This window comes from Kitasatospora sp. NPDC057940 (genome assembly GCF_042887425.1).
Taxonomy (GTDB): Bacteria; Actinomycetota; Actinomycetes; order Streptomycetales; family Streptomycetaceae; genus Kitasatospora.
The window spans coordinates 1-51,632 of the sequence record NZ_JBHVPH010000042.1 but is presented as its reverse complement, the minus strand read 5'-3'; the positions used below and the strand labels follow the sequence as shown (position 1 = coordinate 51,632).

Here is a 51,632-nt window from a genome sequence, read left to right as displayed (position 1 = left end):
TGTCTTCTGCGGCTTGACGCCCCGTCCGACGTTTCAAACTCTAGCCGATCCCTGCTCCGAAAAGCGAATCGGCCGCAATCCAATAAAACGAACACACCGATATACACACCGAGTCTCGCCCGCATATGGCACGCAGACCCGGCCCGAACCGGGACGTGGTGTTTCGAAAGGATTGGCCGCCCCGGGACCGTCCGCGCCGATGCGTGTCCGGTGCTCCCTGCCGAGCGACTGGCTGACAGTACCCCTACTCGGCGCCCGAAACAAATGCCCAGCCCGGGGCGCGTGCCCGCCGAGGTCTCGCACGGAACAACGGAACAGCCGTGCTCGACCCCGACGGACGCAACCCCTACCAATACGAACGCGACGCGCAGGGTCAGCCGACGGCGCCGAGGATCGGCGCCCAGGCGGCACTGGTGAGTGCGGCCACCGCCTGCTGCTCGGAGAGCGGAGGCGCGGGACGGGTCGGCTTCGGGGTCTCCGCGCCGGTGCCGCCCCCCGTGCTGTTCCACTGCACCATCTGAAGCTGCGCGCCGGTCGACTTCAGGGTCACCGTCACCGTCCAACGGCGGGCGGTGTCGGGACGGACCGGGTGCGCGGCCGCGTTCTGCTGGTACATCACCAGGGCCCCGCCGGGAATCTCGGCGCTGCTCGGCAGCTCGCTCATCCTGCAGGAGTCACCGTCACGCTTGGGCACCCACTCGCAGCTCAGCCCGTCGCCGTCCTTGAGCGGCAGCTGGAGCCGCAGGGCTGAGACGCCGACGAAGGCGGCTCCGTGACCGTCGTCGAGGACCAGTCCTCCGTTGGCGACGAGCCCTGCGGACGGATCCGAGGGGTTGTTGCTCTGCCCGCTCTCCGCGCTGAACCGGCCCCCGGGGAACGTCGCCTCCAGGGCCTGGATCATCTGGGTGTCCGTGACCGCGGAACGGGGCATCGCCATCGCCGCCACCCTGATGTCGGACCCTTCGGAGTGCATCCCGGCGAACACCTCGGGGATCACCAGGCCGGCCGCCGCGATCGCGGCGCAGGCGCCGACCCCGGCGACGACACCGGCCGTGCGCCGACGCCGGCGGCTCCGCCCACGCTCGACGGTGCCGCTCAGGAGCGCGGTGAGATCGGGTTCGAGGGAGTCGGTCGTGCGGTCCAGGGCGTGTGCGAGGTCTGCTTCGAACGGCATGCTGGCGTCACCTTTTCTGTCGCTGATGCTGATGGGGGCCTTGCGGCGTTGGACCTGCCGGCACGAGTACTCAGTGCGCGACCAGGTCGGACAGGCTGTCGCCGAGCAGGGCGCGCAGCTTGCCGAGTGCCCGGGTGCCCTGGGAGCGGACCGCGCTGCTGCTCAGCCTGAGCATCCGGGCGGTCTCCTCGATGCTGCGGTCCTCCCAGTAGCGCAGCAGCAGCACCGCCCGGTCGCGGGGCGGCAGTTGGCCGAGCGCGTCCAGCAGGGTGAGCCGCAGCGCGGTGTCCGGGCCGGCCGCCGCGCTGTCGGGCATGGTCCCGGTGGGGCGCTCGCCGCTGCTCCGCCGACGCCGCAGGCTGAGGAACGTGCGGACCAGGACCGTCTGGGCGTAGGCGGCCGGGTTGTCCGCCTTGGCCACCCGCTTCCAGTGCACGTACACCCGGCTGAGGGCCTCCTGGACCAGGTCCTCCGCGAGATACGTGTCACCTGCCGCGAGGACGTACGCCGAGCGGTACAGCGCCTTCGCCCTCGCGGCCGCGAACTCCAGGTACTCATCCTCCTGTGCTGACTTCACTCGGTTCCCGCCTGTTCCCTTGTCCTGTGATCCCCGTGCATACCCCTCACGACTACGTGAGGTGCCAGGATGTCGCGCGGTCCGGACACCTTCTTCACCGCTGCCGCGTCGAGAGCCCTCAGCGAACACCTCCGGCTCCCCACGGGACACCCCGGCCGACCCCCTGAGAAGCAGACCAGGCCAGCGGTGATGCGGTCGGTATCATGCGCCCGGGGGTTCGTTTGCGGGCAGAGGGGAACGGTCGGTGGGTGGGTTGCGGTTCACGGTGCTGGGACCGATACGGGGGTGGCGGGACGGCGGGGAGCTCGCACTCGGGTCGCCGCAGCAGCGCAGCCTGCTGCTCTCGCTGCTGCTGAGGGCCAACCACCCCGTGTCGACCGGTCAGCTCGTCGACGACCTGTGGGGCGAGGAACCGCCCGCCAAGCCCATGGCCGTGATCCGGACGTACGTCCACCGCCTGCGCCGCGTCCTGGGGCCCGCCCCGCTGACCTCGCTCAGCGGGGGCTACCTGCTCACCGTGGATCCCGGGGAGCTGGACACCCACCGCTGCGAGGAGCTCGTCGCCACGGCGAAGGAGCTCAGCGCCGCCGGGGAGCACGCCCGCGCCGCCGCCACGCTGCGCCTGGCGCTGGCCCTCTGGCAGGGCGAGCCGATGTCCGGGCTCTCCGGCCCCTATGCCGAACGGCAGCGCGGCGAGTGGACCGAACGGCGGGTGACCGTCCTGGAGTCGTGTCTGGAGGCCGAGATCGAGGCCGGGCCGTCCGGCGAGGCCGTCGCCGAACTGACCGCGGTCGCGGCCGAACACCCGCTCAGGGAACGGTTCTCCGAGCTGCTGATGCTCGCCCTCTACCGGTCCGGACGGCAGGCCGAGGCCCTGAGCGTGTACCGCGACACGGACCGGCGGCTGCGGGCGCAGCTCGGCGTCGCCGCCGGGCCCGGTCTGCGCGACTTGCAGCGCCGGATCCTGGTGGCCGACGCCGCCCTCGTGGCGCCCGCGCCGCCCCGGCCGGACACCACCGCCACGGCCCGTCCGCCGTACCACGCGCCGGTCCGGCCGACCCAGGTACCGGCCGACCTCGCCGACTTCACCGGCCGCGAGGCGCAGACGGAGGCGGTGCGGGCCGTCCTGCTCGCGCCCCGCACCGTGCCCGTGGCGACCGTGTCGGGCCTGGGCGGCATGGGCAAGACGGCCCTGGCCGTCCATGTCGCGCACGGGCTGGCCGCCGACTTCCCCGACGGCCAGCTCTACGTCGACCTGCACGGGGCCGACGGCCGCCCGACCCCGCCCGAGGAGGTGTTGGGCGCCTTTCTCCGCGCCCTCGGCGTGCCGGCGGAGGCGCTGCCCGCCGGGCTCGCCGAACGCTCCGCCCAGTTCCGCTCGCTGCTCTCCGGCCGACGCGTGCTGATGGTCCTCGACAACGCCCGGGACGCCGAGCAGATCAGGCCGCTGCTGCCCGGCCGGCCCGGTTGCGCCGTGCTCGTCACCAGCCGGTCCAGGCTCGGTTCGCTTCCCAACGCGCACGTCGTCGAGCTGCCGGCCTTCGCCCCGGAGGAGGCCCTCGACCTGCTCGGCCAGGTGGTCGGCGGGCAGCGGCTGCAGGCCGAGGCGGACACGGCCAGGGAGCTCGTGCGGCTCTGCGGCCACCTCCCGTTGGCCGTGCGCATCCTCGCCGCCCGCCTCTCCTGCCGGCCGGGCTGGACCATGGCGCGGCTGCTCGACAAGCTGTCCGAGAACCGTCGCCGGCTGGACGTGCTGCGCACCGAGGACCTCGCCGTCGAGTCGGCGTTCCGCTTCGGCTACGACCAGCTGACGCCCGAACAGGCCCGGGCCTTCTGCCTGTTGGCGGTGCCGGACGTGCCTGACCTGTCGCCGGGCGCGGTCGCGGCGGTGCTCGACCTGCCCGAGCACGAGGCCGAGGAGCTGGCCGAGTCGCTGGTCGACTGCTCGATGCTGGAGACCGCGCCGCCGGACCGCTACCGCTACCACGACCTGCTGCGCGCCTTCGCCCAGCGGCTCGTCCCGGAGACGGCGGCCGACGTCGAGGCCGGCGGCGCGGGCTCGGCCCCGGAGGCGGACCGCCCGGCCGCCGTCCTCACCCGCCTGGTGATCCGCCAGCACGCCGAGACCGTCACGGCCCTCGGCCCGGCCGCCACCCGAGCGGCCCTGACCGGCCCCGGCGCACCGTACGCCGCCGACTGCCGCGTGGTGGCCCGCGGTCGCGGCGAGTACCAGGGCATCGGCGCCCTGGTCGGCCAGTACGCCGGACTCCCCCAGCCGCCCCGGCTCGATCTGGCGGCCGAACTGCTGCTCGGGGGAAGCCTGTTGTGCGAGACCGGCCAGGCCGCCCGGCCGCTGGGGCACGCGGCCAAGGTCCTGCTCCAGGCCGCGGTCCGGCAGGGCGACCGAACGGCCGAGGTCAGGGCCCGGCTGGTGCTCGGCCGGCTGCTGACCGAGGTCGGCTCCGAACCCGCGGCCCTCGGCGAGCTGCTCAGGTCCCGCGACCTGTGCATCGCCCACAGCCTGCCGGGTCCGCTGCTCGCCCTGGCCCATGCCTCGCTGGCCGCCCTGTTCGTCCAGGTCGGCCGGCCGGGCGACGCGGTCGACGGCTTCGCGGCGGCGATCGCGGTCTGGGAGCGGCTCGGCGACCGGCGCTCGGTGGCGGGCGAACTGCTCAACCTGGCCGGTGCGTTCACCGAGCTCGGCCGGCCCGAGGCGGCGGTCCGCGTCGTCGACCAGTCGCTGCTGATCTGCCACCAGCTCGCCGACCACGAGCTCCAGGCGCTCGCCCTCGACTCGTTGGGGACGATCGCCCACGATCGCGGCGAGTTCGAGCAGGCCCTGCGCCACCACCGCGGCGCCCTCGCCCTGCTGCGGCCGGACGACCGGCGCCGGACGGGCCGCACGCTCCTGCGGCTCACCGAGTCGCTGCGAGCCGTCGGCCGCGGCGACGAGGCGGTGGAGGCGGCCGGCCGGGCGGTCGAGGTGCTGACGCTCGACGGCGACCGCCGGGGGCGGGGGCTGGCCCTGGCGGCGCTCGGCGACGCGCTCGCCGACCGCGGCGCCGCCGAGGACGCGGCCCGGGAGTGCCGGTCGGAGGCCTACGACATCCTGGCCTCCATCGGCTCCCCCGAAGCCGACCGGCTGCGCGCCCTGATCGGCCTCGGCGGGACCGCCGACCGGCCCCGCCGGCAGTGGCCGTCCTGGCTGCCGGCCTGATCCGCCCCTCGCCCCGGGGGTGTTCGGCTGCCGGTCGGACGGCTCAGGACAGCGCCCACACCTGGTTGTCCGCGCTCGTGCAGGCCGCCACCCTGACGTAGTAGGCGACTCCGTCGGACGTCAGACAGCCCTTGGTGGTGCCGTTGACGATCTGGTAGCCACCCCGAACCGGCACGAAGGACCAGAGCTGGTTGTCGTTGTACGGCGGGCTCGTCCAGATCTGCACGCGCCCGTCACCCGTGTCCAGGTCCAGCACCTTGGTGTAGTTGCTGGAGGCGTTGCGCAGGAAGTACTTCCCCTCGGAGACCTTTTCCAGCCGCCACACCTGGGCCGGCGTGTTGTTGACGTTGAAGGTGCCGACCCGGTTGCCGTTCTCGTCCACGGAGTAGGAGTTGTCCAGCGCGCCGTTGACGCCGGTGATCTGTGCCTGGGAGGGCAGCTGCGGCTGCGGTTTCGGCTCCGGCGTGGGGGGCGTGGGCGGCGTCGACGTCGCGGACGGCGTGGGCGTGGGCGGTTCGTGGGAGGCGGGCGGGGACGGGACGGCGGAGGTCGGCGCGGGCGAGGCGGGGTTCTGGCTCGCAGTGGGCGCGGTGGAGGCGGGAGGGGACGCGGCGGGGGCCGGGTTGGGCGTACCGGGCCGGACGGGCGTGGTGGTGCCCTGGCCGCCGGTGGCCGTGGTGGAGGCGGGAGGGGACGCGGCGGTGCCCCGGGTGGGCGTACCGGGCCGGACGGGCCCGGCGGAGGTCCGTCCGGCGACCGGCTCGGGCTCGGCGCCGGGCGTGGGGCTCCCGCCCGCTTCCGGTCCGGCCGACGGCACCGGGGCCGTCGGCTCGGCGGGCTGCTGTCCGGCGGGTTGGCGGTCGGCTGCCACCGCCGCGGGAACGGCCGGGCCCGAGAGGCCGGCCACCGGGCCCGCGACGGCGGCGGCGTCCGGAGCGTCGTCCTCGTCGGACCGGATCACCGTCGCGCCGGAGGCCCCGACGACGCAGAGCAGCGACAGCGCCGTCACCCCGATCAGACCGCGCAGGCGGAACCTGGCCCACCGTGCGCGTCCGGCGACCGGCCGGGGCCCGATCGGAGCCGGCGGCGCCGTCGCCTCGGCCGGTGCGAGGGCGTCCCGTGCCGCCGCGGCCATCGCCGCCGCGTCGGGCCAGCGCTCGCCGGGCTCCTTGGCCATCGCCCGCTCGACCAGCGCCCACACCGGCGCGGGCACGTCCTCCGGAAGCGGCGGCACGGGCTCCGTCAGGTGCTTGAGGATCAGTTCGAGGGCGGTCTCCCCGTCGAAGGGGAGCTGGCCGGCGAGGCACTCGTAGAGGACGACGCCGAGTGCGTAGAGGTCCGCCGAGGCGGTGACCGTCCCGGTGGAGGCCTGTTCGGGCGCCTGGTAGGCGGCGGTGCCGAGCACCATGCCCGGTACGGTCAGCCGGGCGTCGCAGCCGGGCCGGGCGATGCCGAAGTCCGCGATCACCGTCCGGTCGCCGCGGACCATCAGGTTGGCCGGTTTGATGTCCCGGTGGACCACCCCGGACTGGTGCGCGGCCTCCAGCGCCTCCAGCACCTGGAGCGCCATCAGGAGGGTCTCCTCCACCGTCAGCGCCCCGCGGCGTTCCAGCACGGCGCTCAGCGGTTCCCCGTCGATCAGCTCCATGACCAGGTAGCCGACCGAGGGCCGCCCGTCCACGGCGCTGTGCCCGTAGTCGTACACGCCGACGATGCCGGGGTGGCGCAGCTGTGCCATGACGCGGGCCTCGGCGTGGAAGCGTTCGGCGAAGCCGGATTCGTCCAGCAGGGCCGGCTTCACCACCTTGACCGCGACCCGGCGTCCCAGGACCTCGTCCTCGGCGAGCCACACGTCGCCCATCGACCCGCCGCCCAGCAGGTCAACCAGCCGGTAGCGGTCGGCGAGCACGGTGCCGCGCATGATACTCCCTGAATCAAGCCCGAGGACCGGAGCGAATCCGGAGACCGGCCCGGTTCCATGGGCGCACCTTGGTCCGGGGCGCCCTCCGAGGATCATGACACCGGCAAAACAATTACTGGCTTTCCATCATATGAATCACGGTCGACTCAAGCCATCACCGCCCCAAGGCCCTCCCCTCTACCCCCACCCGGGCAGCCGGGGCGTCATCCCGAGCACCATCCTGCAGTCCAGGACCACCAGGTGCTGAACACCTGCACCGGGTGGACCGCACCCGGCGCAGGTCGTCCACTCAGCCGCGGATGGGAGCGTTCTGACGCCGGAGGCACGGCAGCGCCGCGAGTCGGCGCGCCCGGAGACCGCCGGGTTGCGCTCAGCGATGCTCGGGGTTCTCGAAGTCGAAGCGGCAGCCGGCGTCCCACTCGGAGCGCTGGTTGCCGTGGGCCGGGATGCCGCCGGCGTCCTTGAGCATGCGGGCGAGGTGGAGCTGGTTCCAGGTCATGAAGGTGGTGTTGCGGTTGGTGAAATCGTTCTCCGGCCCGCCCGACCCGGGGTCCAGGTAGGAGGGACCGGGGCCCGCCTCCCCCACCCAGCCCGCGTCCGCCTGTGGCGGGACGGTGTAGCCGAGGTGCTGGAGGCTGTAGAGGACGTTCATCGCGCAGTGCTTGGCACCGTCCTCGTTCCCGGTGATCAGGCAGCCGCCGACCCGGCCGTAGTAGGCGTACTGGCCCTCGGAGTTGAGAATCGACGAGCAGGCGTACAGCCGCTCGATGACCTTCTTCATCACCGAGGAGTTGTCGCCCAGCCACACAGGTCCGGCTAGCGTGAGGATGTCGGCGGCCATCACCTGGGAGTAGATCACCGGCCACTCGTCGGTCTCCCAGCCGTGCTCCGTCATGTCCGGCCAGACGCCCGTGGCGATGTCGAGGTCCACCGCGCGCAGGACGTCGACGGCGACGCCCTGGCGCTCCAGGATGCCGGTGCTGACGTCGATCAGGCCCTGGGTGTGGCTTCGCTCCGGGGAACGCTTCAACGTGCAGTTGATCACCAGGGCGCGCAGGTCGGTGTACGACGTCGTCGGGTCCGGCACGGACTCCTCCTCCAGCAGCTCCGGGAAACCGGTCCAACCACCGACTCCCTGCCCAGCTCACCAGCCCCGCGCGGCGGACGCTCGTGGAACTGGGCCGCTCGCCTGACGGCGCGCCATCCTGTCGACCGACGCGTTCCTCTGCTCGGACTCGACCTCGGGGTACGCGTACCGCATCCGAGTGCCCGCCCGCCCCCGCGGGTACCCGGGCCGCGTCCTGCCCCAGCCACGACCGGACACCGGTCCACTCGGAGGGACGCCGTCGTCGAGCCTCGCGGAACCGGCCTGCGAGGGGGCTACTCGTTCTCGGTCCTGGACGGCCGCGGGGCAGGCTGTCAAGGCCTCCCGAGTGCCTGACCGACTTCTCACGCTTCTCGCGCCAAAGGTTCGTAGCAAAATTATCTGTCACTGGAATGCAGCTCACCAGGCCTTTTCGCATCGCGCCCCCGGACCGGCCGACCTAGCGTGGTTCGCGGCGCTCCTCCCCGACATTCCTCGCCGCACGCGAGCCATGGGACCGAGCCGCAAATCCGCCTGATCACAGCTTCGGCGGCACACGAACAGATGAATTCAGAAAGGCTCAACCATGGGCTTCAGCCATGTCGACGCGGTGATGGCCGTTCCCGACAAGCCGAACCAGTTCTGGGTGTTCTCCAACACCGACTACCGGCGCGTCGAAATCACCGTGACGAGCAGCCACCCGTACCCGGACAAGCTCGTCGGCAAGGGCACCATCCGCGAGGACTGGCCCAGCCTGTCGGACTTCGCGAAGATCGACGCCGTCATGAAGGTCCCGGACGGCAGCAACGAGTACTGGGTCTTCTCCGGCGACCGGTTCGTGCGGATCAACGTCGCCAACGGGGAGCCGCACACGGACACCAAGACCTACGGTCCGGCGCCGCTGAGCGAGTGGGAAGGCCTCACCAAGGGCTGACGGCAGCCTCGGGTGCGCGGACCGCACCGGACCCGCCGCACCCAGCACTGGACGCCCGGCCGGGCCGACCCGGCCGGGCGTTTCCCGTACCCGTACGTGTCCTGACCTTCAATCCCTCCATTCCCCCGCTCATGTACACCTGCCCCGATCGGAGACCTGCCCATGGGTCAGTTCGTCACAGACGTCAACGTCCTGGTCGCCTACGACGACCCGGTACGAAGTCCGTTCCACACACCCGCCGGGTGGGAGTGGATCGACGTCGACCTGAACAAGGGCGCGCACGGCGCCTACCTGTACCTCGTCTTCGAACGGTCCGCCGAGGGCCAACCCGTCACCGGCATCCGCGTCCTGAAGGACGACGAGAAGCCGCCCCCCGGGTACCAGAAACTGCCGGTCGACCTCAACAGGGGGACACCCGTACACGGCAAGGCCCTGTTCCTGGCCGTCACCCGCCAGGAAGGCGCAGGCCGGCGCATCGTCGACCTCACCGTCACGGACTGGAAGGACGGATCGCAGGAGATCCCTCCCAAGACGGGCTACACCCGTGTCGGCACCAACCTCAACGAGGGCGCGACGGGCGACTTCCTCTACCTCGACTACCTCCGGGCCACCGAGAACGCACCCTCCGGTTCGCCCGCCACGCCGGACCAGGAGAACGCGTGAACACTCCCCACTCCCCGCAGAGCGCTCCGTCGCTGCCGGACTCGCTGCTGAAGGCCCTCAAGCGCAAGCCCCGCCCCGGCGGACTGAAGGCCATCCGACACGTGGTCTTCCTGATGCAGGAGAACCGTTCCTTCGACCACTACCTCGGCAGCAACTTCCGAGGAGTGCGCGGGTACGACGACCGCAACCTCGTCACGTTCCCCGGGACCGGCGGCCGCACCGTCCTCGACCAGCCCGATCCGGGCCACACGTCCGAGCCCCGGAGGCCCTACCAGCTCAGGCCGGACCAGGGTACCGCCGAGCCGGAGGCCCACAACTGGCCCACCGGCCACCAGGCGTGGAACAACGGCCGCTACGACCAGTGGATCAAGGCCAAGGGAACCGTCACGATGGGCTACTTCGACCAGCCGGAGGTCGTCGGCACCTACCGGGCACTGGCCGAGCGGTTCACCGTGTGCGACGCCTACCACTGCTCGGTGATGAGCGAGACCACCTCGAACCGCAACTACCTCTTCAGCGGGTTCGGCGGCTGGGAGCCCGACGGGTCACGGGTCACCGGGTCGGTCGCGCACGACCGCGAGAATCCCGATGCGACCTACACGGGGGACCGGGCGCTCGGCTACAACTGGTCCAGCTACCCCGAGATCCTGGAGGTCAACAACGACCCCTTCGGCTCCGACGGGATCAGCTGGCGCGTCTACCAGGGCTGGGACAACTACTACGACAACAATCTGGAGTTCCACGCCGAGTTCAAGCGGATCTTCCAGACCGTGCTGACGAAGGCCGGGCTCGACTACCTGAGCCTGTACGACTTCTACAAGAATCCGGGTCAAGTTCAGCAGCCGGACGTGGAGGCCCTCGCCAAGGCGGTCGCCGACCTTCCGCCGGCCGACCGGAGCCTCTACGACCGCGGACTCTTCCGCTGCCCGCCCCCACCGGACTCGAAGCAGAACCCGAAGAACTACCGCGACTTCGTCTACGCGTTCGCCCAGGACGTGGCGGCGAAGCGGGTCCCCCGGGTCTCGTACCTGGTGCCCTCGGACGCGGACTCGGAGCACCCGGGCGACGGCGGTTCGGCCCCCATGACCGGCGAGGAGGTCGTCGCCCAGGTCCTGGACGTCATCGCCTCCGACGAGGACATGTGGGACTCCACCGTGCTGTTCATCAGCTACGACGAGAACGACGGCTTCTTCGACCACGTGCCGCCGCCGGTGCCCCCGCAGGATGTCGACGACGAGTACGTCGGCAAGGAGCCCATCGGCCTGGGCATGCGCGTACCGATGATCGTCGTCTCCCCGTGGACGGTGGGCGGCTACGTCAACTCCCAGGTCTTCGACCACACCTCACAAGTCCGTTTCCTGGAAGAGTGGTTGGGCGTTCGCCAGCCCGCCATCAGCCGCTGGCGGCGCACCGTGGCCGGCAACCTCACCTCGGTCTTCGACTTCGACCGCACCGGCGACCCGCCGCCGCAACCCACCGACCCCACCCGGCGTCTGGCCCGCCCGCTGCCGTACCAGCCGGACGCCCACGGCGCCCTGGACCAGCAGCAGGGCGCGTTCGTCCTCCAGCCGGCCAACACCGGCGCCGCCTCCGTGCACCTGACCCTGTACGACAACGTCGGCACGTCCGGTACCTACGACGCACCCCGACACTTCGACGTGCTCGGCACCACCACGCCCGCCACCAAAGTGCCTCTGCGCGAAGGAAGTTACGACTTCTACCTCACCGGCCCCAACGGGTTCCGCCGTGAGTTCGCCGGAAAGGCCTCCGGGGCCGCCGCCGAAACCTCCGTGGCCACCGCCATCGCCGCCGCCCCGAAGCGCACCCTCACCCTGACGATCACCTCACCCAGCGCCACACCGCAGACCGTCACCGTGGCTCCCCGGTACTACAGCACCGCGAAGGCGCTGACCGGGACGGTCGTCACGGGCAGACCCCTCGTCCTCGCCTGGGACACCGAGGCTGCCGACGGCTGGTACGACCTGGACCTCGCGATCGCCGAGGACGCGTCCTTCCGCCGCCGCCTCATGGGCCACGTCGAGAACGGCCGGCCGAGCATCAGCGGCTGAACGGCGAGGAGGCCGGCGCCGGGCCCGCGGCGCCGGCCTCCTCGGGTGTGAGGCGTCCTACCGGCGGCCGCGTGCCGGTGCGGGGTTGAGCTTGGCGCTGAGCACCGACAGGAAGGTCGGGAGCCTGTCCACCGCGGTCTTGGGGACGGGGGTGACCTGGACGGTGTCCCGGACCACGTCCTGCACGACGAGCTTGTAGGTGCCGCCCTCCTCGACGAGTTCGGCGGCGTAGAGCAGTGTTTCTTCCACCAAGGGTCCCTCCGGTCCGTCTGTCGTACGGCGGGTCAGGAGCCGGTGAGCCAGGCGTTCCACGCCTTGGTCGCCTGCTCCTCGTCCGCTCCCTCGGCGAACAGGTGGTGGCCCAGCCAGATCGGCCAGTTCCAGGAGCTGCCGTTGTAGAACCGGTACAGCGTGTCCGGGCCGCGCAGGCCGATGAAGTCGGGGCTCAGGTAGTCCACGACCACCTCTTCCGAGCCGCCGTCCGCACCCGGGAGGTCGAGTGAGAGCCGGTCGCCGACAGACGTGTCGTCGGCGAGGCCGAGGCGCCGGCGCAGCGTGGCGAAGTCGGCGGGGTCGGCGGTCGGTCCGGGCCGGGCGGCCTTGACGTAGACGGCGGTGCGGTCGGCGAAGTGCGTCAGGTACTGGGCGAGGCTGTGCTGGTAGAAGTCGACGTGCTTCTCGGCCGCGTCCGCCCTGGTGTCCCAGCCGTCGTCGACGACGCCCTCGTGCACCCAGTGGATGCCCATCCGCAGGTGGCTCGACGTGCCGTCGGCCGGCTCGATGTGGTAGCTGAGGGTGTTCGAGAAGCCGCCGTCCCTGGTCGCCAGGACGGCGAAGTGGTGCGGCGGTTCCCAGGCCACGACGGTGCCGCCGCCGCGGGAGACCGTGCCGCCGACGTGCGGCTCGACCTCCATGGGGTACAGCCAGCTGAGGTTGCCGGCGCCGGTGGCGATCGCCTGCCAGACCTTGTCCGGTGCGGCGGGCAGGTCCTGTTCCCGGCGCACCTGGAACTCTCGGGCCATGGTCGGTTCTCCTTCGCGGTCGATGGTCTTGTCGTTCGGTGGGGTTGTCGTTCGGTGGGGTCGTCGTTCGACGGGCTTGTCGTTCAGTAGGTGAGCGGCAGTGCGCACAGGTGCCGTTGCAGCGGGTTGGGCCGCCAGTCGAGGACCGTCCCGTCGGCGAGCCCGAGGCGCGGGAGCCTGCGGACCAGGGTGCCGATCGCCAGTTCGGTCTGGAGCTTGGCGAGTGGTCCGCCGAGGCAGAAGTGCGGGCCCGTGCCGAAGGTCAGGTGCCGGTTGCGGGCGCGCGTCAGGTCGAGCCGGTCGGGGTCCTCGAAGCGGTACTGGTCGCGGTTGGCCGCGCTGAGGAACAGGTACACCAGCTCGCCCTCGCGCAGCGTCCGCCCGCCGATCTCCAGGTCCTGCGCGACGACCCGGACGATCGCCTGGGTCGGCGTGTCGTAGCGGGCCAGCTCCTCGACGGCGGTGCGGATCAGCGCCGGGTCCTCGCGCAGCCGGGCCAGCTGGTCGGGGTGGCGCAGCAGGGCGAGGGCGCCGTTGCCGATCAGGTTGGCGGTGGTCTCGTCCCCGGCGGTGATGAGGACGAAGCAGGTGGACAGCAGTTCGGAGTCGGTGAGCCGGTCGTCCGTGGCCTGGGTGGTGACCAGGGCGCTGATCAGGTCGTCGCCCGGATCCTCGCGGCGCTGCCGGATGAGCCGGGACAGGTACTCCTCGTACTGGTCGACGGCGGCCTCGGCCTGCTCGATGTCGGCGGCCAGGTTGCCGATCCGGCGGAACCAGGTCTTCACCTCGGGGCGGTCCTCGGGCGGGATGCCGAACAGCTCGCAGGCGACGGCCAGGGGCAGCGGGGAGGCGACCGCCTCGATGAAGTCCATGGCTGGCCCCTGGGCCACGGCCCGGTCGATCAAGTCGTCGACGACCGTCTGGATGCCGTCCCGCAGGGCCTCGACGCGCCGGGCGGTGAACGCCCGGTTGACGAGCTTGCGCAGCCGGGCGTGGTCCGGCGGGTCGGTGTTGGTCATCACCCGGCCGAGCCGGTCGGTGAGCCGGCTGAGGGCCTTCAGGTCGCCGCCCAGGCCGCCGAGGGCCCGGGTCATCCGGTCCCGGTCGTTCGACAGGCGCAGGTCGCCGAGCGCGGCGTCGACGTGGGCGTACCGGGTGAGGTACCAGATGCCCTGGGCGCTGCGGTGGACCGGGCTCTCGTGCCGCATGCGGGCGTAGTAGGGGTACGGGTCGCGGCGGGCCTCGGGCGTGTACAGGGCCGCGGCGAGGTCGCCGGGCCCGGCTGCGGCGTCAGTGCCGGGGGTGTCGGTGCCGAGGGTGTCGGTGGAGGTCACGTCGGCCGCGCTACTGCCGGGCGTCCATGGCGACGGCGAGGCTCCTGGGCCGCATGTCGGTCCAGGACTGCTCGACGTACTCCAGGCAGGCGGTGTGGCTGTCGGGGCCGTGGGCGACGGTCCAGCCCTCGGGGACGTCGGCGAACTGCGGCCACAGCGAGTGCTGGTCCTCCTGGTTGACGAGCACGAGGAAGGTGGCGTCCTGGTCGTCGAAGGGGTTGGTCATGGGTCAGTCCTCCTGGTGGGAAAAGGTGGTGTCGCCGGTGACCTCGGCGAGGCGGGCGGCCACGATCGGTCCGATCTGGGCCAGCGAACCCGGCTGGGTCATCCGGTCGTGGCGGGTGGTGATGTCGTGCGAGTCGATCCGGCCGGTGACGTACGGGCGCCAGGTGCCGGCGCCGGCCGAGTCCTCGGTGCGGTCGATCGTGGAGTTGAACAGCAGCAGGTCCCCCTCAAATCGGCCGGGGGCGTGGGCGACCGCCAGCTCGGCATTGTTGATCATGATCCGGACGACGGCCTCGATGCGCCGCTCGTCCAGGTGCGCCAGGGCGCTGCCCCGGCGGCGGAGGATCTCGGCGACCTCGGCGTAGGACAGCGGCCCCTCGCCCAGTTCGGCGGGGTCGCAGTCGAGGATGCCGACAAGCACGTCCCGCTCGGTGGGCACGGCGGAGTCGTCGAGCACGACGTCCTTGACCGGGTAGGCGTCGAGGGCCGCCAGCAGTTCGGTGCGCTCGCCGCGGGCCTGGAGCTCGCAGGCGATCGCGTGGGCGATCAGCCCGCCGGCGGACCAGCCGAGCAGCCGGTAGGGGCCGTCGGCCTGGACCTTGCGGATCTGGTCGGCGTAGTCGGCCGCCATCTCCTCGTACGAGGTCGGCAGGGTCTCGGCGTGCGCGAGACCGCGTGCCTGGATCGCGTACACCGGGTACTCCGGGCCGATGTGGTTCAGCAGACCGGAGTAGGACCAGCTGATGCCGCCGCCGGGGTGGATGCAGAACAGCGGCGGGAGGGTGCCGGTGGACCGCAGCGGCAGCACCACGTCGAAGGAGTCCTCGGCGTCGTCCATGGCCAGCCGACTGGTCAGACCGGCCACGGTGGGGGCCTCGAACAGGGTGCGCAGGCCCACCGGGACGCCCAGCGTCTCGCGGATGCGCGAGACCAGGCGGGCGGCCAGCAGCGAGTGCCCGCCGAGGTCGAAGAAGCTGTCGTCGAGGTGGACCTGCTCCCGGCCGAGGATCTCGGCGAACAGGGCGCACAGCAGCTGCTCCTGCGGGGTGCGCGGGCCGCGGCCGGCACCCGTCGCCCCGGACTCGGGTGCGGGCAGCGCGGCCCGGTCGAGCTTGCCGTTGGCGGTCAGCGGCAGCGCGTCGAGGGTGACGAAGGCCGACGGCACCATGTACTCGGGCAGTTCGCGGCCGAGCAGGCGGGCGAGGCCGTCCGGCGCGGGCGCGCCCTCGGCGGCGGGCACCAGGTAGGCGACCAGGCGCTTGTCGCCCGGCCGGTCCTCGCGGGCGACGACGGCCGCCTGGGCCACCCCCGGGCAGGCGGCGAGGAGGGCCTCGACCTCGCCGGGCTCGATCCGGAACCCGCGCAGCTTGACCTGCTCGTCGGCGCGGCCGACGAACTCCAGGGTGCCGTCGGGCAGCCACCGGACGAGGTCCCCGGTGCGGTACATGCGCTCCCCCCGCTCGAACGGGCAGGCGACGAAGCGCTCGGCGGTCAGGCCCGGCCGGCCCGGGTAGCCCCGGGCCACGCCCGCCCCGGCGAGGTACAGCTCGCCCTCCACGCCCACCGGCACCGCGCGGAGCCCGCCGTCGAGCACGTACGCCCGCATGTTCGCCATGGGCCGGCCGATCGGCACGCTCGCGGCGGCCTCCGGGAGCGCGCGGACGCGGTGGTGGGCGGCGAAGGTGGTGGCCTCGGTCGGGCCGTAGCCGTTGACCACGGCGGTGTCCGGGCAGGCCGCCAGCACCCGGGCGACGGCCGACGGCGGCACCACGTCGCCACCGGTCCACACCTCGCGGACCGTGGCGAGCAGCTGCGGCCGCTCCTCGGCCACCAGGCGGAACAGGCCGGCCGTCAGCCACAGTCCGGTCACCCCGTGCTCGGCGACCGCGCCCGCGAGCAGGTCGAGGTCGAGCCGGCCGGGCGGTGCGACGACGACCGTGCCGCCGCCGAGCAGCGGCGCCCAGAGCTCGTAGGTCGCGGCGTCGAAGGCCGTGGGCGAGTGCAGCAGCACCCGGTCATGGCCGCCCTCGCGCCAGCACGGGGCGAGGGCGAGCGCCGCCACGTCGCGCTGGGTGACGCCGACGCCCTTCGGCCGTCCCGTCGAACCGGAGGTGTACATCACATACGCCAACTGCCCGGGATCACACGGGATCTGCGGATCGGAGTCGTCGGTCTCGGCCTGGCTCAGCGCGGTCAGCACGTCCTCGGTGAGCACCAGGGCCGCGCCGGTCTCCCGGAGGATCAGGTCGATCCGGGAGGACGGGAACCGCGGATCGAGCGGGACGTAAGCGCCGCCGGCCTTGACGATCGCCAGGACCGCGACGACGACGTCCGCCGAGCGCTCCAGCAGCACCGCGACCGGGGTCTCCGCCCGCACACCCTGGCCGATCAGGGCCCGGGCCAGGCGGTTGGCCCGCCCGTCGAGCTCGCGGTAGGTCAGTTCGGCGTCGTCCGCGACGACCGCGACCGCGTCCGGCGTGGCCCGCACCCGGCGGGCGAACAGCTCCGGCAGGGCGGCCTCGGGCAGTTCGACGCCAGACAGTTCGGCGTCGGTCCGGTTGAACTCGACCAGCAGTTCGCGGCGTTCCTCTCCGGTCAGCAGGTCGAGCCGGCCGATCGGCTGGTCCGGCTCGGCGGCGGCCGCGCGCAGCAGCCGCACCCAGCGGGCGAACAGCAGCTCCACGGTGGCCGGGTCGAACAGGTCGGTCGCGTACTCGACCGCGCCGAGCACGCCCGCCGGACTGCCGTCCGGGCCGTGCTGCTCGGCCAGGCTGACGGTCAGGTCGACGCGGGCGGTGCCGGTGGGGGCCTCCAGGTGGACGGTCTCCAGGCCCGGCAGGGCGAACTCCCCGGCCGGGGCGTTCTGCAGGCCGAGCATGACCTGGAACAGCGGGTGGTGGGCCAGCGAGCGGGTGGGGTTGACGGCCTCGACCAGGTACTCGAACGGCACGTCCTGGTGGGCGTAGGCGGCCAGCGCCTTCTGCCGCACCCGGCCGACGAGTTCGGCGAAGCCCGGGTCGCCGCTGGTGTCGGTGCGCAGCACCAGCGTGTTGACGAAGAACCCGACGAGGTCGTCCAGCGCCTGGTCGGTGCGCCCGGCGATGGGGCTGCCGATCGGGATGTCGGTGCCCGCGCCGAGCCGGGTGAGCAGGGCGGCCAGGCCGGCCTGGAGCACCATGAACATGCTGGCGCCGTGCGCGGTGGCCAGATCCCGCAGGTCCTGGTGCAGGTCCGCGTCGAACCGGACCTCGACCCGGCCGCCGCGCTGGGAGGCCTCGGCCGGCCGGGGCCGGTCCGCGGGCAGCCGCACCTGGTCCGGCAGGCCCGCCAACTCCTCCTTCCAGTAGTCGAGTTGCCGGGCGAACAGGCTGCCCCGGTCGGCGGCCTCGCCGAGCAGGTCGCGCTGCCACAGGGTGTAGTCGGCGTACTGCACCGGCAGCGGGGACCACTGCGGGGCCCCGCCCTGGCAGCGGGCCGCGTAGGCGGTGGCCAGGTCCCGGGAGAGCGGGCCCATCGACCAGCCGTCGGCGGCGATGTGGTGCACCACGACCAGCAGAACGTGCCGCCCGGGGGCGAGGGCGTACAGCTCCGCCCGGACCGGCGGCTCGGCGGCCAGGTCGAAGCCGCGCCGGGCCGCCTCGGCGAGCCGGCCGGCGAGCCTGCTCTCGTCGAGCTCGACCACCGGCAGCGGCGAGTACACCTCGTCCGTGCCCAGCACCTGCTGGTGGGGCACCCCGTCCGTCTCCCGCAGGACGGTGCGCAGGCTCTCGTGCCGGGCGACCACGTCCGCCAGCGCTGCCGCCAGCGCCTCCCGGTCGAGGTCGCCGGTCAGGCTGAGGGCGAGCGGCATGTTGTAGGTGGCGCTCGGCCCGTCCATGCGGTGCAGGAACCACAGGCGGCGCTGGGCGAAGGACAGCGGGAGCTGCTCGGGGCGCGGACGGGCGGTCAGCGCGGGCCGCTCGGTGACGGACCCGTCGAGGCGGCCCGCCAGCGCGGCCACGGTCGGGTGCTCGAACAGCGTCCGGATCTCCAGTTCGGCGCCGAGGACCGCCCGGACCCGGGAGGCCAGGCGCGTCGCCAGCAGCGAGTGGCCGCCGAGGTCGAAGAAGCTGTCCTCGACGCCGACCCGGGGCAGGCCGAGCACGTCGGCGAAGAGCTCGGCGAGCAGCTGCTCCTGCGGGGTGCGCGGCTCCCGGCCGCCGACGGCCGTCCCCAGGTCGGGGGCGGGCAGGGCGCGGCGGTCGAGCTTGCCGTTGGCGGTCAGCGGCAGCGCGTCCAGCACCACGAACACCGACGGCACCAGGTAGTCGGGCAGCCGGGCGCCCAGCCAGCTCCGGAGTTCGGCGGCGAGGGCCGGGGCACCGCGCTTTCCGGCCGGGCGGTTGGTGAGCGCGGACAGCGCCGCGCCCGCGCCCCGGGTGGGGCGGTACGCCTCGGCCGGGGCTTCGCCGGGTGAGCCGTCGGGTGTGCCGTCGGATACGTCGCTGAGTGCGGCGCTGAAGAGCACGTCCAGGGCGTCCGGGCCGGTGGCCGACCAGGTGACGGACACCCGGCGGCCGAGCGCGTCCCCGAGGGCGTGGAAGTCCTCGGGATCGGGCGCCGCGTCCTCCTGCGGCGCGTGCAACCGCTCCAGCAGCGGCCCGAGCGGGATGTCCTCCTCCTGTACGGCCCGGGCCAGGGCCGCCTCGCGGACCACGCGGCGGTTGGGTGCCCCGGTGATCCGGACCGGGCGGCCGTCGTGCCGCCCGAGGAGCTCGCACAGTTCCGGCAGGGCGGCCACGTCCCGGCCCCAGCGGAGTTCGGCCGGCTCGTCGCCCTGCGCCGGGGCGGCGGGCCGCTTGCGAAGGGTGACGTCGTAGCGGTAGCGGGTCAGCTCGTTGTGGTGGCGGCCGCGCTTGACCTCCACGGCCACCGCGCCGATGTCCGTGCCGTGCTCCCGAAGGACGGTGAAGAAGTCCGGGTCGACCAGAAGCTCCTTCTCCATCCGGAGGGACTGCTCCACCGCGCGGCGCACCGAGGTGAGGTCGGCGCCGTCGCCGACCCGGTGCAACTGGACGGCGGTGGCCAGCGGGCGCAGGAGCCGCAGGTTGCGGATGTCGCCGAGGAAGAGTGCGCCGCCGGGGGCGAGCAGCCCCATCAGCTTGTCGATCACGTCGGTGAGGTAGTCGGCGGACGGGAAGTACTGCACGACCGAGTTGATCACGATGGTGTCGAAGTGCCCGACGGGCAGGCCGTCGGTGTCGTGTGCCGGTCGGGTGTGCAGGACGACGCGGTCGGCCAGGTGCTTCTGCCGGGCGATCTGGGTGGTGAGTGCGTCGATCGCGGTGGCGGAGAAGTCGGTCGCCCAGTACGTCTCGCAGTGCGGTGCGACCTGCGAGAGGAGCAGCCCGGTGCCGACGCCGACCTCCAGTACCCGGCGGGGGCGCAGGGCCAGGATGCGGGCCACGGTCGCGTCGCGCCATTCCCGCATCTGCTCGACGGGGATCGCGCTGGCGTCGTAACTGCTGTTCCAGCCGACGAAGTTCTGGCCGAAAACGGTCTCCTCGGGGGTGATGGGCAGGGCGTCGTAGATGTCCTGCCACTCGCCGACGTGATCGGCTTCCAGACCGCTGTCGCGGTCGGTGTCCTGGCGGGGGACGACGTAGCCGATGAGCCGGTCGTCCCGGGCGAGGACGGCGGCCCGGGCGACGGCGGGGTGCTCGGCCAACACCGTCTCGATCTCACCGGGCTCGACCCGGAAGCCGCGCACCTTCACCTGCTCGTCGGCCCGGCCGACATACTCCAACTGCCCGTCGCCCAGCCACCGCACCACGTCCCCGGTGCGGTACATCCTCTCGCCCGCCACGCCGAACGGGCAGGCCACGAACCGCCCCGCCGTCAAGCCCGGCCGGTTCAGATACCCGCGCGCCAGACCCGCACCCGCGACGTACAACTCCCCCGGCACACCGGGCGGCACCGGCCGCAACCGCTCGTCCAGCACATACACCCGCGCGTTGGCGATCGGCCGACCGATCGGCGGCACACCCGCCCCAGGCGCGAGCGGGTCACTCATCGTCGCGCACACCGTCGTCTCCGTCGGACCGTACGCGTTCACCATCCGCCGACCCGGCGCCCACCGCGCCACCAGCTCCGGCGGGCACGCCTCACCCGCCACCACCAACGTCGACACCCTCACCGCGCCCTCCGGCAGGGCCGCCAGGACGGACGGGGGCACGGTCACGTGGGTGACCGCGAGCCCCGGATCGGTCAGCGCGGCCACCGGCTCCGCCGCCGGCGGCAACACCAACGCCGCACCGCACAGCAACGCCGTGAAGATCTCCGACACCGACGCGTCGAAACTGGGCGAGGCGAACTGCAGCACCCGACTGCCGGCATCGATCGCGAACCGCTCGATCTGCGCCGCGACCAGACTCGCCACGCCACCGTGCGCGACCACGACGCCCTTGGGACGACCGGTCGAACCCGACGTGTAGATCACATACGCCGGATGCCGAACATCCAGGGCAACCCCAGGATCGGCCTCCGACCAGGCAGACGCCTCACATGCCTCGGCGACCAGCGCCGGATCGTCGACCACCAGCGCCGGGCAGGCATCCTCCAACATGTACGCGATCCGCGACGCCGGGTACGACGGGTCCACCGGCAGATACGCGGCACCCGCCTTCAGCACACCCAGGACGGCCACCACCGACTCCACGGAACGCGGCAGCGCCACCGCCACGACCTGCTCCGGACCGACCCCACGCGCGATCAGCGCGTGCGCGAACCGGTTCGCCCGGGAGTTCAACTCCCGGTACGTCAGCTCGACACCGCCGGACACCAGAGCGAGCGCGTCCGGCGTCGCCGCCACCTGCGCCGCGAACGCCTGCGGCACCGGAACGGCGCCCACCTCGCGGGTAGTCGCGTTGCCCCGCTCCAGCAACCGGTGCCGCTCGTCGGGGTCGAGGAGGTCGATCCCCCCGATCAACCGGTCCGGATCGGCGGTGACCGCCTCCAGCAGGAGCGTCCAGCGCCGCACCAGGGCCTCGACCGTCGAGCGGTCGAACAGGTCGGTGGCGTACTCGACCACGCCGACGATCCCGTCCGGGCTGCCGTCGGGGCCGAACCGCTCGCTCAGGTTGAAGCCGAGGTCGAACTTGGCCGTCCCGGTCGGCACGGCGAAGGCGGACACCTGGAGGCCGGGCAGCGCGAACTCACCCATCGGCACGTTCTGCACCGCGAGGATCGTCTGGAACAGCGGGTGGTGCGCGAGCGAGCGGGACGGGTTCAGCACCTCCACCAGATGCTCGAACGGCACGTCCTGGTGCGCGTAGGCGGCGAGCGCGGTCTCCCGCACCCGTTCCAGCAGCTCACCGAAGCTCGGGTCGCCGCTCGTGTCGGTGCGCAGCACCAGCGTGTTCACGAAGAACCCGACCAGGTCGTCCAGCGCCTCGTCGGTACGACCCGCGATCGGACTCCCGATCGGAATGTCCGTCCCCGCACCCAGCCGCGTGTACAACGCCGCCAACGCCGCCTGGAGCACCATGAACAGACTGCTCCCGGACCGCCGGGCCAACTCGGCCAGCCCCGCGTGCAGTTCGGGGGTCAGCTCAAGGCCGAAGGTGGCTCCCCGGTAGCCGGCGACGGCTGGCCGGGGCCGGTCGGCGGGCAGCGGGATCCGCTCCGGGAGGCTGTCCAACTGTTCGGCCCAGTAGCGGAGTTGTCCGGCGAACCGGCTGTCCGGATCCTCCGGGTCGCCGAGCAGCTCGCGCTGCCAGAGCGTGTAGTCGGCGTACTGCACCGACAGGGCGTCGCGGTCCGCCGCACGGCCCTGGCAGCGGGCGGCGTAGGCCTCGGCGAGGTCGCGGGCGAGCGGGCCGGTGGACCAGCCGTCACCGGCGATGTGGTGCATGACCAGCAGCAGCACGTGCTCGTCCGGCGCGACCGCGAACAGTTCGGCGCGCAGCGGCGGTTCCGCCGCGAGGTCGAACGGGAGCCGCGCCGCGTGGGCGAGCCGTTGCGGCAGCTCGTCCTCCGCGGCCTCGGTCACCCGGACCCGGGGCCGGGCCGCAGCCGGGTCGAGGATCCGCTGGCACGGCACGGCGTCGAGCTCCGGGAACACCGTCCGCAGGCTCTCGTGCCGGGCCACCACGTCGGCCAACGCCTCGTCCAGCGCCACCCGGTCGAGCGTCCCGGTCAGCTGGAGCGCCAACGGGATGTGGTAGGCCGCGGCGGCTCCGTCCATCCGGTGCAGGAACCACAGGCGGCGCTGCGCGAACGACAGCGGTACCGTCTGCGGCCGCTCGTACGGCGCCAGTGCGGGCCGGGCCCGGTCGGCCTCGGTGAGCCGTGCCGTCAGGCCGGCCACCGTCGGCGCCTCGAAGAGCGCGCGCAGCCCGACCTCGGCCCCCAGGGCCGAACGGATCCGGGAGACCAGCCGGGTGGCCAGCAGCGAGTGTCCGCCCAGGTCGAAGAAGTCGTCCTCGACACCGACCTGGTCCCGGCCCAGCACCTCGGCGAACAGCTCGCACAGGATCTGCTCCTGCGGCGTCCGCGCCGCCCGACCAACCCCGACGACGCCGGCCTCCGGCTCCGGCAGCGCCGCCCGGTCCAACTTCCCGTTCGGCGTCAACGGCAGCGCCGCCAACACCACGAACGCCGACGGCACCAGGTAGTCCGGCAGCCGCTCACGCAGGTACGACGCCAGTGCCGCCGGGCGGGCATCGGCGCCGGGGCGCGGGGCCACGTAGCCGACGAGCCGGTCGCCGTCGGCGAGGACGGCGGCCTGGGCGACCCCGGGGTGCGCGGTCAGGACGGCCTCGACCTCGCCGGGCTCGACGCGGAAGCCGCGCACCTTCACCTGCTGGTCCGCCCGGCCGACGTACTCCAACTCTCCGTCGGCCCGGCGCCGCACCACGTCCCCGGTCCGGTACATCCGGCCGCCCGCCGCCCCGAACGGGCAGGCCACGAACCGACCCGCCGTCAGGCCCGGCCGGTTCAGGTACCCGCGCGCCAGACCCGGCCCCGCGACATACAACTCCCCCGCCACACCCGACGGCACCAGGCGGAACCGTTCGTCCAGCACGTACACCCGGAAGCCCGCGACCGCACGGCCGATCGGCGGCACGCCCGAACCGGGTGCGAGGGGGTCGCTCATCGTCGCGCACACCGTCGTCTCCGTCGGCCCGTACGCGTTGACCATCCGCCGCCCCGGCGCCCACCGCGCCACCAGCTCCGGCGGGCACGCCTCACCCGCCACCACCAGCGTGCCGGCCGTGACATCGGCGCCGTCCAGCGCCGCCAGGGCCGAGGGCGGCAACGTCACATGGGTCACGCCGAGCCGACGGTCCGTCAGAGCCTCCAACGGAGCCTTCGCCGGCGCCAGCACGAGGGCGGCACCGGTCAGCAGCCCGCTGCACAGGTCCCAGAACGACGCGTCGAAACTGGGCGAGGCGAACTGCAGCACCCGACTGCCCGGCGCCACGCCGAGCCGCTCGACCTGCGCCGCCACCAGACCCGACACCCCGCTGTGGCTCACCACCACACCCTTGGGACGACCGGTCGAACCCGACGTGTAGATCACGTACGCCGGCTGCCGGACGTCGAGCGCGACCACCGGATCCGTGTCCGGCCAGGCGGACGCCGCAGATGCCTCGGACACCTCGGCCGCCTTGGCCACCAGCGCCGGATCGTCGATCACCAGCACCGGGCACGCGTCCTCCAGCATGTACGCGATCCGCGACGCCGGGTACGACGGGTCCACCGGCAGATACGCGGCACCCGCCTTCAACACACCCAGGACGGCCACCACCGACTCCACAGAACGCGGCAACGCCACCGCCACCAACTGCTCCGGACCCACGCCCCGGGCGATCAGCGCATGCGCGAACCGGTTCGCACGGGAGTTCAACTCCCGGTACGTCAGCTCGACACCGCCGCACACCAACGCGAGCGCGTCCGGCGTCGCCGCCACCTGCGCGGCGAACGCCTCCGGCAGGCTCACCCCGGCCGCCCGTGGCTCGACGGCGGGCAGCAGCTCGCGGCGTTCCTCGGCGGACAGCAGCTCGATCGCACCGATCGGCCGGTCCGGATCGGCGGCGACCGCCGCCAGCAGCCGGGCCCACCGGGCGACCAGGGCCTCGACCGTCGAACGGTCGAAGAGGTCGGTGCTGTACTCGACCTCCCCGGTCAGCCCGGCCGGCGTGCCGTCGGGCCCGCGGTTCTCCACGAGGCCGAAGGTCAGGTCGACCCGCGAGGTCCCGGTCGGCACCGGCACCCCGGAGACCGTCAGCCCGGGCAGCTCGAAGTCGCCCATCGGCGCGTTCTGCAGGGCCAGCACGGTCTGGAAGAGCGGGTGGAGCGACATCGACCGCGCCGGGTTCAGCGCCTCCACCAGGTGCTCGAACGGCACGTCCTGGTGCGCGAAGGCCGACAGCGCCGTCTCCCGCACCCGGCCCAGCAGTTCGCGGAAGCTCGGGTCACCGCTCGTGTCCGTCCGCAGCACCAGCGCGTTGACGAAGAACCCGACCAGCTCGTCCAGCGCCTCGTCCGTCCGGCCCGCGATCGGGCTCCCGATCGGAATGTCCGTCCCCACCCCCAGCCGGGTGTACAGCGCCGCCAGGCCCGCCTGGAGCACCATGAACAGACTGCTCCCCGACCGCCGGGCCAACTCGGCCAGCCCCGCGTGCAGTTCGGGGGTCAGCCGGATGTCCAGCAGGTCGCCGCCGTAGGTCATGACCGCCGGCCGGGGCCGGTCGACGGGCAGCGCGAGCTGCTCGGGGAGCCCGGCGAGCGCCTGGCTCCAGTAGCCGACCTGGCGGGCGAACGCGCTGTCCGCGTCGGACTCCTCGCCGAGGATCTCGTGCTGCCAGACGGTGTAGTCCGCGTAGCTCACCGGCAGCGGCGCCCAGCCCGGGGCGTCGCCGCGCCGGCGGGCGGTGTACGCGGTCGCGAGGTCGCGGGAGAGCGGGCTCATCGACCAGCCGTCGCCGGCGATGTGGTGCAGGACGACCAGCAGGACGTGCTCGTCCGGGGCGAGCGCGAACAGCTGCGCCCGGACGGGCAGGTCCGCCGTCAGGTCGAAGGCGCGCACCGCCGCCTCGCTCAGCAGCCCCGGCAGCTCCGACTCGTCGGCCCGGCGCACCGGGATCCGGATCGTCGCCTCCGCAGCGCTCAGCACGCGCTGGCGCGGGACGCCCTCGGTGTGCGGGAACACCGTGCGCAGGCTCTCGTGCCGCGCCACCACGTCCGTCAGCGCCGCTCCCAGCGCCTCCCGGTCGAGGTCGCCGGTCAGCCGCAGTGCCAGCGGCATGTGGTAGGTCGCGCTGGGCGCCCCGAACTGGTGCAGGAACCACAGGCGGCGCTGGGCGAAGGACAGCGGCAGCGGTTCTGGGCGCGGCCGGGGCACCAGCGCCTGCCGCGCGGTGGCGGCGTCGTGCAGCCCGGCCGCGAGCCCGGCCGGTGTCGGCGTCCGGAACAGGCGGCGCAGTTCCAGTTCGACCCCGAGGGTCGCCCGGACCCGGGAGACCAGTCGGGTCGCCAGCAGCGAGTGCCCGCCCAGGTCGAAGAAGTCGTCCTCGACACCGACCTGGCCCCGGCCCAGCACCTCCGCGAACAGCTCGCACAGGATCTGCTCCTGCGGCGTCCGCGCCGCCCGGCCAACCCCGACGGCGCCCACCTCCGGCGCGGGCAGAGCCGCCCGGTCCAGCTTCCCGTTCGGCGTCAACGGCAGCGCCGCCAACACCACGAACACCGACGGCACCAGGTAGTCCGGCACCCGCTCACGCAGGTACGACGCCAGCACCGGCGCCGTGGTCCCGGTCTCGGCCGAGGGCACGACGTAGGCGACGATCCTGGTGTCGCCCGGCCGGTCCTCGCGGGCGAGCACCGCGACCTGGGCCACGCCGGGGTGGGCGGCCAGTTCCGCCTCGATCTCGCCGGGCTCGACGCGGAAGCCGCGCACCTTCACCTGGTGGTCCGCCCGGCCGGCGAACTCCAGCTCGCCGTCGGCGCGCCAGCGCACCAGGTCGCCGGTGCGGTACATCCGGCCGCCCGCCTCGAACGGGCAGGCGACGAAACGCCCGGCCGTCAGGGACGGCCGGTTGAGGTAGCCGCGGGCCAGCCCGGCCCCGGCCAGGTACAGCTCGCCGGTGACGCCGGGGGCGACCGGTCGAAGCGCCGAATCCAGCACGTACACCTGGCAGTTGGCGATCGGACGGCCGATCGGCACCGGCAGCGGGCAGTCGGCGGGGTCGACCGGCAGCGGGAAGGCGGTGATCACGTGGGTCTCGGCCGGGCCGTAGTGGTTGTGCAGCACCCGGCCGGGCCCGCGGGCCTGGAGGCGCCGCAGCCCACCGCCGAGGCGCATCGCCTCGCCGGCCTGCGCGATCAGCCGCAGGTCCGGCAGGTCCCGCCCGTGCTCCTCGGCCGCCTCCGCCAGTGCCTCGATCACCAGGTTGGGGGCGAAGAGCTCCGCCACCCGGTGGTGTTCCAGCCACCGGACCAGGAGTTCGGCACTGCGGCGCTGCTCGTCGGTCGGCACCACCAGGGTCTTGCCGAACAGCAGCGCGGAGAGCATCTCCTGCACCGAGACGTCGAAGCTGAGCGCGGTGAACTGCGCGGTGCGCGTGCCCGTCCCGCCGCCGACGGCGCGGTGGTGCCAGTGCAGCAGGTTCGTCAGGGCGCCGGAGGGCATCACCACGCCCTTGGGCCGGCCGGTCGAGCCGGACGTGTAGATGACGTACGCCGGGTGCCGGGCGTCCGGTGCGACCAGCGGGTCGGTGTCCGGGTACGTCCCGGGCGCGTCGACGGCCGCGAGGTCGTCGAGCACGACGGTCGGGCGCGCGTCCTCCAGCATGTACGCGATCCGGCCGGCCGGGTACTCCGGGTCGACCGGCAGGTAGGCGGCGCCGGTCTTGAGCACCGCGAGGACGGCCACCACCAGCTCCGCCGAGCGCGGCAGGCACAGGGCGACGGTCTGCTCCGGCCCCACCCCGCGCCCGATGAGCGCGTGGGCCAGCCGGTTGGCGCGGGCGTTCAGCTCCCGGTAGGTGAGCACGGTGTCCTCGAACACCACCGCCTCGGCCTCCGGAGTGGCCCTGACCTGCGCCTCGAACAGCGCGGCCGGGCCGGTGCCGGGGTACGGGCACCCGGTGTCGTTGCGCCCGGCCAGCAGTTCGTGCCGTTCCTCGGCGGTGAGGACGTCGATCCGGCTCAGCGGCCGGTCCGGCTCGGCCGCCGCCGCCGCGAGCAGCCGCAGCCAGCGGGCGAGCAGGGCCTCCACCGTGGCCCGGTCGAACAGGTCGGTGGCGTACTCGACGTGGCCGATGATGCCCTCCGGCGCCCCGCCGGTGCCGCCGCGCTCCAGCAGGTGGAAGGAGAGGTCGAACATCGCGGTGGGCGACTGCACCAGCACGAGCTCGGTGGCCAGGCCGGGCAGCTCGAAGGCGGAGCGCGGCGCGTTCTGCAGCGCGAGCAGCACCTGGAACAGCGGCTGACGGGCCGACGACCGGACCGGGTTGAGGGCCTCGACCAGGTGGTCGAACGGCAGCTCCTGGTGGGCGTACGCGGCCAGCGAGGTGTCCCGGACGCGGCCCAGCAGCTCGGCGAAGGTCGGGTCCCCGCTCGTGTCGGTGCGCAGCACCAGCGTGTTCACGAAGAACCCGACCAGCTCGTCCAGCGCCTGGTCCGTCCGGCCCGCGATCAGGCTCCCGACCGGGATGTCCTCGCCCGCACCCAGCTTGCCGAGCAGGGCCGAGAACCCCGCCTGGAGCACCATGAACACGCTCGCGCCGCGCTCGCGGCCCAGGCGGACCAGCGCCTCGTGCAGTTCGGCGTCCAGCTCGACGGCGAGGTGTCCGCCTCGGCTGGACACGGCCGTGGGGCGGGGCCGGTCGGTGGGCAGCTGGATCTGCTCCGGCAGGCCGGCCAGCTGCCCGGTCCAGTAGTCCGCCTGCCGGGCGAACAGGCTCTCCGGGTCGGCGCGGTCCCCGAGCAGCCGGTCGTGCCACAGGGTGTAGTCGGCGTACTGCACCGGCAGGTCCGCCCAGGCCGGTTCCTCGCCGCGCAACCGCGCCGCGTACGCGGTGGACAGGTCGGCGGACACCAGGCCCAGCGACCAGGCGTCGCCCGCGATGTGGTGGATCACCACCAGCAGCACGTACGCGTCCGCCGCCAGCCGGAACAGCTCGGCGCGCACGGGCGCCTCGGCCGCCAGGTCGAATCCGCGGCCCACGGCCTCGGTCAGCGCCTGGGGCAGGCCCGCCTCGTCGGTCCGGGTGACGGACAGGTGCGGCCGGGCCGTCTCGGCGTCCAGGACCTGCTGGTACGGCACGCCGTCGGTCTGGGGGAAGGCCGTGCGCAGGCTCTCGTGGCGGGCGACGACGTCCCCGAGCGCCGCCCGCAGCGCGTCCTGGTCCAGGTCGCCGGTCAGGCGCCAGGCCAGCGGGATGTGGTACATCGCGCCGGCGCCCTCCAGCTGGTCGACGAACCACAGCCGCCGCTGCGCGTACGACAGCGGTACGCGGTCGGGCCGCTCCGCGCGGCCGAGGGCGAGCCGTGCCCGGTCGGCCCCGCCCAGGCCGGCGGCCAGGCCTGCCACCGTCGGGGTCTCGAACAGGCTGCGCAGCTCCAGCTCGACGCCCAGGGTCGCGCGCACGCGGGCCACCAGCCGGGTGGCGAGCAGGGAGTGCCCGCCGAGGGCGAAGAAGTCGTCGTCGGCGCCGACCTGTGACACCCCCAGCACCTCCGCGAACAGTCCGGCGAGGACGTGTTCCTGCGGGGTGTGCGGAGCCCGGCCGGCCGGGGCGCCGGTGGTGTCGGGCTCGGGCAGGGCGCGCCGGTCGAGCTTGCCGTTGCCGGTCAGCGGCAGGGCGTCGAGGGCGACGTACGCGGCCGGCACCATGTGGTCCGGCAGCCGCTCGCGCAGGTGGGCGCGGAGCTCGTCCGGCTCGACGGCAGCCCCGGCCACGGGCACCAGGTAGGCGACCAGCCGGGTGTCGTCGGCCCGGTCCTGCCGGGCGATCACCGCGACCTGGCGGATCCGCGGGTGCTGGGCCAGGGCCGCCTCGATCTCGCCGAGCTCGATCCGGAAGCCGCGCACCTTCACCTGGTCGTCCGCCCGGCCCGCGTACTCCAGCGCGCCGTCGGCGCGTCGGCGCACGAGGTCGCCGCTGCGGTACATCCGGCTGCCCGGCGGCCCGTACGGGTCGGCGACGAACCGCCCGGCGGTCAGGCCCGGCCGGTTCAGGTAGCCGCGCGCCAGCCCTGCGCCGGCCACGTACAGCTCGCCGACGACCCCGGGGGGCACCGGCTGGAGGTACGCGTCGAGCACGTGGGCGCGCAGGTCGGGGATCGCGGTGCCGATGACGCTCGCCGGGCCGGCGGTGTGGGTGCCGTCCAGTTCCGTGTAGGTGACGTGCACGGTGGTCTCGGTGATGCCGTACATGTTGACCAGCCGCGGCGCACCGGCCGGGTGCCGCTCGAACCAGGCCGCCAGGCGGGCGGGTTCCAGGGCCTCGCCGCCGAACACCACCGTGCGCAGGGCGAGTTCACGCGGGTGCTCGGCGTCGGCCTGCATCAGCTGGTAGAAGGCGGACGGCGTCTGGTTGAGCACCGTCACCCGCTCGCGGGCGAGGAGTTCCAGGAACCGCTCCGGTGCGCGGGTGACGTCGAACGGCACCACGACCAGTCGGCCGCCGTGCAGCAGCGGGCCCCACAGCTCCCACACCGAGAAGTCGAAGGCATAGGAGTGGAAGAGCGTCCAGACGTCCTCGGCGGAGAAGTCGAACCAGTGCCGGGTGGCGTCGAACAGCCGCACCACGTTGCGGTGCGGGACCACCACGCCCTTGGGCTTCCCGGTGGAGCCCGAGGTGTAGATGACGTAGGCGGCGCTGTCGGGTGCGACGGCGACCGCGGGGTCCGTGTCCGGCAGGCCGTCCAGGTCGGCGGTGTCCAGCACGAGCCGGTCGACCCCGTCCGCGCCCGGCAGGTCGCCGCTGCGGCGGTCCGTCAGGAGCAGCGCGGGCCGGGCGTCGTCGAGCAGGTGGGCGATCCGGGCGGCCGGGTAGTCCGGGTCGACCGGGAGGTACGCGGCGCCGGTCTTGAGGACGGCGAGGACGGCCACCACCAGCTCGGCCGAGCGCGGCAGGGCCAGCGCCACCAGTTGCTCCGGTCCCACGCCCCGGCCGATCAGCGCGTGGGCGAGCCGGTTGGCGCGGGCGTTCAGCTCGCCGTACGTCAGCGCGGCCTCGCCGCACACCACCGCGACCGCGTCCGGCCGCTCCCGCGCCTGGGCCTCGAACAGCGCGGGCAGCCCGGTGGTCTGGGCCGTCGCCGCGGGGACCGGCCCCGCCGGCAGCAGTGCGCGCCGCTCCTCGGCGGAGAGCAGGTCGAGCCGGCTGAGCCGTCGCGTCGGGTCGGCGACCGCCGCCGTGAGCAGGCGCACCCACCGCGCGATCACCGTCTCGACGGTCGCCCGGTCGTACAGGTCGCAGGCGTACTCGACGAATCCGTCGATCCCCTCGGGGGCGCCGTCCTCGGAGTGCCGCTCGGACATCGAGAAGATCAGGTCGAGCTTGGAGGTGGTCGTGGTCAGTTTGACCTCGCCGATCTCCAGCCCGGGCGGCGTGAAGTCGGCCCTCGGGGCGTTCTGGAGCACCAGCATGACCTGGAACAGCGGGTGGTGGGACAGCGATCGGGCCGGGTTGAGGGCCTCGACCAGGTACTCGAACGGCAGCTCCTGGTGGGCGTACGCGGCCAGCGAGGTGTCCCGGACCCGGCCCAGCAACTCGGCGAAGGTCGGGTCCCCGCTCGTGTCGGTGCGCAGCACCAGCGTGTTCACGAAGAACCCGACCAGCTCGTCCAGCGCCTGGTCCGTCCGGCCCGCGATCAGACTGCCGACCGGGATGTCCTCGCCCGCACCCAGCTTGCCGAGCAGGGCCGAGAGCCCCGCCTGGAGCACCATGAAGAGGCTGGTGCCGTGCGCGCGGGCCAGCTCGCGCAGGCCCTGGTGCAGCTGCGCGTCCAGCCCGCTGCGCACGAAGTCGCCCCGGTGCGAGGCCATCGCGGGGCGGGGCCGGTCGGTGGGCAGCTGGATCTGCTCCGGCAGGCCGGCCAGTTGCCCGGTCCAGTAGTCCGCCTGCCGGGCGAACAGGCTGTCCCGGTCGGCGGCGTCGCCCAGCAGCTCGTGCTGCCAGAGCGTGTAGTCGGCGTACTGGACGGCCGGCGCCTCCCAGGACGGCTCCTCGCCCCGGCGGCGCGCCGCGTAGGCGGCGGTCAGGTTCTGCGCCAGCGGGCCGAGCGACCAGCCGTCGCCCGCGATGTGGTGGACCACCAGCAGCAGGACGTGCTCGTCCGGCGCCAGTTCGAACAGTTCGGTGTGCAGCGGCAGGTCCGTGCTCAGGTCGAACCGGCAGGCCAGCGCCGTGGCCAGGACGGCGTCCAGCTCCGCTTCGGTGGTGCGGCGCAGGTGCAGCCGGGGGCGGGCCGCCACGACGTCCAGCACCTGCTGGTACGGCACGCCGTCCACCGACGGGAAGAGCGTGCGCAGGCTCTCGTGCCGGGCCACCACGTCCGCCAGCGCCGCCGTCAGCGCCTCGCGGTCGAGCGGTCCGGTCAGCCGCCAGGCCAGCGGGATGTTGTAGTTGGCGCTGGCGCCCTCCAGCTGGTGCAGGAACCACAGCCTGCGCTGGGCGAACGACAGCGGGGTCCGCTCCGGGCGCGGGTAGGGCGCCAGGGCCAGCTGGGCGCGGCGGGCGCCGGCGAGGGCGGCGGCCAGCGCGGCCGGGGTCGGCGCCTCGAACAGGGTGCGCAGTTCCAGCTCGACCCCGAGGGTCGCGCGGACCCGGGCGGCCAGCCGGGTGGCGAGCAGCGAGTGCCCGCCGAGGTCGAAGAAGCTGTCCTCGACGCCGGCCTCGGCCACCCCGAGGACCTCGGCGAACAGCTCGCAGAGGATCTGCTCCTGCGGGGTGCGCGGTGCGCGCCCGGCTCCCGCTCCCGTCGAGACGAGTTCCGGTGCGGGCAGCGCCCGGCGGTCCAGTTTCCCGTTGGTGGTCAGCGGCAGCGCGTCCAGTTCGACGAACGCCGAGGGCACCATGTACTCCGGCAGCCGCTCGCGCAGGTACGCGCGCAGCTCGGCCGAGCGCGGGGCCGCGTCGGCGGCCGGCACCAGGTACCCGACCAGGCGGGTGTCGTCGGCGCGGTCCTGCCGGGCGAGGACGGCGGCCTGGGCGACGCCGGGGTGCGCGGCCAGCGCCGCCTCGATCTCGCCGAGCTCGATCCGGAAGCCTCGCACCTTCACCTGCTGGTCGGCCCGGCCGACGAAGCTCAGGCTGCCTTCCGCAGTCCGGCGCACCACGTCGCCGCTGCGGTACATCCGACTGCCCGGCGGTCCGTACGGGTCGGCGACGAACCGCCCGGCGGTCAGGCCCGGCCGGTTCAGGTAACCGCGCGCCAGCCCGGCGCCCGCCACGTACAGCTCGCCGGGCACGCCCGGGGCCACCGGCCGCAGGTGGGGGTCCAGCACGTAGGCGCGCAGGTCGGGGATGGCGGCGCCGACCACGCTGGCCGCCCCCGCAGTCGCGGCCGAGCGGTCGAGCGCGGCGTAGGTGACGTGCACGGTGGTCTCGGTGATGCCGTACATGTTGACCAGCCGCGGCGCGTCGTCCGGGTGCCGTTCGTACCAGGGCGCCAGGCGGGCGGGCTCCAGGGCCTCGCCGCCGAACACCACGGTCCGCAGGGCGAGTTCGTGCGGGTGCTCGGCGTCGGCCTGCATCAGCTGGTAGAAGGCGGACGGCGTCTGGTTGAGCACCGTCACCCGCTCCCGGGCGAGGAGCTCCAGGAACCGGCCGGGCGAGCGGCTGGTCTCGTAGTCCACGACCACGAGACGGCCGCCGTACAGCAGCGGACCCCACAGCTCCCAGACCGAGAAGTCGAAGGCGTAGGAGTGGAAGAGCGTCCAGACATCGTCGGCGGCGAAGCCGAACAGCTCCTCCGTCGTCCGGAACAGCCGCACCACGTTGCGGTGCGGGACCACCACGCCCTTGGGCTTCCCGGTGGAGCCCGAGGTGTAGATGACGTACGCCGGGTGACCGGGATCGACCGCGACGACAGGGTCCGTGTCCGGCAGGCCGTCCAGGTCGGCGGTGTCCAGCAGGAGCCGGTCCACGGACTCCGCGCCGGGCAGGTCACCGATCTGACGCGTCGTCAGCATCAGTGCGGGGCGGGCGTCCTGGAGCAGGTAGGAGATCCGGGCCGCCGGGTACTGCGGGTCCACCGGCAGGTAGGCACCGCCCGCCTTGAGAACGGCCAGGACGGCGACCACCAGCTCCGCCGAGCGCGGCAGCGCCAGGGCGACGAGCTGCTCCGGGCCGACACCCCGCTCGATCAGCGCGTGCGCGAGCCGGTTGGCCCGGGCGTTCAACTCGCCGTAGGTCAGCGCGACCTCGCCGCACACCACCGCGACCGCCGCCGGGTCGGCCCGCACCCGCTCCTCGACGAGCGCGGTGATGGTGCTCTGCGGAGTGTCCTCCTCGGCACCCGCCACGGACGGCAGCAGTTCGCGCAGCTCGTCCGGCGACAGCACGTCGATCCGGCCGATCCGGCGGCCCGGGTCGGCGACCACGGCCCGCAGCAGGCGCAGCCAGCGCTCGACGATCCCCGCCGCGGTGGCCGCGTCGAAGAGGTCGGTGCTGTACTCCAGCACGCCCGACAGGCCGTCCTCGCCGGGCCGTTCGGTCAGGATGAAGGTCAGGTCGCACTTGGCCGTACCGGTGTGCACCAGATCGGTCGTCACCCGCAGCCCCGGCAGGTCGAAGGTGCCCGTGGGCGCGTTCTGCAGGGCGAGCATGGTCTGGAAGAGCGGGTGGTGGGCGAGCGACCTGGTCGGGTTCACCGCCTCCACCAGCTGCTCGAACGGCAGGTCCTGGTGCGCGTACGCGGCCAGCGCGCCGGCCCGGACCCGGCCCAGCAGTTCGGTGAAGGTCGGGTCGCCGGACAGGTCGGTGCGCAGCACGAGGGTGTTGACGAAGAAGCCGACCAGCTCGTCCACGGCCTCGTCGGTGCGCCCGGCGATCGGGGTGCCGATCGGGACGTCGGTGCCGGCGCCCAGCTTGCCCAGCAGGGCGGCCAGCCCGGCCTGGAGCACCATGAACAGGCTGGCGCCACCGCCCCGGGCGAGCTCGCGCAGACCCTGGTACAGGTCGGCGTCGAGCCGGACCGGCAGTTGCGCTCCCCGGAAGGACATCGCGGCCGGCCGGGGCCGGTCGAAGGGCAGCTCGGTCTGTTCCGGCAGCCCCGCGAGCCGCTGCGACCAGGCGGCGAGCTGCCGGCTCTGGAGGCTGTCCGGGTCGTTCTCCGCGCCGAGCAGCTCCCGCTGCCACAGGGTGTAGTCGGCGTACTGGACGGGCAGTTGGGCCCACTCGGGCTTCCCGCCCGTCGCCCGTGCGGCGTACGCGGCGGTCAGGTCTCGCGCCAGCGGGCCCATCGACCAGCCGTCGCCCGCGATGTGGTGCACGACCAGCAGCAGGGCGTGCTCGTCCGCGCCCAGCTCGAACAGCTCGGTGCGCAGCGGGGGTTGGGCCGCCAGGTCGAAGCCGTGCCGGGCCGCCTCCGCCAGCCGCTGCGGCAGGTCGCCCGCGGCGACCGCGGTGACGCGCAGCCGGGGCCGGGCGGTGTCGGGGTCCAGCACGCGCTGGCACGGCTCGCCGTCGACCAGCGGGAAGACGGTGCGCAGGCTCTCGTGCCGCTCGACGACGTCGGCCAGCGCGGCTTCCAGGGCCTGCTGGTCGAGGTGCCCGGACAGGCGCAGGGCCAGCGGCACGTTGTAGGTGGCGCCGGGCCCCTCCATGCTGTGCAGGAACCACAGTCGGCGCTGGGCGAAGGACAGCGGCACCGTGTCGGGCCGCTCGCGTCGTGACAGCGCGGGCCGCGCCCGGCCGGCCCGGTCCACGGTCGCCGCCAGTTCCGCCACCGTCGGCGCGTCGAACAGGTCGGCCAGGGCCAGTTCCACGCCGAGCACCGACCGGGCCCGGGCGACCAGCCGGGTGGCGAGCAGCGAGTGCCCGCCGAGGTCGAAGAAGCTGTCGTCCGCTCCGACCCCGGACACGCCGAGGACGTCGGCGAACAGCCCGGCGAGCACCTGCTCGGCCGCGCTGCGCGGGGCCCGTCCGGCGGTGACCGGCGCCGGGCCGGGGGCCGGGAGCGCCTGGCGGTCGAGCTTGCCGTTGGGCGTCAGCGGGAGCCCGTCCAGCAGGACGAACGCGCCGGGCACCAGGTGCTCCGGCAGCCGTTCGCGCAGGTGGGCCCGGAGCCCGTCCGGCTCGACCCGCTCCCCGGCGGTCGGGACGACGTAGGCGACCAGTCGCACTTCGTCGTCGGTCCGGGCCACCACGGCGCTCTGCGCGACCCGGGGGTGGGTGGCGAGCGCGGCCTCGACCTCGCCCGGCTCGATCCGGAAGCCGCGGATCTTCACCTGGTCGTCCGACCTGCCGAGGAAGTCCAGGTGGGCGTCCGCGCCCCACCGCACCCGGTCGCCGGTGCGGTACATCCGGGTGCCGGCCGGCCCGTACGGGTCGGCGACGAACCGCCCGGCGGTCAGGCCGGGCCGGTCGAGGTAGCCGCGGGCGAGGCCCGTACCGGCGATGTACAGCTCGCCCGGCACCCCGGCGGGCACCGGCCGCAGCGCGGTGTCCAGCACGTACAGCCGGGCGCCCGCGACGGGGCGGCCGATCACCGGGCGCGGGCTCGACGCCACCGACGCGACGGCCGCGTCGACGGTGCACTCGGAGGGCCCGTAGAAGTTGAAGCAGGCCACGCCGTCGGCGTCGCGCAGCTGCGCCCACAGCTGGTCGGGGACGGCCTCGCCGCCCGCCACGAGCACCGCCGGGCGGTGTTCCGCGTTGCCCAGCAGGCCGTGCGAGAGCAGGACGTGCAGATAGGACGGGGTGGCGTTGACGAAGTCGATCCGGTGCCGGACGGCGTAGTCGACAAAGGCGTCCGGGTCCGTCCAGGTGTCCAGGCCGGGGATGTGCAGCTGGTGCCCGGCGAAGAGGCCGAAGAGCTGGTCCCAGGAGGCGTCGAACGCCGCCGAGGTGGTCAGGGCCACCCGGGCGCCGTCGCCGAGCAGCGGCTGGAACAGCTCCAGCCACTGGTGGACGTAGAGGTGCGCGAGGGCCCCGTGCGTCGACACCACGCCCTTGGGCCGCCCGGTGGAGCCGGAGGTGTAGACGAGCTGGGCGGGGTGGCGCGGGTCGACGGCCACCGCGGGTTCCGCCGCCGGGCCGTCGGCGAGCCGGGCGGCGGTGGCCGGGTCGTCGAGCACCAGCCGCTCGGCGGGGCCGGATCCGGGCAGCCGGCCGGCGGTGCGGGCGTCGGTCACCAGCAGCACCGGCCGGGCGTCGTCGAGCAGGTACGCGATCCGGGCGGCCGGGTGCTCCGGATCCACCGGGAGGTAGGCCGCCCCGGTCTTCAGCACGGCCAGGATCGCCACCACCAGTGCGGCCGAGCGCGGCAGGGCCAGCGCCACCGACTGCTCGGGCCCGGCGCCCCGGGCGATCAGGGCGTGCGCCAGGCGGTTGGCGCGGGCGTCGAGTTCGGCGTACGTCAGCGTCTCCTCGCCGGAGACCACCGCGACGGCGCCCGGCGTCTCGCGCACCCGGGCCCGGAAGTGCTCCGGCAGCAGGGCCGTGGGGGCTTCCGTCGAGATGCCGGTACCGGTTCCGGTGCCGAGGGTCAGCAGTTCGCGCTGCTCGTCGGCCCCGACCAGGCCGATCCGGCCGAGCGGCTGCTGCGGGTCGCAGTCCGCGAGGGTGTCCAGCAGGGCGAGCAACCGCCGCTGGTGGGCGAGGAGTTCGCTCTCCTCATGGACCTCCGCGGCGGCGAGGAGCTCGATCCTCGGACCACTCTCCTCGCGTCCGCCCGCGACCCAGATCGCCAGGTCGCCGGTGAGGCCGCCGATCTGAAGGGTGTGCGCCGTGCTGGGCTGCCCGGCGAAGTCCGGCGCAGCACTGAAGGAGGCGATGTTGACGATCAGCGGGAACGCCGTCTCGATCGTGCCGGCCTGCCCCAGCTCCCGGAGCAGGTCCTCGCCGCGGTAGCGCTGGTGCTCCAGCGCGGCGCCGACCTCCCGGTCCACCTGCTCGACCAGTTCCGACCACGACAGGTCCGGCCGCACCGACAGACGCAGTGGCACGAGGTTCGACACCGCGCCGGGCGTCGCCGCCAGCACCGGGTCGCCCGCCCGGCCGGTGACGGGCAGGCCGAGCACCACGTCCCGGGCCCCGGTCAGCCGGTGTGCGTACAGCGCCGTCGCCGCCAGCACGACGCGGGACCAGCGGACCCCCAGGCGCTCGGCCGCTTCGCGTAGGGCCCCGGGGCGCTGCGGTCCGGCCTGCGGGATGCGTCGCAGCCGCGCGGACGGGCTGCCCGGCAGGCGGTCCGACAGCCTGGCCGGCGCGGGCCGGTCGGCGAACCGTCCGGTCCAGTAGGCACGGTCGGCGAGGTACTGCTCCGAGTCGCGGTAGGCCTCGTCGACGGCGACCAGGTCACCCAGCGAGCCGAACGGGGACGGCGGCACCGGCCGCCCCTCGGCGAGCGCCGTGTACGCCTGGGCCACCCGCCGGCCCACGGCGGAGTACCCGAAGCCGTCCATCACCAGGTGGTGGTAGCTCTGGTAGAAGACGGACCGGTCCGGCGCCAGCGTGATCAGCGCGTAGCGGAAGAGCGGGTCGCGTGCGAGGTCCAGCGGCCGGAGCCGGTCCTGCTCCATCCAGTCCCGGGCCGCCGCGAGCGGTTCGGCCTCCCCGCTGACGTCGACCCGCGCGGGCTCCCACTGCGTGTGCGCGCGGACGACCTGGTGCGGGCCCTCGGCGCCGTCGACGAAACCCACGTGCAGCGCGTCGACCTCGTCGACCACCCGGCGCAGCGCGGTCTCGAACAACTCCGGGTCGACCGGCCCCTGGATCTCCAGGTAGTCGCCGATGCGGTAACCGGGGATCGCCGTGCGGGCCCGTTGTTCGGCCAGCCAGATCTCACGCTGGGCCGCTGTCAGGGCAAGGGTGTCGCCGTCGCGACGGGACATGGGGGTACCTCCGGGAATGTGGGCAGGCGTGAGGGCGCGCCGGGGCGCGCCGACCGCGGTGGCGTCACGCGGTCGGCGGGCGGGTGGCGGGTGTGGCGCGGCTGCTGCGGTCAGGCGGCGAGTTCGCCGGCCTGGAGCTGCCAGAGGGATGCGTAGAGTCCGTGCCGGGCGAGGAGTTCGTCGTGGGTGCCCTGTTCGGCCACCACTCCGCCCTTGTCCATGACGTAGATCCGGTCGGCGTGGCGGACGGTGGAGAGCCGGTGGGCGATGATGACCATCGTGCGGTCGGCCGCGAAGCCGCGGAGCGTGCGCTGGATGGCGGCCTCGGTCTCGTTGTCCACGGCGGAGGTGGCCTCGTCGAGGATCACGACCGGCGCGTTCTTGAGGATCGCGCGGGCCAGGGCGATCCGCTGCCGCTGGCCGCCCGACAGTGCGGCGCCGCGTTCGCCGATCACCGTGTCGTAGCCGTCCGGCAGCGTCGCGATGAAGGTGTGCGCCTCGGCCGTCGCGGCCGCTTCGACCACGGCCTCGTCCGAGGCGGCGAAGCTGCCGTAGCGGATGTTGTCCGCGATGCTGCCGTCGAAGAGGAACGGGTCCTGGGCGACGAACCCGATCGCGTGGCGCAGGTCGCGGCGCGGCACGTCGGACACGTCGCGCCCGTCGAGCAGCACGCTCCCGGACTCCGCGTCCTGGAAGCGCATCAGCAGCTTGGCGATGGTCGTCTTGCCGGAGCCGGTGGCGCCGACGAGGGCGGTGACCTGCCCGGCGGGGATGGTCAGCGAGAGGTCCTCCAGCGCCGGCGGCCGGCCCGGGTAGGCGAAGGTCACGCCGTCGAGGACGATCTCGCCCTTCACCGCCTCGACGTCGAGCGGCCCGCCGGTGCCCTCGGCCTCCACCGGCAGGGCGCGCAGCCGCTGGACCCGGTCGTAGGCGGCCAGGGTGCGCTGGTACTGGTCGACGATGCCGCCGAGCCGGCTCATCCGGAACAGCACCATCTGCGGCAGCCCGATCAACGGGCTGAACACCTCGAAGCGCAGCGTGCCGTTGAGCACCGCGCGGCCGCCGATCAGCAGGGTGCCCGCCATGGAGGCGGTCGTGCAGACCCGGACGGTCTCGACGTGGCGCAGCGTGCTCCGGTCGGTCCGGTGCCGGCTGTCCTGGGCGACCGCGCTCAGCCGGTCGATCCGCTCGGCCTCGTAGTCCTCGGTGCAGAAGCTCTTGACGGTGGCTCCGGCCTCCAGGGTGTTGACCAGCTGGCTGTGCAGCCCGGCCCGGTGCTCGCCGGAGACGGCGTAGTCGGCCGCGACCCTGTCCTGATGGTGGAGCGACAGCCAGGCGATGACCGGGATGGGCAGGAGGGCGATCCAGGCGATCTGCGGCGCCATCAGCAGGAACACCGGCACCAGGATGGCCAGGCTGGTCCCCAGGTGCAGCACGTCGTTGGCCGAGGTGGCGAAGAAGGCGCCCAGCTGACCGACGTCCTCGGTGAGCGCACCGGCCACCCGGCTGGTCCGCTCGCCCTCCAGGTACCGCAGTTCGAGGTGCTGGACATGGGCGTACGTGCGGCTGCGCCAGTCGTGTTCGATGCCCTGGCCGAGCGCGCGCCACTGGAGGTTCGAGGTGTACGACAGGCCCGCCACGGCGGCGCAGGCGGCTGCCACCATCCCTGCCAGGCCCAGGAGTTGGGCGGATGCGGTGGTCAGGCCGAGGCTGACCAACGGACCTGCCTGGCCCTTGATGAGCACCAGTCCCGTCCAGCCGAGGAAGGTGCCCAGCGCCATCTCCGCGACCTGGCAGGCGACCGAGAGCGCGCAGGCGCGGCGCAGCCGTCGGCGGTGCGGCCCGACGATCTCCAGCAGGGGGTGGCGTGCGGCTCCGGCCCCGGAAAGCTCCCGGGTCGTGTCGACCGTCCGGCGCCAGGCCTTCCGGGCCACCGCTGCGGTCGCCGCCGCCACACCGCCCAGCGCGACCAACTGCCTGCTCAGCGCCGACCCGCGGACCAGCGCGACGGCGGCCGCCACGCCGCCCCCGACGGCGAGCACGGGGCGCACGACGATGCCGCGGTCCACCCGCGGAGCCGGTTCGGCGCCGGGCCGGTCGGGCGCCCGGCGTCCCGCGCCGGCCGGGCCCTGCGCGACCAGGGTGACGGCTCTGCGGACGATCCGGCCGACGTCCGCGGCACTCACCCGCGCGTCGTGCCGGACGAGGACCCCGCCGGTGACCGGGCTGGCCTGCGCCTCGCTGATCCCGGGGACGCGCCGCAGGGCCGCGGCGAGGACTTCGGCCGTCCGGGGCCGCCCGAGGACCAGCTTGACGTCCCAGCGCTGCCGGCCCGGAATGACCGAGCGCGGGCGCACGTCCGCGTCCACGTCCACGGAGCGGTATCCGGCTGCGGCACCCAGCAGAGAGGGCATGTGTACGATCACCTGTTTGCGGAGGTCGCGGGAAAGGCCGTCACGGGCACGACGGGATCGCTGCGACGAAGTGGGAATTCTTGAGGGGAAACTGCTGCTACCGAAAGGCCAGCAGCCGGCCGCCGCGCGGGAGCCGCATTCCGGATCGACCGGAACGTGCACTCACACGGCGGCCAGGGTCGCCGGACAGGCCGTCAGTGCACCTTGCCGGCGCCGGCGCCCACGCGGATCTTCGGGGTCCTCGCCTCGGCTTCGGCCCGGGCGGCGGCCTCGTCCTTCCCGCTGCTCGGGGCGGCGCCCTCGGCGGCGCGCTGGCCGTCACCCGAGGGGGCTGCGCCGTCGCCGGCGGAGACCTGCGCGGCCACCACCTCGGCGGCCACCTCGGCCGCGAGGTCGTGGATGTTCTCTCCGGCCTCGTGGGCCGCCTTCTTCACCTCGAGGACGAGGCCGACGGACGTCTTGACGACGCCTCGCACCAGCGGCTTGAGGAGACGCTTGGCCAGTGGCGCGACGATGAGGCCGACCAGGAAGGGCGGTACTAGGGGCGGCATGTTGCTCCATCCTCTCTACGCGGACGTATGACAGGGACCCCGGGCAACTGTGGACGCACCGGAGCACCGCACGACTAGGCGGACGGAAGCACCCGAATCCGGAATTCGACGTTCTCCGCCGGATTTCCCGCCGGGATGAATTCCGTACTCGATGGATCAACCGCCCGCTCTCGCTTCACCGTAGTCGAGCCGGGTCCATCGAAGCCAAACCTTCCCACCCGGTTTCACTCATGCGAGTGCTCCCGGCCCTTTTTTGTAGCTCGGATTAACGAACAAATGCCCACCCGATAATCCAATTATATTCTTTTTTCACTGATCGGGCCCGTCGAGTTCACGTGCCACCCGCCGCCGCAGAGCCGGGAACGGCAGCCCGCCGCCGCCCAGGACCGCCTCGTGGAAGGCCCGCACCTCGAACCCGGCGCCCGGGCCGGCCTCGGCCCCCTCCCGCAGCCGGACGAACTCCAGATACCCCGCCCGGTAGGACAGCGCCTGCCCCGGCAGGTCCGTCGAGTACCGCAGCAGGTCCGAGGCGATCTGGGCGTCCGCCTCGGTGGAGTTGGCGCGCATGAAGTCCCGCGCCTGCTCCAGCCCCATGGTGCCGAGGTTGAGCCCGGTGTCGACGACGAGGCGCTGCGCGGTGAACCGCTCCTGCGCCAGGCGCCCGTACGCGTCCCACGGGTCGTCGTAGAGGCCCATCTCCCAGCCCAGACCGGCCGCGTACTCGGCCCAGCCCTCGTTGAACGCGCCGAACCCGGCCACCTCACGGCGCAGCCGGGGCAGCGCCCGGTTCTCCGCCTGGCGGGCCAGGTGGAAGTGGTGGCCCGGAGCCAGCTCGTGGTAGATCAGCGAGGCCGCGCCCAGCAGCGACCGCCCTTCCAGCCCCGCGCCGTTGTAGCGGTAGCGTCCGACCGGGTCCGCCGCCGTGGGCTGCTGGTAGTACCCGAACGTCAGCCCCGCCTCCAGCGCCGGATCCAACCGGGCCAGCCCGTACGGGGCGTCCGGCAGCGCGGCGAACCACCGCGGCAGCAACGGGGCCAGCCGGTCGAGGTAGCCGCGGTAGCGGGCCTCGACCTCCTCCGGCGTGCGGGCGTACAGCCGGGGCTCGCTCCGCAGCCGCTCGTGGAACTCCTCCTCGGGACCCGGGAATCCGAGGGCGGTACGGACCTCCCGCATCCGCTCGGCCAGTTCGCGGCACTGCTCGCGGCCGAGCTCGTGCAGCCGCTCGGGCGACGTCCCACCGCCCGTGTACGTCCGGACGAACTCCCGGTACGCCTCCTCACCGCCCTCGTACCGCGCCCAGCCCACGGCCTGCGGCGCCTCCCGCAGCCGGTCCGGACCGTCGACGACGGCGAGCAGACCGTCGAAGGCCGGCAGCAACTCGGCTTCCACCAGCCGCCGCACGCCGTCTCGGACCCGCCCGCGCTCGGCCGGCCCCAGCCCGCCGAGCCGGCCCTCGTCCACCTCGACGCGCTCCGCCGCCGACGCCCGCAGGCCCGCGAGGGTGGCCCGCACCCCGGGCAGAGCGGGCGCCGGCACCCGGAAACCGCGCGCGGCCTGCCCCGCCACCTTGTCGCCGATCGAGCCGACCACCCGGGCCAGCTCGCGCACCAGCACCAAGTACCGCTCGGCGTCCGGAGGTCGGTCGAACCGGTGGGGCCGCAGGACGGCATCGACGTACTGCGACAACGGGAACAGCTGGTACGGCGTGACGGCTGGCGTCAGCCAGTAGCAGCGGTGGGCCCGCAGCTCCTGCTCGGCCGACCCCACGAGGAAGGCGGCCGTATCGGCATCGGCGCCGCAGAGCTCCGCGCCGTCGAGCGCCAGGCCCCCCTCCACCACCGCCCCGACCCGCTCCACGACGCCCGCGGCGAACCGCGCCCGCTCCTCGGCCTCGGCCGGCGACACCCCCGGCAGCGACTCGACCGGGAGCCCCTGCCGGGCCCGCAGCAGCGGGTCACGCTCCAACAGGAACTCCCAGTAGCGGTCCGCCAGCCGACCGATCTCCCGACCCGGTTCATTCGTCGTCATCCCGCCATCCTGCCGAGGACGCGCCGCCCGGCCACCCCAGTCCGCGCACAACCGGCCACGGCACCCCCCGAACGGGTGAACCGGATCGGCCCCCGCCACCCGTGACCCCTTCCGCCCGCCAAGGCGCCACACGGCCCAGAGCTTTCGAACAGGCTTGCCGTACAGGTGAGTTGACTCGCCAGCACCAGCACTCGGTGGCACCATGACGCCATGCCCCGTCGCCCTCTACCGGTCCCGCTGGCGGCTGCCCTGACCACCACGGCCGTCACGGCCGGCGCACTCACCGGCTGCGGCAGCGTCGCCCCCTCCTCCACGACCGGTCCCCTCGTGGACCGCGGGACCGTACGGATCGCGGCCGCCAGCGAGACGCCCAGCTTCAACCCGTACACGGCCTTCGGCGCCGCTGCGGCCCGCTACGCCTACGACTCGCTGGTCAACGTCGCCGCCGACGCCACCCTGGTCTCCGGCCTGGCCTCCTCCTGGGAGGCCACCACCACCACGGCCACCTTCACCCTCCGCCCGGGAACCACCTGCTCCGACGGCACCCCCCTCACCGCCACGGCCGTCGCCCGCGCGCTCACCTACGCCGCCGACCCTGCCCACCAGCTCGCCGGCGCCCAGACCGTCCTGCCCACCGTCCCGTTCACCGCGAGCGCCGACGACCCGACCGGCACCGTGACGGCGACCACCACCGCCCCCTTCCCGTTCCTCACCCGCACACTCGGACTGCTGCCGATCGTCTGCCCCGCCGGCCTCGACCGGCCCCAGTCCCTGGACCGCTCCACCCAGGGCACCGGACCGTACGTGCTGACCCACTACACCCCGGGCGGGCCGTACGAGTTCACCGTGCGCGACGGCTACACCTGGGGGCCCGCCGGAGCCACCACCGCGGCACCCGGCCTCCCCGCCCGCATCGTCATCTCCGTGGTGCCCCAGGCCTCCACCGCCGCCAACCTGCTGCTCACCGGCGGCATCGACATCGCGAGCGTCAACGGACCCGACCGCGCCCGGCTCACCGACCACGGCCTGGCCACCGCCGACGCGGCGACCGTCATCGGGCTGACCTTCTTCAACCAGCGCCCCGGCCGCCCCCTCGCCGACCCGGCCCTGCGCCGGGCCCTGGTCGCCGCCCTCGACCGCCAGGGGCTCGCCAACGTCGCCGTCGGCGGCACCGGCACACCCGCCACCGACTTCGGCGCCCAGGGCGCCGTCTGCCACGCCGACCTCGCCGCCGCCAACCTGCCCGCACAGGACGCCACCGCGGCGCTGCGCGCCGCCGGCTGGACCCGCGCCGCCGACGCCCGGCTCACCAAGGACGGCCGACCGCTCCGGCTGCGCCTGATCACCAGCCCCGACCTCGGCCCGACGCTGGCACCCGTCGCCGAGCTCATGGCCCGCTCCTGGACGGCCCTGGGCGCGGACGTCAAGCTCGTCACCGAGAGCCTGCCCGCCCTCGTCAACGCCATGTACCAGACCGGCGACTTCGACGTCGTCGTCGGCACCTCCCCCGGCTTCGCCCTGCCCGTCGGCTTCATCCCGTTCTTCTCCGGCCCGCCCCCCGCCCAGGGCCTCAACTTCGCGGGCGTGGCCAACCCCGAATACGACGCCCTGGTCGCCCAGGCCCTCCGGGAGCCGGACACCGCGGGCTGCACCACCTGGAACCAGGCCTCCGCCGCGCTCCTCCGCTCCGCCGACGCCCTGCCGATCGCCGACGGCCGCAGCACCGTGTACGGGCGCAGCACCACCTTCGCCACGACCTTCGGCGGCCAGGTCATCCCCACCAGCCTCCGCCTGCACCGATGACCGGGGGAACCCGCGTGACCGTGCCCCGCCGTTCGCCGCCCCCGCCACGCCATCCCGTGCCCCGTCTCCTGCGACACCCCTGGACGGTGTTCCTCGGCCGGCGCACCGCCCGGCTGCTCCTCTCGCTCGGGGTCGTGCTCACCGCCTCGTTCGCGATGATCCGCCTGGTACCCGGAGACCCGGTCCGCGCGGCGCTCGGCGTCGACGCCTCCCCCGCCCTGGTGGCCGCACGCCGCCACCAACTCGGGCTCGACGAACCCTTCCTGACCCAGTACCGGCACTATGTCGACGGCCTCGTGCACGGCGACCTCGGCACCTCGCTGGTCACCTCGACACCGGTCGCGGAGCTCGTCCGCACCCGGCTGCCGGCCACCCTCGAAATCGCCGGCCTGGCCTTCCTCGTCACCCTCGCCGTCGCCCTGCCCTGCGGCCTGCTCGCCGCCGTCCGCACCCGGGACGGCCGGCACCCGCGCAGCGAGCTGGCGTTCACCACGCTCACCGCCGGCCTGGCCGGGATCCCCGACTTCGTCCTGGCCGCCGGGCTCAGCGCGCTGCTGGCCGTCGGCCTCCAGCTGCTGCCGGTGGCCGGCACCGCGGGCGCCGGATCCTTCGTCCTGCCGGTCCTCGCGCTCTCCGTGGCGCCCACCGCCGTCCTGGTGCGCATCGTCCGGGTGGAGGCGTTGAAAGTGCTGTCCGAGGACTACATGCGCACCGCCCGCGGAAAGCGGCTGTCACCGCCGCGCCGCTACCTGCGGCACGCGGCGCCGAACATGGCCACCGCCGCGCTCACCGTCGCCGGAGGCCTGCTGCCCGCCCTGATCGCCGGCACCGTGCTGGTGGAGAAGGTCTTCGCCTGGCCCGGCATCGGTTCGGCCCTGGCCCAGTCCGTGAGCTCGCAGGACTACCCCGTGATCCAGGCGATGGTCCTGATCCTGGGCACGACCGTCCTGCTCGCCGCGCTCCTGGTCGACGTGCTGCTGGCACTGCTCGACCCGCGCTCGACGATCCGGGAGAGCTGAGGTGCCGATGCCCCTTCCCACCAGGTACCTCCGCTCGCCCACGGCCTGGGCCGCCACCGCCATGCTGGCCTCGCTGATCGTGCTCGCGCTGGCGGGCCCGCTCGTCTGGGGCGCGGCAGCCGACCAGCCCGACCCCTCGGCGGTGCTGCAAGGCCCCTCCACCGCCCACCCCTTCGGCACCGACAACCTCGGACGGGACCTGCTCGCCCGGGTCCTCACCGCCACCCGGCCCTCCCTGCTGCTCGCGCTGGCCGCGACCGCGATCGGCGCGAGCACGGGCATCCTCCTCGGCACGTCCACCGCCGTCGTCGGCCCCCGCGCCCGCCGGCTGCTCGCGGCACTGATCAACCTCCTGCTCGCCTTCCCCGCGCTCCTGGTCGCGCTCTTCCTCGCGGTCGTGTTCGGCGCGGGCGCCGCCGGGGCGGTGCTCGCCCTCGCCGTCGCCGGTGTACCCGGCTTCGCCCGGCTCGCCCAGACCCTCGCCGCCGCCGTCGCGGGCACCGACCACCTGGCCTCCGCCCGGGTCCTCGGCCTGCGCCGGCACCGGCTGCTGTGGCGGCACGTCCTGCCCAACATCGCCGAACCGCTGCTGCTGACCGCGACCACGGCGGCGGGCACCTCCCTGGTCGCGCTCTCCGGGCTGAGCTTCCTCGGCCTGGGCGTCCAACCGCCCGGCTACGACTGGGGGCAACTGCTCAACCAGGGGCTCGACCGGATCTACGCCCAGCCGCTGCCCGCCCTCGCCCCCGGCCTGGCCATCCTCTACGCCGCGGTGACGTTCCAACTGCTCGGCGAGGTCCTGGCCGGAGGCGCCGCCCGACGCACCCCGGCGGGCCGTACATCGCGGCGTCCGGTCGCGCCGAGCGCGCAGAGTGCGCCGAGTGCGCCGAGTGCGCCGAGTGCGCCGAGCGGGCCCGCCGAGGACGGCCTCGTCCTCCAGGTCGAGGACCTGAGCGTCGAACTCCCCACCCCGGACGGCACGATCCGGCCGGTCCGCGGCGTGAGCCTCGCCCTGCGGCCGGGCGAGATCGTCGGACTCGTCGGCGAGTCCGGCTCCGGCAAGTCGCTCACCGCACTCGCGATCGCCGACCTGCTCCCCGAACGCGCCCGGGTCTCCCACCGCACCCTCCGGCTGCTCGGCGCCGACCTGGACGCCATGACGCCGAAGCAGCGCGACCAGCACCTCGCGACCGGCCTGGCGATGGTCTTCCAGAACCCGGCCACGGCGCTCAACCCGTCACTCCGGATCGCCACCCAGCTCACCGAGGCACCCCGCACCCACCTCGGCACGAGCCGCACCCAGGCCCTGCACGATGCCGCGGACGCCCTGCAACGGGTGGCCCTGCCCCCCAGCCTGCTACGGTCACGCCCCCACCAGCTCTCCGGCGGCCAGCGCCAGCGCGTGATGATCGCCGCCGGCCTGATGATGCGGCCCGGCCTGATCATCGCCGACGAACCGACGACCGCACTCGACACCACCGTGCAGCGGCAGATCACCGAACTGCTCTCCGACCTGCGGCGGGACACCTCCGCCGCCGTCCTGTTCATCAGCCACGACATCGCGCTCGTGAGCGGCTTCTGCGAACGCGTCCTGGTGATGTACGCGGGCTCCGTCGTCGAGGCCCTCCCCGCCGACCGGCTCGCCACCGCCGCCCGGCACCCCTACACCCGGGCCCTGGTCGCCTCGGTGCCCGACCTCACCGCGGACCGCGACCGGCCGCTGCCCACCGTGGCGGGCACACCGCCCGACCCGATCGCCCCCACCCCGGGCTGCCCGTTCGAGCCCCGCTGCCCGTACCGGCTGGACCGCTGCGCCCGGGAGGCTCCGCGGCTGGACAGCGTCGACGCGCTCCAGCAGGTCGCCTGCTGGAACCCCCCACCGCCGCCGGCAGAAACGGACCAGGCGACGTCGGAACAGGTGCCGGAACATCAGGTGGAGGCGGACCCGTCATGACCGACCTGCGGCTCTGCGACCTCACCGTCCGCCACCACGGCCCGCGCGGCCCCGTCACCGCCGTGGACCGCGTCTCACTGGAGGTCCCGGCCGGCACCACGCTCGGGCTCGTCGGCGAGTCCGGCTCGGGGAAGTCGACCCTGGCCCGCGCGATCGTCGGGCTCGCCCCCGTGCACGACGGCCGGGTCCTCGTCGACGGCCAGGACGTCCGGGTCCGCACCGTCCGCGCCCGGCGCCGGCTCGGCCGCCTGGTCCAGATCGTCCTCCAGGACCCGGACACCGCGCTCGACCCCCGGATGACCGTCCGCCAGACCCTCGTCGAGGCCGCCACCGTCTTCCAGCGGCTCGACCGGCACGCCGGTGCCGAGCGCGTCGCCGAACTGCTCGACCTCGTCGGACTGGACCCCCGGCTCGCCGGCCGCCTGCCCCGGCAGCTGTCCGGCGGCCAGCGCCAACGGGTCGCCGTCGCCCGCGCCCTGGCCGTCGGACCCGGACTCCTGATCGCCGACGAGATCACCTCGGCCCTCGACGTCTCGGTGCAGGCGTCCATCCTCAACACGATCCGCGAACTCCGGCAACGGCTCGGCCTGTCCATGCTGTTCATCGGCCACAACCTGCCCGCGGTCTGCTACGTCTCCGATACGGTGGCGGTCATGCAGCGCGGCCGGATCGTCGAAACGGGCCCCACCGACGCCCTCCTGCGCGACCCGCAGCACCCCTACACGCGGGAGCTCCTCGCCGCCGTCCCCCGCCTGTCCGGCCCACCGCCCTCCCGGAGGTCCCGATGACCGTCGACCGACCCGACGCGGTGGTGGTCGGGGCCGGGGTGATCGGCACCGCCATCGCCCTCGAACTCGCCCGCACCGGACGGCAGGTGGTCGTCGTGGACAAGGCCGGCGCGGCCGGCCACGGATCGACCGGCGCGTCCAGCGCGATCGTCCGGTTCAACTACTCCACCTTCGACGGCGTCGCCACGGCCTGGGAGTCCCTCCACCTGTGGGCGTCCTGGCCCGAGCACCTCCGGCTCGCCACCGACCGCCGCCCGCTCGCTGCCTTCCACCGCACCGGCGCCGTGCTGCTCGACCCGCCCTTCCCCGAACCCGCCGACACCACGGCCCTGTTCGACCTGGCCGGCGTCCCGTACGAACGGTGGGACACCGCCGCCCTGCGCGAGCGCCTGCCCGGGATCGACACCGGGCGGTACTGGCCGCCGAAGCCCGTCGACGACGACGCCTTCTTCGACGGCCCGGCCGGTGAGCTCGGCGCCCTGTTCACCCCGGACGCCGGGTTCGTCGACGACCCGCAGCTCGCGGCCCAGAACCTCGCCGACGCGGCGGGCGAACTGGGTGCGCGCTTCCTGTTCCACCGCACCGTGGTGGCCGTCGACCGGCACGCGGACCGCGTGACGGGCCTCCGGCTGGCCGACGGGGCCCGGATCGCCGCGCCGGTCGTGGTCAACGCCGCCGGCCCGTGGTCGGGAGGCCTCAACCGGCTGGCGGGTGTCGGCAGCGACTTCACCATCGGTGTGCGCCCCCTGCGCGAGGAGGTCCACCAGATCGCCGCGCCCGACAGCTCCACCACCGGCCTCACTGCCGGCCCCGCCGTCGGCTCCACCGCCGACCACACCGCCGACTCCACCGTCGGCTCCGGGTCGCTTCCGGTCGTCGCCGACGTCGACCTCGGCACCTACCTGCGCCCGGCCGCCGGGGGCCGCCTGCTCATCGGCGGCACCCAGCCCGACTGCGACCCGGCGGAGTGGATCGACGACCCGGACGAGGCCGACCCGCGCCCCACCGCCCACCACTTCCGCACCCAGGTGACCCGCGCGGCCCGCCGCTTCCCCGGGATCACCGTCCCCAACCGGCCCGTCGGCATCGCGGGCGTGTACGACGCCGCCGACGACTGGACCCCGATCTACGACCGCACCGCCCTCGACGGCTACTACGTCGCCATGGGTACGAGCGGCAACCAGTTCAAGAACGCCCCGCTGGTGGGCCGCTACCTCGCGACCCTGATCGACCTGGTCGAGGCCGGCCACGACCATGACGGCGACCCGGTCCGCTACCGCTGCGAGCACACCGGCAACGTCGTGGACCTGGGCGCGTTCTCCCGCCGCCGCCCCGTCCGGAGCGGCTCCGCCCGCACGGTCATGGGCTGAGCACGGTCATGGGCTGAGCACGGTCATGGGCTGAGCACGGTCATGAGCTGAGGGTGCGCAGTTCGCTCACCAGATCCGCGACCACCCCGACCACGAACCCGGGCTCCTCGGTCGGGAAGTCGTGGCCGGTGCCCGTCGGCGTGTGCACCACCCTGGACGCGGTCGACGCCGCCAGGTAGCGGGTCCGGGCCCCGAGGTAGAAGCGGGCGATCCGCTCGGCCTCGGCGGCGTCCCCGGCGGCGGCCAGCACCGAATCCCCACCCGTGAGGTCGCGGGGGATGACCAGCACCAGCGGCAGGTCGCCGAGGTCCCCGTCGTAGACCACCGTCTCCCAGCCCACCTCCGCCAGGCCGACGGGCGAGAGCTCCGCGAAGATCGACGCGCTGGCGCAGTACTGGCCGGTCCGGCCGCCACGGCCGCGGACCCGGTGCACACCGAACAGGTGCCGCACCGCCGTCAGCAGGAACTCCCGGCGCATGCCCGTGACCAGCCGATTGGGCGGCGCGAAGGCGATGACCTCCAGGGGCGTCGGATCCAGCAGCACGAGTCCGGCCACCACGTCCGGCCGCCGCCTGGCGGCATTCGCGACCAGCAGCCCGCCGAAGGAATGGCCGACGAACACGTACGGGGCCCGCTCCCCCGCCGCCTCCAGCGCGGCCACCAACTCCTCCGCCTCGGCCGCCGTCGTCCTCGGGAAGGACCCGACGTCACTCCAACCCGAGCCGAACCGGTCGACCAGTACCGAGCGGGTCCGGGCCGCCATCATCGCGTGCAACTGCCCGAACTCCTCGCCCGGCGCGTGTCCGCCCGGCATCCAGACCACCGTCGGCCCGTCCCCGGCAACCCCCTCCGCGAGGACGTGCATCCGGCGCCCGCCCACCCCGACCAGCCGCCCCGGCGGCCCGCCTGCCCCCGCGCCCCGGCCGACCAGCACCAGATGCCGCATCGCACCGACCGCCAGCACCACACCCACGGTCACCACCAGGCACCCGAGCGCCACCAGCCATCCCGTACCGCCCCCGACCAGCCAGGCCCCCACACCCACCACCAGCACCGCGACCGGCACTCCCAGCCAGTCCCGGCTCAGCAACGCGAGCAGGGCATCCGCCACCCGTCCGTTCCGGCGCATCGGTCCTCCACGGCATCCGAGAGGCGACCTCTTCCCCTGTTCTTCCCTCATCCGCCCTCGCCGACGCGCCCCCACGAACACGCATTCGACACCCCGGGGGCTGCGCGCCCTGCACCCCGCCGACGCGCGTCCCGCCCCCGGCGCCGTGTCGCCTTGTCGCTGCCCATCGGATCGGAGCGGAGCCGGCCACCAGGCCACAACTCCACAAATGCAAAGAACCCCCATCCGGTTTCCCGGATGGGGGTTCTCTGTGAATGATTGTTCGGCGGCGTCCTACTCTCCCACAGGGTCCCCCCTGCAG

At 73.8% G+C, this 51,632-nt stretch carries 22 protein-coding genes; 9 read left to right on the top strand and 13 right to left on the bottom strand.

The window, feature by feature from the left end:
- Window positions 1–373: 373 nt before the first annotated feature.
- Both ACFVTF_RS36045 and ACFVTF_RS36040 read right to left on the bottom strand, forming a co-directional pair.
- The gene (locus ACFVTF_RS36045; RefSeq protein ID WP_387818267.1) at window positions 374–1,174 is read right to left on the bottom strand and encodes a hypothetical protein; all 801 of its coding nucleotides are present in this window, start codon (window positions 1,172–1,174) and stop codon (window positions 374–376) included.
- Between the two features lie 70 nt (window positions 1,175–1,244).
- Entirely contained in the window at window positions 1,245–1,751 is a 507-nt protein-coding gene (locus tag ACFVTF_RS36040; RefSeq protein ID WP_387818265.1) for a SigE family RNA polymerase sigma factor, read from the bottom strand.
- A 265-nt stretch (window positions 1,752–2,016) separates the two neighbouring features.
- Here ACFVTF_RS36040 and ACFVTF_RS36035 point away from each other — a divergent pair, with 265 nt between their 5' ends.
- Complete coding sequence (locus ACFVTF_RS36035; RefSeq protein ID WP_387818263.1) at window positions 2,017–4,968, top strand: BTAD domain-containing putative transcriptional regulator; 2,952 nt, start codon at window positions 2,017–2,019, stop codon at window positions 4,966–4,968.
- A gap of 43 nt (window positions 4,969–5,011) precedes the next feature.
- Here the strand turns inward: ACFVTF_RS36035 and ACFVTF_RS36030 are convergent, their stop codons facing one another.
- Together ACFVTF_RS36030 and ACFVTF_RS36025 are read right to left on the bottom strand one after the other, a co-directional pair.
- Complete coding sequence (locus tag ACFVTF_RS36030) at window positions 5,012–6,889, bottom strand: protein kinase (RefSeq protein ID WP_387818261.1); 1,878 nt, start codon at window positions 6,887–6,889, stop codon at window positions 5,012–5,014.
- A gap of 370 nt (window positions 6,890–7,259) precedes the next feature.
- Window positions 7,260–7,976: a flavodoxin family protein gene (locus ACFVTF_RS36025; protein ID WP_387818259.1), complete on the bottom strand. Its 717-nt coding sequence runs from the start codon at window positions 7,974–7,976 to the stop codon at window positions 7,260–7,262.
- 583 nt (window positions 7,977–8,559) lie between these two features.
- On the opposite strand from ACFVTF_RS36025, the gene ACFVTF_RS36020 reads away from it, so the two are divergent.
- The 3 genes from ACFVTF_RS36020 (at window position 8,560) to ACFVTF_RS36010 (ending at window position 11,639) form a co-directional block, all read left to right on the top strand.
- Window positions 8,560–8,907: a hypothetical protein gene (locus tag ACFVTF_RS36020; protein WP_387818257.1), complete on the top strand. Its 348-nt coding sequence runs from the start codon at window positions 8,560–8,562 to the stop codon at window positions 8,905–8,907.
- 162 nt (window positions 8,908–9,069) lie between these two features.
- Window positions 9,070–9,570 (top strand): hypothetical protein, encoded by a 501-nt coding sequence (locus tag ACFVTF_RS36015; RefSeq protein ID WP_387818255.1) that lies wholly within the window; start codon window positions 9,070–9,072, stop codon window positions 9,568–9,570.
- Window positions 9,567–11,639 carry an alkaline phosphatase family protein gene (locus ACFVTF_RS36010; protein ID WP_387818253.1) on the top strand — a complete coding sequence of 691 codons (2,073 nt, stop codon included), beginning with the start codon at window positions 9,567–9,569 and terminating at the stop codon, window positions 11,637–11,639. The genes ACFVTF_RS36015 and ACFVTF_RS36010 overlap by 4 nt, the downstream gene beginning before the upstream one ends.
- Before the next feature lie 57 nt (window positions 11,640–11,696).
- Here the strand turns inward: ACFVTF_RS36010 and ACFVTF_RS36005 are convergent, their stop codons facing one another.
- From ACFVTF_RS36005 to ACFVTF_RS35970, 8 genes are all read right to left on the bottom strand, one after another.
- Window positions 11,697–11,888 (bottom strand): hypothetical protein, encoded by a 192-nt coding sequence (locus ACFVTF_RS36005; RefSeq protein WP_244293816.1) that lies wholly within the window; start codon window positions 11,886–11,888, stop codon window positions 11,697–11,699.
- A 35-nt stretch (window positions 11,889–11,923) separates the two neighbouring features.
- Window positions 11,924–12,661 carry an SRPBCC domain-containing protein gene (locus tag ACFVTF_RS36000; protein ID WP_387818251.1) on the bottom strand — a complete coding sequence of 246 codons (738 nt, stop codon included), beginning with the start codon at window positions 12,659–12,661 and terminating at the stop codon, window positions 11,924–11,926.
- A gap of 83 nt (window positions 12,662–12,744) precedes the next feature.
- Window positions 12,745–13,995 (bottom strand): cytochrome P450, encoded by a 1,251-nt coding sequence (locus ACFVTF_RS35995; RefSeq protein WP_387818249.1) that lies wholly within the window; start codon window positions 13,993–13,995, stop codon window positions 12,745–12,747.
- Between the two features lie 10 nt (window positions 13,996–14,005).
- A complete protein-coding gene (locus ACFVTF_RS35990; RefSeq protein ID WP_387818247.1) occupies window positions 14,006–14,221 on the bottom strand; it encodes an MbtH family protein in 216 nt (71 codons plus the stop codon).
- A 3-nt stretch (window positions 14,222–14,224) separates the two neighbouring features.
- The gene (locus ACFVTF_RS35985) at window positions 14,225–38,275 is read right to left on the bottom strand and encodes a non-ribosomal peptide synthase/polyketide synthase (RefSeq protein ID WP_387818246.1); all 24,051 of its coding nucleotides are present in this window, start codon (window positions 38,273–38,275) and stop codon (window positions 14,225–14,227) included.
- Between the two features lie 110 nt (window positions 38,276–38,385).
- The gene (locus tag ACFVTF_RS35980) at window positions 38,386–40,689 is read right to left on the bottom strand and encodes an ATP-binding cassette domain-containing protein (protein ID WP_387818244.1); all 2,304 of its coding nucleotides are present in this window, start codon (window positions 40,687–40,689) and stop codon (window positions 38,386–38,388) included.
- 194 nt (window positions 40,690–40,883) lie between these two features.
- Window positions 40,884–41,240, bottom strand: a complete 357-nt coding sequence (locus ACFVTF_RS35975; RefSeq protein WP_387818242.1) for a DUF5132 domain-containing protein — start codon at window positions 41,238–41,240, stop codon at window positions 40,884–40,886.
- Window positions 41,241–41,549: 309 nt separating this feature from the next.
- A complete protein-coding gene (locus ACFVTF_RS35970) occupies window positions 41,550–43,268 on the bottom strand; it encodes a DUF885 domain-containing protein (protein ID WP_387818240.1) in 1,719 nt (572 codons plus the stop codon).
- 210 nt (window positions 43,269–43,478) lie between these two features.
- Here ACFVTF_RS35970 and ACFVTF_RS35965 point away from each other — a divergent pair, with 210 nt between their 5' ends.
- Genes ACFVTF_RS35965 through ACFVTF_RS35945 form a run of 5 tightly spaced genes read left to right on the top strand, consistent with a single transcriptional unit; the run spans window position 43,479 to window position 50,202 of the window.
- Entirely contained in the window at window positions 43,479–45,071 is a 1,593-nt protein-coding gene (locus ACFVTF_RS35965; protein ID WP_387818238.1) for an ABC transporter substrate-binding protein, read from the top strand.
- A gap of 56 nt (window positions 45,072–45,127) precedes the next feature.
- On the top strand, window positions 45,128–46,090 hold the full coding sequence (locus ACFVTF_RS35960; protein ID WP_387818236.1) for an ABC transporter permease: 963 nt from the start codon (window positions 45,128–45,130) through the stop codon (window positions 46,088–46,090).
- 7 nt (window positions 46,091–46,097) lie between these two features.
- Complete coding sequence (locus tag ACFVTF_RS35955) at window positions 46,098–48,044, top strand: dipeptide/oligopeptide/nickel ABC transporter permease/ATP-binding protein (protein ID WP_387818234.1); 1,947 nt, start codon at window positions 46,098–46,100, stop codon at window positions 48,042–48,044.
- Window positions 48,041–48,832 carry an ABC transporter ATP-binding protein gene (locus tag ACFVTF_RS35950; protein ID WP_387818232.1) on the top strand — a complete coding sequence of 264 codons (792 nt, stop codon included), beginning with the start codon at window positions 48,041–48,043 and terminating at the stop codon, window positions 48,830–48,832. Before ACFVTF_RS35955 ends, ACFVTF_RS35950 begins: the two co-directional genes overlap by 4 nt.
- A complete protein-coding gene (locus tag ACFVTF_RS35945; protein ID WP_387818230.1) occupies window positions 48,829–50,202 on the top strand; it encodes an NAD(P)/FAD-dependent oxidoreductase in 1,374 nt (457 codons plus the stop codon). The genes ACFVTF_RS35950 and ACFVTF_RS35945 overlap by 4 nt, the downstream gene beginning before the upstream one ends.
- Window positions 50,203–50,242: 40 nt before the next feature.
- Here ACFVTF_RS35945 and ACFVTF_RS35940 read toward each other — a convergent pair whose 3' ends face one another.
- Window positions 50,243–51,331 carry an alpha/beta fold hydrolase gene (locus ACFVTF_RS35940; protein ID WP_387818228.1) on the bottom strand — a complete coding sequence of 363 codons (1,089 nt, stop codon included), beginning with the start codon at window positions 51,329–51,331 and terminating at the stop codon, window positions 50,243–50,245.
- Window positions 51,332–51,632: the final 301 nt, after the last annotated feature.

What these genes read in the sequence shown, in the direction of transcription:
- ACFVTF_RS36045 (WP_387818267.1), bottom strand. Translation starts at nt 1,174, where the DNA reads ATGCCGTTCGAAGCAGACCTCGCACACGCCCTGGACCGCACGACCGAC.
- ACFVTF_RS36030 (WP_387818261.1), bottom strand. Translation starts at nt 6,889, where the DNA reads ATGCGCGGCACCGTGCTCGCCGACCGCTACCGGCTGGTTGACCTGCTG.
- ACFVTF_RS36020 (WP_387818257.1), top strand. Translation starts at nt 8,560, where the DNA reads ATGGGCTTCAGCCATGTCGACGCGGTGATGGCCGTTCCCGACAAGCCG.
- ACFVTF_RS36015 (WP_387818255.1), top strand. Translation starts at nt 9,070, where the DNA reads ATGGGTCAGTTCGTCACAGACGTCAACGTCCTGGTCGCCTACGACGAC.
- ACFVTF_RS36000 (WP_387818251.1), bottom strand. Translation starts at nt 12,661, where the DNA reads ATGGCCCGAGAGTTCCAGGTGCGCCGGGAACAGGACCTGCCCGCCGCA.
- ACFVTF_RS35990 (WP_387818247.1), bottom strand. Translation starts at nt 14,221, where the DNA reads ATGACCAACCCCTTCGACGACCAGGACGCCACCTTCCTCGTGCTCGTC.
- ACFVTF_RS35985 (WP_387818246.1), bottom strand. Translation starts at nt 38,275, where the DNA reads ATGTCCCGTCGCGACGGCGACACCCTTGCCCTGACAGCGGCCCAGCGT.
- ACFVTF_RS35980 (WP_387818244.1), bottom strand. Translation starts at nt 40,689, where the DNA reads ATGCCCTCTCTGCTGGGTGCCGCAGCCGGATACCGCTCCGTGGACGTG.
- ACFVTF_RS35975 (WP_387818242.1), bottom strand. Translation starts at nt 41,240, where the DNA reads ATGCCGCCCCTAGTACCGCCCTTCCTGGTCGGCCTCATCGTCGCGCCA.
- ACFVTF_RS35970 (WP_387818240.1), bottom strand. Translation starts at nt 43,268, where the DNA reads ATGACGACGAATGAACCGGGTCGGGAGATCGGTCGGCTGGCGGACCGC.
- ACFVTF_RS35965 (WP_387818238.1), top strand. Translation starts at nt 43,479, where the DNA reads ATGCCCCGTCGCCCTCTACCGGTCCCGCTGGCGGCTGCCCTGACCACC.
- ACFVTF_RS35955 (WP_387818234.1), top strand. Translation starts at nt 46,098, where the DNA reads ATGCCCCTTCCCACCAGGTACCTCCGCTCGCCCACGGCCTGGGCCGCC.
- ACFVTF_RS35950 (WP_387818232.1), top strand. Translation starts at nt 48,041, where the DNA reads ATGACCGACCTGCGGCTCTGCGACCTCACCGTCCGCCACCACGGCCCG.
- ACFVTF_RS35945 (WP_387818230.1), top strand. Translation starts at nt 48,829, where the DNA reads ATGACCGTCGACCGACCCGACGCGGTGGTGGTCGGGGCCGGGGTGATC.
- ACFVTF_RS35940 (WP_387818228.1), bottom strand. Translation starts at nt 51,331, where the DNA reads ATGCGCCGGAACGGACGGGTGGCGGATGCCCTGCTCGCGTTGCTGAGC.